Source organism: Bacillus sp. LM 4-2 (assembly GCF_000978495.1).
Taxonomy (GTDB): domain Bacteria; phylum Bacillota; class Bacilli; order Bacillales; family Bacillaceae; genus Bacillus; species Bacillus subtilis.
Genome location: NZ_CP011101.1, coordinates 115,344 through 162,500, shown reverse-complemented (window position 1 = coordinate 162,500; position 47,157 = coordinate 115,344). Strand labels below are relative to the sequence as shown.

Annotated in this window: 62 protein-coding genes, 2 rRNA genes, 1 pseudogene and 1 other annotated feature (2 of these 66 running past the window's edge); of the genes and pseudogenes, 2 read left to right on the top strand and 63 right to left on the bottom strand. The window is 42.7% G+C overall.

Annotation, left to right across the window (positions count from 1 at the left end; genetic code table 11):
* Positions 1-368: ribosomal RNA gene (locus tag bslm_RS00940) — 23S ribosomal RNA — on the bottom strand (it extends 2,560 nt beyond the left edge of the window).
* 167 nt (positions 369-535) lie between these two features.
* Positions 536-2,085: ribosomal RNA gene (locus tag bslm_RS00935) — 16S ribosomal RNA — on the bottom strand.
* The 16S and 23S rRNA genes sit together here, the layout of an rRNA operon.
* Before the next feature lie 351 nt (positions 2,086-2,436).
* Between bslm_RS00935 and pdaB the strand changes: the two genes are divergently transcribed.
* The gene (gene pdaB / locus bslm_RS00930) at positions 2,437-3,201 is read left to right on the top strand and encodes a polysaccharide deacetylase family sporulation protein PdaB (RefSeq protein WP_046380734.1); all 765 of its coding nucleotides are present in this window, start codon (positions 2,437-2,439) and stop codon (positions 3,199-3,201) included.
* On the opposite strand, the gene kbaA is transcribed toward pdaB, so the two are convergent.
* Positions 3,202-3,798, bottom strand: coding sequence for a KinB-signaling pathway activation protein (gene kbaA / locus bslm_RS00925; RefSeq protein ID WP_004399693.1), 597 nt, complete (start codon positions 3,796-3,798; stop codon positions 3,202-3,204).
* Between the two features lie 109 nt (positions 3,799-3,907).
* Here kbaA and gerD point away from each other — a divergent pair, with 109 nt between their 5' ends.
* On the top strand, positions 3,908-4,465 hold the full coding sequence (gene gerD, locus bslm_RS00920) for a spore germination lipoprotein GerD (protein ID WP_003235126.1): 558 nt from the start codon (positions 3,908-3,910) through the stop codon (positions 4,463-4,465).
* A gap of 35 nt (positions 4,466-4,500) precedes the next feature.
* Here gerD and salA read toward each other — a convergent pair whose 3' ends face one another.
* The 60 genes and pseudogenes from salA to rlmB all read right to left on the bottom strand — a co-directional run.
* A complete protein-coding gene (salA, locus tag bslm_RS00915; protein WP_003235124.1) occupies positions 4,501-5,559 on the bottom strand; it encodes an iron-sulfur carrier protein/transcriptional regulator SalA in 1,059 nt (352 codons plus the stop codon).
* A 95-nt stretch (positions 5,560-5,654) separates the two neighbouring features.
* Entirely contained in the window at positions 5,655-6,368 is a 714-nt protein-coding gene (cwlD, locus tag bslm_RS00910; protein ID WP_015252979.1) for an N-acetylmuramoyl-L-alanine amidase CwlD, read from the bottom strand.
* A 59-nt stretch (positions 6,369-6,427) separates the two neighbouring features.
* Positions 6,428-6,871 carry a YbaK family protein gene (locus bslm_RS00905; protein ID WP_003235118.1) on the bottom strand — a complete coding sequence of 148 codons (444 nt, stop codon included), beginning with the start codon at positions 6,869-6,871 and terminating at the stop codon, positions 6,428-6,430.
* A 185-nt stretch (positions 6,872-7,056) separates the two neighbouring features.
* On the bottom strand, positions 7,057-7,824 hold the full coding sequence (locus bslm_RS00900) for a class I SAM-dependent methyltransferase (RefSeq protein ID WP_046380733.1): 768 nt from the start codon (positions 7,822-7,824) through the stop codon (positions 7,057-7,059).
* Between the two features lie 459 nt (positions 7,825-8,283).
* Positions 8,284-8,676 (bottom strand): 30S ribosomal protein S9, encoded by a 393-nt coding sequence (gene rpsI / locus bslm_RS00895; RefSeq protein ID WP_004399691.1) that lies wholly within the window; start codon positions 8,674-8,676, stop codon positions 8,284-8,286.
* A 20-nt stretch (positions 8,677-8,696) separates the two neighbouring features.
* Positions 8,697-9,134: a 50S ribosomal protein L13 gene (gene rplM, locus bslm_RS00890; protein WP_003241966.1), complete on the bottom strand. Its 438-nt coding sequence runs from the start codon at positions 9,132-9,134 to the stop codon at positions 8,697-8,699.
* A 161-nt stretch (positions 9,135-9,295) separates the two neighbouring features.
* Positions 9,296-10,039, bottom strand: coding sequence for a tRNA pseudouridine(38-40) synthase TruA (truA, locus tag bslm_RS00885; protein WP_003235110.1), 744 nt, complete (start codon positions 10,037-10,039; stop codon positions 9,296-9,298).
* A gap of 9 nt (positions 10,040-10,048) precedes the next feature.
* Positions 10,049-10,846, bottom strand: coding sequence for an energy-coupling factor transporter transmembrane component T family protein (locus tag bslm_RS00880; RefSeq protein ID WP_046380732.1), 798 nt, complete (start codon positions 10,844-10,846; stop codon positions 10,049-10,051).
* Positions 10,843-11,712 carry an energy-coupling factor ABC transporter ATP-binding protein gene (locus tag bslm_RS00875; RefSeq protein ID WP_003235106.1) on the bottom strand — a complete coding sequence of 290 codons (870 nt, stop codon included), beginning with the start codon at positions 11,710-11,712 and terminating at the stop codon, positions 10,843-10,845. Before bslm_RS00875 ends, bslm_RS00880 begins: the two co-directional genes overlap by 4 nt.
* Positions 11,688-12,533, bottom strand: coding sequence for an energy-coupling factor ABC transporter ATP-binding protein (locus bslm_RS00870; RefSeq protein WP_046380731.1), 846 nt, complete (start codon positions 12,531-12,533; stop codon positions 11,688-11,690). Before bslm_RS00870 ends, bslm_RS00875 begins: the two co-directional genes overlap by 25 nt.
* Before the next feature lie 127 nt (positions 12,534-12,660).
* Positions 12,661-13,023 carry a 50S ribosomal protein L17 gene (gene rplQ, locus bslm_RS00865; RefSeq protein ID WP_003225836.1) on the bottom strand — a complete coding sequence of 121 codons (363 nt, stop codon included), beginning with the start codon at positions 13,021-13,023 and terminating at the stop codon, positions 12,661-12,663.
* A 77-nt stretch (positions 13,024-13,100) separates the two neighbouring features.
* On the bottom strand, positions 13,101-14,045 hold the full coding sequence (locus bslm_RS00860) for a DNA-directed RNA polymerase subunit alpha (protein WP_003225835.1): 945 nt from the start codon (positions 14,043-14,045) through the stop codon (positions 13,101-13,103).
* A gap of 176 nt (positions 14,046-14,221) precedes the next feature.
* Positions 14,222-14,617 carry a 30S ribosomal protein S11 gene (rpsK, locus tag bslm_RS00855; RefSeq protein ID WP_009966385.1) on the bottom strand — a complete coding sequence of 132 codons (396 nt, stop codon included), beginning with the start codon at positions 14,615-14,617 and terminating at the stop codon, positions 14,222-14,224.
* Between the two features lie 20 nt (positions 14,618-14,637).
* Complete coding sequence (gene rpsM, locus bslm_RS00850; protein ID WP_003235095.1) at positions 14,638-15,003, bottom strand: 30S ribosomal protein S13; 366 nt, start codon at positions 15,001-15,003, stop codon at positions 14,638-14,640.
* Between the two features lie 22 nt (positions 15,004-15,025).
* On the bottom strand, positions 15,026-15,139 hold the full coding sequence (gene rpmJ / locus bslm_RS00845) for a 50S ribosomal protein L36 (protein WP_003156543.1): 114 nt from the start codon (positions 15,137-15,139) through the stop codon (positions 15,026-15,028).
* Positions 15,140-15,172: 33 nt separating this feature from the next.
* Positions 15,173-15,391, bottom strand: coding sequence for a translation initiation factor IF-1 (gene infA, locus bslm_RS00840; RefSeq protein WP_003156508.1), 219 nt, complete (start codon positions 15,389-15,391; stop codon positions 15,173-15,175).
* Positions 15,369-15,637: pseudogene (locus tag bslm_RS00835) on the bottom strand (ribosome-binding protein ybzG). Before bslm_RS00835 ends, infA begins: the two are co-directional and overlap by 23 nt.
* Before the next feature lie 65 nt (positions 15,638-15,702).
* A complete protein-coding gene (gene map / locus bslm_RS00830; protein WP_003225828.1) occupies positions 15,703-16,449 on the bottom strand; it encodes a type I methionyl aminopeptidase in 747 nt (248 codons plus the stop codon).
* Entirely contained in the window at positions 16,446-17,099 is a 654-nt protein-coding gene (locus bslm_RS00825; protein WP_003241987.1) for an adenylate kinase, read from the bottom strand. The genes map and bslm_RS00825 overlap by 4 nt, the downstream gene beginning before the upstream one ends.
* A 54-nt stretch (positions 17,100-17,153) precedes the next feature.
* On the bottom strand, positions 17,154-18,449 hold the full coding sequence (secY, locus tag bslm_RS00820; protein ID WP_004399662.1) for a preprotein translocase subunit SecY: 1,296 nt from the start codon (positions 18,447-18,449) through the stop codon (positions 17,154-17,156).
* 1 nt (position 18,450) lies between these two features.
* Positions 18,451-18,891 (bottom strand): 50S ribosomal protein L15, encoded by a 441-nt coding sequence (gene rplO / locus bslm_RS00815; protein ID WP_003225819.1) that lies wholly within the window; start codon positions 18,889-18,891, stop codon positions 18,451-18,453.
* A 30-nt stretch (positions 18,892-18,921) separates the two neighbouring features.
* Complete coding sequence (rpmD, locus tag bslm_RS00810) at positions 18,922-19,101, bottom strand: 50S ribosomal protein L30 (RefSeq protein ID WP_003156497.1); 180 nt, start codon at positions 19,099-19,101, stop codon at positions 18,922-18,924.
* A gap of 13 nt (positions 19,102-19,114) precedes the next feature.
* Complete coding sequence (gene rpsE / locus bslm_RS00805) at positions 19,115-19,615, bottom strand: 30S ribosomal protein S5 (RefSeq protein WP_003328273.1); 501 nt, start codon at positions 19,613-19,615, stop codon at positions 19,115-19,117.
* Positions 19,616-19,639: 24 nt separating this feature from the next.
* A complete protein-coding gene (gene rplR / locus bslm_RS00800) occupies positions 19,640-20,002 on the bottom strand; it encodes a 50S ribosomal protein L18 (RefSeq protein WP_003225816.1) in 363 nt (120 codons plus the stop codon).
* A 32-nt stretch (positions 20,003-20,034) separates the two neighbouring features.
* Complete coding sequence (gene rplF / locus bslm_RS00795) at positions 20,035-20,574, bottom strand: 50S ribosomal protein L6 (protein ID WP_004399690.1); 540 nt, start codon at positions 20,572-20,574, stop codon at positions 20,035-20,037.
* A gap of 29 nt (positions 20,575-20,603) precedes the next feature.
* Entirely contained in the window at positions 20,604-21,002 is a 399-nt protein-coding gene (rpsH, locus tag bslm_RS00790) for a 30S ribosomal protein S8 (protein ID WP_003241998.1), read from the bottom strand.
* A 31-nt stretch (positions 21,003-21,033) separates the two neighbouring features.
* Positions 21,034-21,219, bottom strand: a complete 186-nt coding sequence (gene rpsN, locus bslm_RS00785) for a 30S ribosomal protein S14 (protein ID WP_003156488.1) — start codon at positions 21,217-21,219, stop codon at positions 21,034-21,036.
* 22 nt (positions 21,220-21,241) lie between these two features.
* Positions 21,242-21,781, bottom strand: a complete 540-nt coding sequence (gene rplE / locus bslm_RS00780) for a 50S ribosomal protein L5 (protein WP_003225809.1) — start codon at positions 21,779-21,781, stop codon at positions 21,242-21,244.
* Between the two features lie 26 nt (positions 21,782-21,807).
* Entirely contained in the window at positions 21,808-22,119 is a 312-nt protein-coding gene (rplX, locus tag bslm_RS00775) for a 50S ribosomal protein L24 (RefSeq protein WP_003156486.1), read from the bottom strand.
* 36 nt (positions 22,120-22,155) lie between these two features.
* The gene (gene rplN, locus bslm_RS00770; protein ID WP_003225805.1) at positions 22,156-22,524 is read right to left on the bottom strand and encodes a 50S ribosomal protein L14; all 369 of its coding nucleotides are present in this window, start codon (positions 22,522-22,524) and stop codon (positions 22,156-22,158) included.
* A 40-nt stretch (positions 22,525-22,564) separates the two neighbouring features.
* Complete coding sequence (rpsQ, locus tag bslm_RS00765) at positions 22,565-22,828, bottom strand: 30S ribosomal protein S17 (RefSeq protein WP_003225804.1); 264 nt, start codon at positions 22,826-22,828, stop codon at positions 22,565-22,567.
* 22 nt (positions 22,829-22,850) lie between these two features.
* Positions 22,851-23,051 carry a 50S ribosomal protein L29 gene (rpmC, locus tag bslm_RS00760; protein WP_003156482.1) on the bottom strand — a complete coding sequence of 67 codons (201 nt, stop codon included), beginning with the start codon at positions 23,049-23,051 and terminating at the stop codon, positions 22,851-22,853.
* On the bottom strand, positions 23,041-23,475 hold the full coding sequence (gene rplP / locus bslm_RS00755) for a 50S ribosomal protein L16 (protein WP_003225801.1): 435 nt from the start codon (positions 23,473-23,475) through the stop codon (positions 23,041-23,043). Before rplP ends, rpmC begins: the two co-directional genes overlap by 11 nt.
* A gap of 1 nt (position 23,476) precedes the next feature.
* A complete protein-coding gene (gene rpsC, locus bslm_RS00750; RefSeq protein ID WP_003242001.1) occupies positions 23,477-24,133 on the bottom strand; it encodes a 30S ribosomal protein S3 in 657 nt (218 codons plus the stop codon).
* 3 nt (positions 24,134-24,136) lie between these two features.
* Positions 24,137-24,478, bottom strand: coding sequence for a 50S ribosomal protein L22 (rplV, locus tag bslm_RS00745; protein WP_003156475.1), 342 nt, complete (start codon positions 24,476-24,478; stop codon positions 24,137-24,139).
* A 16-nt stretch (positions 24,479-24,494) separates the two neighbouring features.
* Complete coding sequence (rpsS, locus tag bslm_RS00740; RefSeq protein ID WP_003156472.1) at positions 24,495-24,773, bottom strand: 30S ribosomal protein S19; 279 nt, start codon at positions 24,771-24,773, stop codon at positions 24,495-24,497.
* Between the two features lie 57 nt (positions 24,774-24,830).
* Complete coding sequence (rplB, locus tag bslm_RS00735) at positions 24,831-25,664, bottom strand: 50S ribosomal protein L2 (RefSeq protein ID WP_003225795.1); 834 nt, start codon at positions 25,662-25,664, stop codon at positions 24,831-24,833.
* Between the two features lie 31 nt (positions 25,665-25,695).
* Positions 25,696-25,983 carry a 50S ribosomal protein L23 gene (rplW, locus tag bslm_RS00730; protein ID WP_003156467.1) on the bottom strand — a complete coding sequence of 96 codons (288 nt, stop codon included), beginning with the start codon at positions 25,981-25,983 and terminating at the stop codon, positions 25,696-25,698.
* Positions 25,983-26,606, bottom strand: a complete 624-nt coding sequence (gene rplD, locus bslm_RS00725) for a 50S ribosomal protein L4 (protein ID WP_004399658.1) — start codon at positions 26,604-26,606, stop codon at positions 25,983-25,985. Before rplD ends, rplW begins: the two co-directional genes overlap by 1 nt.
* A gap of 27 nt (positions 26,607-26,633) precedes the next feature.
* A complete protein-coding gene (gene rplC, locus bslm_RS00720) occupies positions 26,634-27,263 on the bottom strand; it encodes a 50S ribosomal protein L3 (RefSeq protein ID WP_004399671.1) in 630 nt (209 codons plus the stop codon).
* 39 nt (positions 27,264-27,302) lie between these two features.
* Positions 27,303-27,611 (bottom strand): 30S ribosomal protein S10, encoded by a 309-nt coding sequence (gene rpsJ, locus bslm_RS00715; RefSeq protein WP_003156464.1) that lies wholly within the window; start codon positions 27,609-27,611, stop codon positions 27,303-27,305.
* A 236-nt stretch (positions 27,612-27,847) separates the two neighbouring features.
* Positions 27,848-28,804 carry an alpha/beta fold hydrolase gene (locus bslm_RS00710; RefSeq protein WP_046380730.1) on the bottom strand — a complete coding sequence of 319 codons (957 nt, stop codon included), beginning with the start codon at positions 28,802-28,804 and terminating at the stop codon, positions 27,848-27,850.
* 99 nt (positions 28,805-28,903) lie between these two features.
* On the bottom strand, positions 28,904-30,094 hold the full coding sequence (gene tuf / locus bslm_RS00705) for an elongation factor Tu (protein WP_003235058.1): 1,191 nt from the start codon (positions 30,092-30,094) through the stop codon (positions 28,904-28,906).
* 119 nt (positions 30,095-30,213) lie between these two features.
* Complete coding sequence (fusA, locus tag bslm_RS00700; RefSeq protein WP_003235056.1) at positions 30,214-32,292, bottom strand: elongation factor G; 2,079 nt, start codon at positions 32,290-32,292, stop codon at positions 30,214-30,216.
* 53 nt (positions 32,293-32,345) lie between these two features.
* Positions 32,346-32,816: a 30S ribosomal protein S7 gene (rpsG, locus tag bslm_RS00695; protein WP_003225784.1), complete on the bottom strand. Its 471-nt coding sequence runs from the start codon at positions 32,814-32,816 to the stop codon at positions 32,346-32,348.
* Positions 32,817-32,857: 41 nt separating this feature from the next.
* Positions 32,858-33,274 (bottom strand): 30S ribosomal protein S12, encoded by a 417-nt coding sequence (gene rpsL, locus bslm_RS00690; RefSeq protein ID WP_003225781.1) that lies wholly within the window; start codon positions 33,272-33,274, stop codon positions 32,858-32,860.
* 113 nt (positions 33,275-33,387) lie between these two features.
* On the bottom strand, positions 33,388-33,636 hold the full coding sequence (locus bslm_RS00685; protein WP_003225778.1) for a 50S ribosomal protein L7ae-like protein: 249 nt from the start codon (positions 33,634-33,636) through the stop codon (positions 33,388-33,390).
* A 178-nt stretch (positions 33,637-33,814) separates the two neighbouring features.
* Positions 33,815-37,414: a DNA-directed RNA polymerase subunit beta' gene (gene rpoC, locus bslm_RS00680; protein ID WP_004399688.1), complete on the bottom strand. Its 3,600-nt coding sequence runs from the start codon at positions 37,412-37,414 to the stop codon at positions 33,815-33,817.
* 61 nt (positions 37,415-37,475) lie between these two features.
* Positions 37,476-41,057, bottom strand: a complete 3,582-nt coding sequence (rpoB, locus tag bslm_RS00675; RefSeq protein ID WP_009966326.1) for a DNA-directed RNA polymerase subunit beta — start codon at positions 41,055-41,057, stop codon at positions 37,476-37,478.
* A 245-nt stretch (positions 41,058-41,302) separates the two neighbouring features.
* Positions 41,303-41,908 (bottom strand): class I SAM-dependent methyltransferase, encoded by a 606-nt coding sequence (locus bslm_RS00670; protein ID WP_003235045.1) that lies wholly within the window; start codon positions 41,906-41,908, stop codon positions 41,303-41,305.
* 89 nt (positions 41,909-41,997) lie between these two features.
* Positions 41,998-42,369 (bottom strand): 50S ribosomal protein L7/L12, encoded by a 372-nt coding sequence (gene rplL, locus bslm_RS00665; protein ID WP_003156436.1) that lies wholly within the window; start codon positions 42,367-42,369, stop codon positions 41,998-42,000.
* 45 nt (positions 42,370-42,414) lie between these two features.
* Entirely contained in the window at positions 42,415-42,915 is a 501-nt protein-coding gene (rplJ, locus tag bslm_RS00660; RefSeq protein WP_003235042.1) for a 50S ribosomal protein L10, read from the bottom strand.
* Between the two features lie 65 nt (positions 42,916-42,980).
* Positions 42,981-43,121: a sequence feature (ribosomal protein L10 leader region), on the bottom strand.
* Between the two features lie 45 nt (positions 43,122-43,166).
* Positions 43,167-43,865: a 50S ribosomal protein L1 gene (rplA, locus tag bslm_RS00655; RefSeq protein WP_003235040.1), complete on the bottom strand. Its 699-nt coding sequence runs from the start codon at positions 43,863-43,865 to the stop codon at positions 43,167-43,169.
* Positions 43,866-43,959: 94 nt separating this feature from the next.
* A complete protein-coding gene (rplK, locus tag bslm_RS00650; protein WP_003156430.1) occupies positions 43,960-44,385 on the bottom strand; it encodes a 50S ribosomal protein L11 in 426 nt (141 codons plus the stop codon).
* A gap of 167 nt (positions 44,386-44,552) precedes the next feature.
* Positions 44,553-45,086: a transcription termination/antitermination protein NusG gene (gene nusG, locus bslm_RS00645; RefSeq protein WP_003225764.1), complete on the bottom strand. Its 534-nt coding sequence runs from the start codon at positions 45,084-45,086 to the stop codon at positions 44,553-44,555.
* Positions 45,087-45,264: 178 nt separating this feature from the next.
* Entirely contained in the window at positions 45,265-45,444 is a 180-nt protein-coding gene (gene secE / locus bslm_RS00640) for a preprotein translocase subunit SecE (RefSeq protein WP_004399676.1), read from the bottom strand.
* Positions 45,445-45,477: 33 nt separating this feature from the next.
* Positions 45,478-45,627: a 50S ribosomal protein L33 gene (gene rpmG, locus bslm_RS20270; RefSeq protein ID WP_003156421.1), complete on the bottom strand. Its 150-nt coding sequence runs from the start codon at positions 45,625-45,627 to the stop codon at positions 45,478-45,480.
* 92 nt (positions 45,628-45,719) lie between these two features.
* Positions 45,720-46,376 carry an RNA polymerase sporulation sigma factor SigH gene (gene sigH / locus bslm_RS00635; RefSeq protein WP_003225758.1) on the bottom strand — a complete coding sequence of 219 codons (657 nt, stop codon included), beginning with the start codon at positions 46,374-46,376 and terminating at the stop codon, positions 45,720-45,722.
* A 62-nt stretch (positions 46,377-46,438) separates the two neighbouring features.
* A complete protein-coding gene (gene rae1 / locus bslm_RS00630) occupies positions 46,439-46,951 on the bottom strand; it encodes a ribosome-dependent mRNA decay endonuclease Rae1/YacP (RefSeq protein ID WP_003235032.1) in 513 nt (170 codons plus the stop codon).
* Positions 46,952-46,957: 6 nt separating this feature from the next.
* On the bottom strand, positions 46,958-47,157 hold the end of the coding sequence (gene rlmB / locus bslm_RS00625; RefSeq protein ID WP_046380729.1) for a 23S rRNA (guanosine(2251)-2'-O)-methyltransferase RlmB. It continues 550 nt past the right edge of the window; the window shows 200 of its 750 coding nt (coding positions 551-750); its start codon lies off the right edge, out of view; its stop codon occupies positions 46,958-46,960.

Genomic DNA, 47,157 nt, shown 5'->3' with positions numbered 1-47,157 from the left:
CCTATGGCGGGCCTTTCCAGACCTCTTCATCTACCTCGTTCCTTTGTAACTCCGTACAGAGTGTCCTACAACCCCAAGAGGCAAGCCTCTTGGTTTGGGCTAATCCCGTTTCGCTCGCCGCTACTCAGGGAATCGCATTTGCTTTCTCTTCCTCCGGGTACTTAGATGTTTCAGTTCCCCGGGTCTGCCTTCTCATATCCTATGAATTCAGATATGGATACCACTCCATTACGAGTGGTGGGTTTCCCCATTCGGAAATCTCCGGATCAAAGCTTGCTTACAGCTCCCCGAAGCATATCGGTGTTCGTCCCGTCCTTCATCGGCTCCTAGTGCCAAGGCATCCACCGTGCGCCCTTTCTAACTTAACCGTTAAAAAGAATCACTATGTGATATCTTGTATTACTTGAATGTGATGTCTACTGTTATCTAGTTTTCAAAGAACACGTTTCGAAGGAATGATCCTTCAAAACTAAACAAGACAGGGAACGTTCTGTTTATAAGACCCAAGGTCTTATATTCCGTATAATATCCTTAGAAAGGAGGTGATCCAGCCGCACCTTCCGATACGGCTACCTTGTTACGACTTCACCCCAATCATCTGTCCCACCTTCGGCGGCTGGCTCCTAAAAGGTTACCTCACCGACTTCGGGTGTTACAAACTCTCGTGGTGTGACGGGCGGTGTGTACAAGGCCCGGGAACGTATTCACCGCGGCATGCTGATCCGCGATTACTAGCGATTCCAGCTTCACGCAGTCGAGTTGCAGACTGCGATCCGAACTGAGAACAGATTTGTGGGATTGGCTTAACCTCGCGGTTTCGCTGCCCTTTGTTCTGTCCATTGTAGCACGTGTGTAGCCCAGGTCATAAGGGGCATGATGATTTGACGTCATCCCCACCTTCCTCCGGTTTGTCACCGGCAGTCACCTTAGAGTGCCCAACTGAATGCTGGCAACTAAGATCAAGGGTTGCGCTCGTTGCGGGACTTAACCCAACATCTCACGACACGAGCTGACGACAACCATGCACCACCTGTCACTCTGCCCCCGAAGGGGACGTCCTATCTCTAGGATTGTCAGAGGATGTCAAGACCTGGTAAGGTTCTTCGCGTTGCTTCGAATTAAACCACATGCTCCACCGCTTGTGCGGGCCCCCGTCAATTCCTTTGAGTTTCAGTCTTGCGACCGTACTCCCCAGGCGGAGTGCTTAATGCGTTAGCTGCAGCACTAAGGGGCGGAAACCCCCTAACACTTAGCACTCATCGTTTACGGCGTGGACTACCAGGGTATCTAATCCTGTTCGCTCCCCACGCTTTCGCTCCTCAGCGTCAGTTACAGACCAGAGAGTCGCCTTCGCCACTGGTGTTCCTCCACATCTCTACGCATTTCACCGCTACACGTGGAATTCCACTCTCCTCTTCTGCACTCAAGTTCCCCAGTTTCCAATGACCCTCCCCGGTTGAGCCGGGGGCTTTCACATCAGACTTAAGAAACCGCCTGCGAGCCCTTTACGCCCAATAATTCCGGACAACGCTTGCCACCTACGTATTACCGCGGCTGCTGGCACGTAGTTAGCCGTGGCTTTCTGGTTAGGTACCGTCAAGGTACCGCCCTATTCGAACGGTACTTGTTCTTCCCTAACAACAGAGCTTTACGATCCGAAAACCTTCATCACTCACGCGGCGTTGCTCCGTCAGACTTTCGTCCATTGCGGAAGATTCCCTACTGCTGCCTCCCGTAGGAGTCTGGGCCGTGTCTCAGTCCCAGTGTGGCCGATCACCCTCTCAGGTCGGCTACGCATCGTTGCCTTGGTGAGCCGTTACCTCACCAACTAGCTAATGCGCCGCGGGTCCATCTGTAAGTGGTAGCCGAAGCCACCTTTTATGTTTGAACCATGCGGTTCAAACAACCATCCGGTATTAGCCCCGGTTTCCCGGAGTTATCCCAGTCTTACAGGCAGGTTACCCACGTGTTACTCACCCGTCCGCCGCTAACATCAGGGAGCAAGCTCCCATCTGTCCGCTCGACTTGCATGTATTAGGCACGCCGCCAGCGTTCGTCCTGAGCCAGGATCAAACTCTCCGATAAAGTAGTTTGACTGACTACGCACATCGCTGTGCGATTTTTAAAAACTGAATTAACAGGTACGTTTTGTCTTGTTTAGTTTTCAAAGATCATTACCGCCGCTTAACGAAGCAGCTTTATTACTATAACATTTACCTTCTTTTAAGTCAACAACTTTTTTTAAAGTATTTAATGAAGCTTTTAGTTGATGTCAGCTGTTTATCAGCGACGAATAATAATATATCACGGATATTATCAAAAGGTCAACACCCAATTTAGGCTGTATGTGAAGAGACATTTTATCGGTTATATTCAATTGTCCATGCTCATAAGATGTAAAACAAGAATGATGGACAAGATAAGGAGGCATCATCAGTGAATCACTTCTATGTGTGGCACATTAAACGGGTAAAACAATTAATTATTATACTTATCGCCGCATTTGCAGCTGCCAGCTTTTTTTATATCCAAAGAGCTGTCCCGCTTCCCGTGTTTTCAACTGACACCGGACCTAAAGCCATTTATAAAGGAGAAACAGACTCTAAAGATATTTCACTTACTTTCGATATCAGCTGGGGTGATGAGAGAGCAGAACCGATACTTAATACTCTGAAAGCACACGGGATTAAAAACGCAACGTTTTTCCTGTCCGCTTCTTGGGCAGAACGCCATCCCGACACAGTGGCCCGTATCGTAAAGGACGGCCATCAAATCGGGAGCATGGGCTACGCTTATAAAAACTATGCCAATTTAGAGAGCAGCGAAATAAAAAAGGACATGAACCGTGCGCAAACAGCCTTTGAAAAGTTAGGGGTCAAAGACATACAGCTATTAAGACCCCCTACCGGCCAATTCAATAAGAATGTTCTAAAGGTCGCAAAGCAATACAATTATACAGTCGTTCATTACAGTGTGAACTCTCAAGACTGGACAAATCCCGGAGTTGAAAAAATCATCGACAATGTGACCAAGCAAGTTTCCGGTGGAGACATTATTCTTTTACATGCCTCCGATTCGGCAAAACAAACAGAAGAAGCATTGCCTGATATCATCCATCAGCTGAAAGAAAAAGGATTAAAAAATGTAACCGTGGGTGATCTCATCGCAAATTCTGATGCCAGATCCGCAGAGGTAAAGTAATTACTTTGCTGCAAACTTCGGCAGCATCAGCAATTGGAAGGCATTACATGCCATTAACGGAAAAAGCATTAAATAAAGCCAGTCCTCATCATTTACTCTTAATGCAGGGAACCATTCTAATGCGGTAATCACAACCATCAAAAACAACGATGACACAAATGTTTTCTTAGAGGACTGCTTTTGCTTTATATAAGCTGTAATCACTCCAAAGATCAATAAAAACACCGGTAACCACGCATAGCCAGCCAGCGATTCTCCGCTCTCTCCAAAAAATAAAAAACGCACGTACATTAAATCAAAAGCAACAAACAGGATGAAAAACAACTGCAGCAAATTCCACAAAGAGGAGGACCTTAATATCTCAAGCGCAAACCGATGAACTGTTAAAAACACGAAAAAACCCATTTGGCTGATCACACTGAAAATCATGCCTACACCGATAAACCAAAATAAAACAGAGAAAATCTGTCCCGCTTCAAATGTTAGAAACAGCCCTCTATATTCTCCCCACTTTAAAGCAAAACCCACAATACTCGTGATAAGCGCCCCGACAGCTAAAATAGAAAAGAAAAAACGAACTAAACCACGGCTTTTCATTTCTTTATTCATCCCCTCAAAAATCGCGAACAGCGATATTTTGTTATGTATAATTCCAAACAGATGAATCATATTAAAGGTAAGACAAGTATGTGAAAGGAGCTTAAGCATGTCAAAAGCCAAAACGCTATTGATGAGCTGTTTTTTGTTATTATCTGTAACAGCTTGCGCTCCAAAAGACCAAGCAGCGGATATGGACTATGATCAGACCAAAAAAATGGTTGTTGATATATTAAAAACTGATGATGGAAAGAAAGCTATTAAGGAATTATTAAATGATGATGCCATGAATGAAGCGCTGGTGATTGACCAAGATGCAATTAAAGGAACAATAGAAAAAACACTCACATCTAAAAAAGGTGAAGAATTTTGGAAAAACATCTTTGAAGACACTGATTTTGCTGAGGGCTTTGCCAAAACTCTTCAGACAGAGCATGAAAAAGTGATTAAAAAGCTGATGAAGGATCCAGATTACCAGAAGATGCTGATGAGCGTTATGCAGGATCCCGGCATGGATAAAAAGTACAGCCAGCTGGCAAAAAGCCAAGAATTCCGCAGTTATTTAGAAGAGGTTATTAACGAAACACTTTCTAGTCCGCTTTACAAAAAGCAGTTCGAAGATGAGCTGAAAAAAGCAGCAAAAGACACAGCAAAAGAAAGTGAATAAAGGGAAAGCCGGGATCTGGAATCCCGGTTCACCTTTTATACCTGCACTGACATTTTTGCATCTATTTTTTTTGCGATGTCCTGATATATTTCTCCGATTGGATGATTTTCGTCATAAACAGACGGAGCAAATTGGTCCTTATCCCAATCGGGCTGTTTCAATGGGATTCTGCCGAGCAAAGGCACGTTTAGTTCCTCAGCCAGTTTATCTCCTCCGCCTTTTCCAAACACATATTCTCTTTCCCCTGTCTTTGCACTTTCATAATAAGCCATGTTCTCTATGACACCCACGACCTCATGATCGGTTTTAATCGCCATAGAGCCCGCTCTGGCCGCGACAAAAGCAGCTGTCGGATGTGGCGTAGATACGATAATTTCTTTGCAGCTCGGAAGCATTGTATGTACATCGAGAGCAACGTCCCCTGTACCAGGCGGAAGATCAAGAACGATATAGTCTACTTCTCCCCACTCTACTTCATGGAAAAAGTTATTCAGCATTTTGCCGAGCATCGGCCCTCTCCATACGACCGGAGCATTTTCTTCTACGAAAAAGCCCATTGACATGACCTTTACTCCAAAGCGTTCAACAGGAAGAAGTTTCTCTCCTTCAATTGTTGGACGCACAGTGATACCCATCATGTCCGGCACACTGAACCCATAAATATCCGCATCAATTAAACCAACCTTTTTCCCTAGACGAGCCAGAGAAATAGCTAGGTTTACTGACACAGTTGACTTGCCTACGCCGCCTTTTCCACTTGCTACAGCAAGAAAGACTGGCGGGTTATCCATATTTAATAATGTTTTTTTCTCAGCTGACGGCGCCCGGAATTTAGCAACCGTTTCTTCAGGCAGCTCTTCAAATCGAAGGCCGACTGTCTCAGCTCCTGCCCCTTTTAATACGTTTACGATCTCTTGCTGAATCTGCATTTGTTCTGCAGTTCCTGTTTTTGCAAGAGCGACTTTTACACTGATATGCCGTTTTTCAGGCTTTATTTTAATTTCCTTAACGGCATCCAATTCTCCCAGAGGTCTTTGAAGAAAAGGTTCGCGCATTTCTCCGACTAGTTTTCTTACTTCATCTTCTCTTATCATCGAACCTCACCCTTTTGTGTATTCGTTTACAATTATTATTATATCATACATAAATGGCGGGTGTCTTATGCTTAGAACCACAAGAAAACCCTCCATTACTCCGGAGGGTCTCCTTTTTCTGTGAAATATCGCAAAATGCCTTTATATATGGAAGATGCCACCTTGTCTTGATATTTCGGTTTACCGAGTAGCGTTGCTTCGTTTGGATTGGATAAAAATCCGACTTCTATAAGCGCCCCCGGTTTGGTGACGTTTTGCATTAAGTAGATACCATGAATCCGCTTTGCTTTCCGGGTTGTGTTTTCCAGATTTCTTCTCAGCTCATCTTGGATGTATTTTGCGACTTTCTCATTTTCCGCATATTTCCCGTAATAAAAGCTTTGGGCTCCGCTCCATTTTTGTGACGGAATCGCATTAAGATGAATGCTGATATAGAGCTCCGCCTCTGAATGGTTTATTAATTTGACTCGTTGTCTTAGATCCTCAGCTTTTCGTCGACTATAGCCTTTTGTTCCTTCTGGAGCGAGATCAGTATCACTTTCTCTGGTCATGATAACAAGCGCTCCTTGTTCTTGAAGATAATCCCTGACTCTAAAGGCCACTTCCAGGGTAACATCCTTCTCTAACAGCTTTCCGCCGACTGCTCCGCCGTCAGGCCCGCCATGACCTGGATCTAGATAAATGATTTTACCGCTCAAGGGCAGGCTCCACGGCTTCCAAGAGTCGTTATTGCTGAACTGATATTTGAACAGAAATAGTAATACGATGAAGCCTAGCAAAAAACTGAGCCATTTAAGCTTTTTCCTCATCCCTTCCCCTCCCGCTTGTCCGTTATTACATAACTATGGGACAGGGCCGGGAAATATGATTATCGCATGCGAAGCTTACACTGTTTTTCTCTTTGAACAAACCCCGCTGTCCACCAATCTTTAATGAACTTGCGTGCCGCTTCATAAACCGTGTTTTTATCAAATGTTGCGTATTGCTCGTGTATCCAATTATAGAGATAATCAAAAAACTCCATACGTAGCTCTTCTTCTTCTCTTGCAGAGCGGGCACTGATACTCTGCATGGATTCTCCGTAATAGCCGAATATCCCAAAACGCCCGCCTAACAAATAAGCTTCAATCGCAAAATCAATACAGCCTTCAGTAATAATATCTCGTTCATCATGTAAAAATGGAAATAATGGTTCCAAACAATCCTTAACAGACTGGATAATTTGTCTCAGAGAGAGTTCTTTGAGCAAGTTCTTTTCTAATTCAAAATCCTTTTGGCGTTTCACATCCATAAAAGACAGTACTTCTGCCATATAAATTCACTCTCCTTTTACCGATTATTTTGAGGTTTGGATGATGAAACAATGCCCGAATTCGGTTGGAAATTCGCCCAAATGAAGGTGTAAAATCGATAAAAAATCAGCTTTCCGCAGGGTGCGGAACAAACGTTCTGTAATTGGTTATGAAAAAAGCAGCCCCTCTAACAGGTCGCTGCTTTTCATACTTTCACGCTTCTTGTTGCAGAATATGTATGGATATATTGGTCTAATACAAACCCGCCTTTATCTTCATAAAAACCAGTAACGATAAAACCAGCATCAATTTGGCCTTTGATTTGGTCTTCTAAGGAATGGCCGAATTCCAGAGCCTCATTATTTTCGATCAGTTTTTTCACTCTATGTTTCGGAAGATCTTCTGGGTCAGCATATGGAATGGAGTGTTTTACTTTTAAAACACCTTGCTGTTCTAATTCTGTATCAAACAGAAATACAACAGGATTGACAAAACCCGAGATTAGAACACCGTTCCTTTTCAACACACGGTGCGCTTCCTTCCATACCGGGAGGACATTCTCAACAAAAACATTGGCAACAGGATGTACAATGACATCAAATGATTCATCATTAAATACACTTAAATCGTCCATGCTTCCTTTGACAGTGTGTATCGTGAGACCATCTCGCTCAGCAACCATTCTATCCTGATTCAGCTGTTTTTCTGAGTTATCTAATACGGTGACATCCGCGCCTGCGGCTGCCAAAACTGGACCCTGCTGGCCACCGCCTGATGCTAAACAGAGTACTTTCAGACCTTTGATAGGCGGAAACCAATCCTTCGGTACATCTTTCATTGGTGTTACCCTTATATCCCAATTGCCTTTTTTTGCTTGTTCGATAACCTGCTGTTCAACAGCAACAGTCCATTCATTGCCTGTTTCTACTTTTTTATCCCAGGCTTTGCTATTATGAGCTACTAACGCATTCATGAATCTTCTCCTTACTTTAATGTATAGAGTATAACAAATATTTCTAGATTGATATCGCTTTCCCTTTGCATATTTAGAAAAAAGTTCATAAAAACGCAAAAAAATCACAAAGGAGATATGTGATTTATATCATCAGATTTACTTTTACTTCGTTACATAAAGCCATTAGCAATGAGAGCTATTGTTTCTCCGGGTTAATCAGCAGTGAACTTTAACGGATGAGATACAGTGGTTAGATGGAGCTGGCCTGATCACATAACGATAATAAACATTGACCGAACTTCCAATTGAATAAGAATGAAAGCTATCATGATTATTACAGTGAGACCGTTTATAAAAAACAATTTGCTTAACGCCGTCAAGCGTCCATTCAGTTGTTATTTTTATGCGAAGCTGCCACGTTTTATTGAAAGAAAAAAGCTCCCAACCCAAGGTCGAGAGCTTTTCGAAAACGTAAAATTAACGTTTTGAGAACTGAGGTGCACGACGAGCGCCTTTAAGACCGTATTTTTTACGTTCTTTCATACGAGCGTCACGAGTCAGAAGACCTGCACGTTTAAGAGTTGTACGGTATTCTGGATCTGCTTCAAGCAAAGCACGAGCGATACCGTGACGGATTGCTCCAGCTTGACCAGATAGGCCGCCTCCATGTACGTTTACTAAAACATCATAAGTGCCAGCTGTTTCAGTCAAAGTTAATGGTTGTTTGATATCTTCGATTAAAGCTGCAGATGGGATATGTTCGCTGATTTCACGATTATTAACGACGATACGGCCTTCTCCTGGAACTAAACGCACACGCGCTACAGAGCTTTTACGACGGCCAGTACCGTAATATTGAACCTGTGCCAAATTGGTAACCTCCTTTTTAATTAACCGCGAAGTTCGTAAACTTCAGGTTTTTGTGCTTCGTGTGGATGCTCAGAACCACGGTATACGTTCAATTTTTTGAACATTTGACGACCTAGAGAACCTTTTGGAAGCATGCCTTTGATAGCAAGCTCAAGCATTTTCTCAGGGTAGTTTGTACGCATTTCAAGAGCAGTTCTTGATTTTAATCCGCCTGGATGTTGAGTGTGACGGTAGTAGATTTTGTCAGTTAACTTTTTACCAGTTAACTCGATTTTTTCAGCGTTGATGATGATCACATGATCTCCAGTATCAACGTGTGGTGTGTAAGTTGGTTTGTGTTTTCCGCGAAGGATAGCTGCAACTTCTGAAGAAAGACGACCTAAAGTCTTGCCAGCAGCATCAACAACTAACCACTTGCGTTCAATAGTACTTGCGTTAGCCATAGGTGTTGTACGCATTGAATTTCCCTCCTAAATGATCTGTCATTTTCAATAAACTTCGATTACGTTCTATTTCACAACACAATAAGTTCCGGGGCTTATCGTGGGGTTGAAATACATACCATATGATATCTTATAACTTTATGCAGACTCTGTCAAGAAAATATTATACACCTGGTTTAGTTGTCATAGTAAACGTTCCATAAATATAGCCCGTGCCCCGGCGCTGTGCGCCCTGCCGCTTCGCGATCCTTCGCTTCCAGCATGGATTTCACCTCATCGGGAGAAATTTTTCCAATACCTACATCAAGCAAAGTACCCGCAATAATTCTGACCATATTATATAAGAAACCGCTGCCTGTGATCCGCATTTGCAGGCCGTCAGCCGTCTCAGTCCAATCAAGTTCGTATATCGTTCTTACCTTGTCCTGCACTTCTGTTTTAGCCGCGCAAAAGCTCGTAAAATCATGTGTCCCTATAAGATGCTTTGCCGCTTCTCTCATGTCCTGCACATTAAGGCGATATGAAAAATGGTAAGCGTAATGCCGTTTAAATACGTCCGGGTGTTTCTCCGTGTATACAAAGTAGCGATATTCTTTTTTGACTGCGCTAAATCGTGCATGGAACCCATCATCCGCAATTTCTGCCTGTTTGACTGCGATATCGTCCGGAAGCAGTGCATTTAAGGCATATGGCCATCTCTCAGCCGGGATAGACAGTGGAGTGTCAAAATGAATCACCTGTCCGGCTGCGTGAACCCCGCTGTCTGTTCTTCCAGACGAAACGACCGGAATTCTGTCTTTTGACTTATGCAGGACAGCCAAAGCCTTCTCCAGTTCATCCTGAACCGTTCTTTTGCCCGGCTGAACCTGATAACCGTTAAACAAATGTCCGTCATAAGAAATCGTGCATTTCAGTCTCATACAGCACCTCTAAGCCCTTAAGAAAAATAACAAAGCAGCTAATACAATTAAGCTGACAATGACAGAAGTGTCTTTTCCTGTCCATACAAGCTTTCTATATTTCGTACGTCCTTCTCCGCCTTGATAGCCTCTTGCTTCCATTGCCACCGCAAGCTCTTCGGCGCGTTTAAATGCGCTGACGAAGAGCGGGACAAGAAGCGGGACAATAGCCTTCACTCTATCTTTGACAGGCCCGCTTGTAAAATCAACGCCTCGCGCCATCTGAGCCTTCATGATCTTATCTGTCTCCTCCATCAGTGTCGGAATAAACCGTAAAGAAATTGACATCATAAGAGCCAGCTCATGAACAGGAAGCTTTAATTTTTTCAATGGGTTCAGCAGCTGTTCCATTCCATCGGTAATCTCAATCGGTGTAGTCGTAAGCGTTAATAAGGTTGTGATTAAAATCAAATAGACGAATCTAAGAGAAATGAATATCCCCTGAACCAGACCGCCCTCATAGACTTTGAAAAAACCTATTTGAAAGATAATCGGTCCTTCATGTGTCATAAGGATGTGAAGAAGGAACGTAAAAAGAACAATCCAGATGATTGGCTTCAGCCCTTTCATTAAAAAAGAGAAAGGAACTCTTGTTAAAGAAACGACGCCAATTGTAAATAAACCAAGCAACGTATATGTCTGAACATTATTGGCTAAGAATACGATGCAGACAAATAAAAAGATCGTGATCAGTTTTGTTCTGGGGTCAAGCCGGTGCACAAGTGAAGTACCCGGTACATACTTGCCGATAATCATGCTGTCCATCATAAAGTCTTCTCTCCCTGAAAAAGAGCACGGATTTCAGCAGCGGCATCTTCGATTGTGAGCATAGGCTCATTAAATCTCACACCCAGTGCAGCTTCAAGGTGTCTTTGGAATTTTATTGTTTCTGGAAGATCCAGCCCCCAGCCGGCCATCTCTTCACCCTTTAAAAACAGATCACGCGGACTGCCTGATGCTTGTATCGTTCCTTTATGCATAACAATCATTTCATCAGCGTATGCAGCTGCATCCTCCATGCTGTGTGTCACAAGGATCGTCGTCAGGTTCCCACGTTGATGAAGCTCATAAAACATGTCCATAATCTCTTTTCGCCCTCTTGGGTCCAATCCTGCAGTCGGTTCATCCAGAACAAGCACTTCAGGGTCCATTGCAAGTACGCCGGCAATTGCAACTCTGCGCATTTGTCCCCCGCTTAATTCAAAGGGTGACCTGTCCAAAAGCTCTTCTGATAAACCTACAAGCTGCAGCATCTCTCTCGCTTTTTGTTCAGCATCTTCTTTTTTAACACCAAAGTTCATCGGTCCGAATGAAATATCTTTAAGAACTGTTTCTTCGAATAATTGATGCTCAGGAAATTGGAAAACGATTCCGACTTTTTTACGAAGTTTTTTCAGATCTTTATTCTTTTTCCCTGCCTGAATGACAGTGCTACCTAGTGATATCTGTCCCTTCGTCGGCTTCAGGAGACCATTTAGGTGCTGAAGAAGAGTGGACTTGCCAGAGCCTGTATGCCCGATAACGGCTACGTAGCTTCCTTCTTTAATCGATGCATTGATATCATACAGTGCTAGGCGCTCAAACGGCGTCTTCATCTGATAGCGATGCTCTACATCTTTGATTGTAATGTCCACAGCTCTTTCACCAGCCCTTCCTGAGTCAAATGGTTTTCTTCCAAATCCAGTCCATTTTCTCTTAAAAGCTGGCTAAGCTGGAATGAGAAGGGTAAATCAAGCCCAATTCGAACAAGTTCTTTATTCAATTTAAAAATCTCTTCAGGCGGCCCTTCAGCATATTTTTTACCGCCATTCATGACAATGATCCTGTCTGCTTTTGCTGCCTCATTCAGATCATGTGTAATGGATATGACAGTCGCCATGCCCTGCTCTTTTAGATGTCTTACCGTTTCAAGCACTTCTTCTCGCCCGATCGGATCAAGCATGGATGTTGCTTCATCTAAGATAATAATATCAGGACGTGCGGCAATAACCCCCGCAATCGCAACTCTCTGCTTTTGGCCTCCGGAGAGATGGTGCGGCTCTTGATCGAGAAAATCTTGCATATTCACCTGTTTTACTGCCCAGTCTACTCTCTCAATCATTTCTTCCCGCGGTACACCATTGTTTTCTAAACCAAAAGCCACATCATCGCGAACAGTCGTTCCGACAAATTGGTTATCCGGATTTTGAAAGACCATACCTATCTTCTTACGCACTTCCCAAACGGATTCCTCTGTCAATTGAATCCCGGCAACCTCAATGTCGCCTGATTCAGGAAGAATTAAACCATTCAATGCGCGGGCCAGTGTTGATTTCCCTGAACCGTTATGACCTACGATTGCAAGCCATTCACCCTCATACACCTGCAGGGAGACGCCGTCTAGTGCTCGTCTTTCTGCGTCCTTCCGATATCGAAATACGATATCCTCTACCGATATCAACTGATTTTGATTCATGGAAAACCGGCCTCCTCTCAGCTAATGCTCTGCTTTTCTCTCTATTAAAAGTTACAGTATCTAAAAAAAGGGCATAGATCCAGTTAGAAACTGTCCCGCCCTTCTTTAGATACACAAAAATATGTGATTAAACCAATTCGATAATTGCCATTGGTGCTCCGTCACCACGGCGAGGACCAAGCTTCATAATACGTGTGTATCCACCTTGGCGCTCCTCGTAACGAGTTGCAATGTCAGAGAATAATTTTTGAAGTGCATCTTGGTTATTTTCTTCGTTTGCAACCTCGTTGCGGATGTATGCAGCAGCTTGACGGCGAGCGTGAAGATCACCGCGTTTGCCAAGCGTGATCATTTTTTCAACTACAGAGCGAAGTTCTTTCGCACGTGTTTCAGTTGTTTCGATTCTTTCGTTGATGATCAAATCAGTTGTAAGATCACGAAGCATAGCTTTACGCTGTGCACTCGTACGTCCTAGTTTTCTGTATGACATGTGATGTCCCCTCCTTTATTGGAATGCTGTTTCTGAATAATAAACACACGAAAATCCTAGTTCACAAGGGAAACTAGTCAATCGTCTTTGCGAAGTCCGAGTCCAAGTTCTTCTAGTTTCGCTTTCACTTCTTCAAGTGATTTGCGTCCTAGATTTCGAACTTTCATCATATCTTCTTCCGTCTTGTTCGCAAGCTCTTGAACCGTGTTAATACCCGCACGCTTTAAGCAGTTGTAAGAACGAACAGAAAGATCCAATTCTTCAATTGTCATTTCAAGAACTTTCTCTTTTTGATCTTCTTCTTTTTCAACCATGATTTCAGCATGTTGAGCTTCGTCAGTTAAACCAACGAATATATTAAGGTGTTCAGTTAAAATCTTTGAACCAAGCGCAATTGCTTCTTTCGGTCCAGTGCTTCCATCAGTCCAAACATCAAGTGTAAGTTTATCATAGTTTGCAACTTGGCCTACACGAGTGTTCTCTACCTGATAAGATACACGAGAAACTGGCGTATAGATAGAATCGATCGGAATCACGCCGATTGGCTGATCGTCTCTCTTGTTTGCGTCAGCAGGCGTATACCCACGTCCTCTTTGAGCAGTAAGGCGAACTCGGAAACTCGCATTCTCACCAAGAGTCGCGATATGAAGATCAGGATTTAAGATCTCTACATCACTATCGTGTGTAATATCAGCTGCCGTTACAGTTCCTTCACCCTGTACATCAATTTCTAGCGTCTTCTCTTCATCAGAGTAGATTTTCAATGCAAGCTTTTTAATGTGTAAGATAATCGTTGTAACATCTTCCACAACGCCTTCAATTGTCGAGAATTCGTGCAGTACACCATCTATCTGGATTGATGTTACAGCGGCACCAGGGAGTGAGGATAAGAGGATACGACGTAAGGAGTTACCCAGAGTTGTACCATATCCACGCTCAAGTGGCTCTACGACAAACTTACCAAATTTGGCATCGTCGCTGATTTCAACCGTTTCGATTTTTGGTTTTTCAATCTCGATCATTACTTAAAACCCTCCTTCAAAACGTCGAAACCTCGAATAGAATCATATGAGATTCCATCCGAAATTCCCCATTGTTTAGTCCCGTATGTGCTCAGGCAACGAGTCGGTGCATTCGTTTCATAAATAACTGTATCATAACCCATTATTGACAGGGACACAAAATCTATACAAACAAATTACACGCGGCGACGTTTTGGTGGACGGCATCCGTTATGAGGAACAGGAGTTACGTCTCTGATAGCAGTGACTTCTAGTCCAGCAGCTTGAAGTGCACGGATTGCAGCTTCACGGCCTGAACCAGGTCCTTTAACAGTAACCTCTAGAGTTTTAAGACCATGTTCGATTGAACCTTTAGCAGCTGTTTCTGCAGCCATTTGCGCAGCAAAAGGAGTAGATTTACGAGAACCTCTGAATCCTAAAGCTCCGGCACTAGACCAAGAAATAGCATTACCATGAGTGTCAGTGATCGTAACGATCGTGTTATTGAAAGTTGAACGAATATGAGCAATTCCAGACTCAATATTCTTTTTCACGCGACGTTTACGCGTGTTAGATTTACGAGCAGCAGCCATTGTTTAAGAACCTCCCTTACTTATTTTTTCTTGTTAGCTACAGTACGACGCGGACCTTTACGAGTACGCGCATTGTTTTTAGAGTTTTGTCCGCGAACAGGTAATCCTCTGCGATGACGGATTCCGCGGTAGCTTCCGATTTCGATCAGACGTTTGATATTAAGAGAAACTTCACGGCGAAGGTCACCTTCTACTTTCAGTTTGTCAATAATATCACGGATTTTACCAAGTTCTTCTTCAGTAAGATCGCGCACACGAGTATCTTCTGAAACTCCAGCTTCTTTTAAAACTTGCTGAGCCGTTGTGCGTCCAATTCCGAAGATGTATGTTAAAGAAATAACAACACGTTTGTCACGTGGGATATCTACACCAGCAATACGAGCCATTCTCTGGGCACCTCCTTATAAATTATCCTTGTTTTTGTTTATGCTTTGGATTTTCACAGATCACCATTACTTTTCCTTTTCTGCGAATAACTTTACATTTTTCGCAGATTGGTTTAACTGATGGTCTCACTTTCATGTGTTTCCAACCTCCTTCAGTTTCCGGAGTGCTTTATTTGTAACGGTACGTAATCCTGCCACGAGTTAAGTCATATGGAGATAATTCTACCGTAACTTTGTCTCCAGGTAAAATGCGAATGAAGTGCATGCGGATTTTACCAGATACATGAGCCAAAACAGTGTGGCCATTTTCAAGTTCAACTTTGAACATCGCGTTTGGCAGTGTTTCGACTATAGTACCTTCCACTTCAATTACATCGTCTTTCGCCATTCAAGTGTTCTCCCTTCTTCAAATCAGTAACTTGCTTTCTGACAAATTTCAAAAGAAGTTTGTCACACGCCCTGTTTCGTTTATACTGTTCTGAACTTCCGGAGATACGCAATCATAAAGGGTTAAATGATTGATATTCTTTTTCTTAGGAGAATGAAATGTACGCTTTTCTCCGTCTGCTGTTAGTACATTGATGATGGTTAAAATTCCAACGACAAGCAGCAAGATGAATTCGGTCTTGCCAATGTTCACCCAAGCTTTCTGCCCTATCAAGCTTGAAAAACATCTGTCTTCGGAATTATTTTCATCATCTAGACTCTCGTCAGTATATCAAAACCCGTTTCCGTAATCGCAATCGTATGTTCAAAATGAGCACACTTTTTCCCATCTACCGTTACAACCGTCCAGTTATCAGCCAATGTTTTCACGTAGCGGCTGCCAGCGTTCACCATAGGTTCAATAGCGAGAACCATGCCAGGTTTAAGCCGTGGTCCTTTGTTGGGCGGACCGTAATGAGGAATTTGCGGGTCCTCATGCAAGTCTTGACCAACACCATGTCCGACATACTCCCTAACAACTGAAAACTGCTCATTTTCGACATACGTTTGTATTGCGTGGGAAATATTCGACAAACGTTCACCTGGTTTTGCTTCCTGCAAGCCTTTATATAAAGACTCCTCTGTCACTTCCAGAAGTTTTTTGTCATCATCGCTGATGTTTCCTACCGGATATGTCCATGCAGAGTCACCATGATAACCATTTAATTTAGCACCGATATCAATACTGATGATGTCACCGTCCTTCAGCACCCTGCTGCCAGGTATGCCGTGAACGAGTTCTTCATTAACTGATACGCAAATGCTCCCGCGAAACCCATTATACCCCTTAAAAGATGGGATTGCACCCTGCTTCTTAATAAAACGTTCGGCAATTTGATCCAATTCTTTTGTCGAGATTCCTGGTTTAATGTGCTTTTTTAACTCTTCATGAGTTAAAGCCACGATTCGCCCTGCTTCCCGCATGATACCAAGTTCACGTGGGGTTTTACAGATAATCATTTTTTTAATCCTCCAAGAAGATCCTTCACATCTGCATAAACGTCTTGAATGTCCTGCTGGCCATTCACGTTTGCAAGATAACCTTTCTCTGAATAGAAATCGAGTAAAGGCTGAGTTTGCTTCATGTTTACCTCAAGCCGTTTAGAGACTGTTTCCTCATTATCATCTGCCCGTTGATAGAGTTCGCCTCCGTCTTTATCACAAATACCCGGCGTTTTCGGCGGATTAAAGACTAAATGATAGGTTGTGCCGCAAACACTGCAAATTCTGCGTCCAGTCAGACGTTCCATAAGAGCGTCTTTGTCGACTTCAATGTTAATGACATAATCAATCGGCTTGCCGTATTCCTCAAGAATTTCTTCAAGAGCTTCGGCTTGAGCGACTGTTCGCGGAAATCCGTCCAGAAGAAAACCTCTTTCACAATCATCTTTGCCAAGTCTCTCTTTTACAATTCCGATTGTGACTTCGTCAGGTACGAGCTCTCCCTTATCAATATAAGATTTTGCTTCGAGTCCGAGTGGTGTTTCTTCTTTCATAGCAGCACGGAACATATCTCCTGTTGAGATATGAGGAATCCCATAATCCTCAACAATTCGTTCGCCCTGTGTGCCTTTACCGGCACCAGGAAGCCCCATTAAGACTAAGTTCATTCGGATTTCCCCCGTCCTCTCTTTATTAAGAGGGAATGGATAAATCCATTTCCTCTAGTTTTTCATAAATCCACGGTAGTTTCGTTTCACCAACTGGCTTTCTAGTTGTTTCATTGTCTCCAAGGCTACCCCGACAACAATTAACAAAGATGTTCCGCCAATTTGTGCACTTTGAGGCAATCCAGCGAATTGAATGAAAAAGATAGGAAGAATGGAAATCACGGCTAAGAATATAGAACCCACAAACGTAAGTCGATACAAAATGCTCGTAATTCTATCTTGAGTCATTTTCCCTGGACGAACCCCCGGGATATAGCCACCCTGTTTTTTAAGGTTATCAGCCATTTGTTCAGGGTTTACCTGTACAAAAGCATAAAAGTACGTAAAGGCAATAATCAACGCAACATATATCGCCATACCCACCGGATGCGTATTATCAAAGTTGTTTTGAATCCACTTTGTCACATCGTTTGTTCCAAAGAATGACGCGATCGTCCGCGGCGTTATCAAAAACGCAACCGCAAAGATTACCGGAATAACCCCTGCAGGATTCACTTTCAATGGAAGGTGTGTAGACTGACCTCCGCCAGCAGGTGAACGACCTGTGCCTTTAGCATATTGAATCGCAATTTTCCGTACGGCTTGCTGAATGAAAATAACTCCAACAATAACTGCTAAAATCGCAATCACAAGAAGTGCGACTTTCACAATATGAATAAACAACTGATCGTTGCTGCCGACAAATTGAGTCTCATATATTTGCCCAATTGTTTTTGGAATACTAGACACAATCCCCGCGAAGATAATGATCGATATTCCGTTGCCTACTCCATGAGAAGTAATTTGTTCCCCAAGCCACATTAAAAAGGCAGTTCCGCCAGTGAGCACTAAAGCAATGATAAGATATGTCGATACACCGGATTTTTCGATCAGCATACCGTTTGCCAGATTGTTGAATCCATATGACATACCTAACGCTTGGATGAAACCAAGCACAATCGTAAAGTACCTTGTGAACTGAGCTAATTTACGGCGGCCAACTTCACCTTGCTTAGACCACTCGGTAAACTTCGGTACCACATCCATCTGAAGCAGCTGAATGATGATCGAAGCCGTGATATAAGGAGTAATTCCCATTGCGAAAATGGAAAATTGGTAAAGCGCACCGCCGCCAAATGTATTAAGGAGATCAAAAACACCCATTTGAGACTGTGCCTGTAACGCTTCAGCGTTAACGTAAGGCACAGGAATAAACGCACCTATGCGAAAGACGATAAGCATGAGTAAAGTGAATATGATTTTATTCCTGATATCACTCACACGCATAAAGTTGGAGATTGTTTTAAACAAGTTAGATCACCTCAGCTGTACCGCCAGCAGCTTCAACAGCTTCTTTCGCAGAAGCAGAGAATTTATTGGCTTTTACAGTTAATTTTTTCTCTAATTTACCGTTGCCAAGAATCTTTACTCCTGCATTAAGTTTGCTAATAACACCAGTCTCTAGAAGAAGTTCAGGAGTGACTTCCGTTCCTTCTGCAAAACCGTTCAATTTGTCTAGGTTGACTACAGCGTATTCCTTGCGGTTGATGTTAGTGAAACCGCGTTTAGGAAGACGTTGGAATAAAGGCATTTGTCCCCCCTCGAATCCAGGGCGTACACCGCCGCCAGAACGAGCGTTTTGACCTTTGTGACCTTTACCAGCTGTTTTACCGTTGCCAGAACCAATACCACGACCTACGCGATTACGCGTTTTGCGTGAACCTTCTGAAGGTTTTAATTCATGAAGTTTCATTAGGACACCTCCTTATCCGATCAAATATTTTTATTGTTCTTTAACAGAAACTAAATGAGATACTTTATTAATCATACCACGGATCGCAGCGTTGTCTTCATGAACAACAGTTTGGTTTGTTTTCTTTAAACCAAGTGTTCTTACAGTAACGCGTTGGTCTTCCGGGCGACCGATTACACTTCGTTTGAGGGTAATTTCTAATTTAGCCATTAATGTTCCCTCCTTATCCTAACAGTTCTTCTACAGATTTTCCACGAAGCTTCGCAACGTCTTCAGCACGTTTAAGTTCACTTAAACCTTGAAGTGTTGCACGAATCATGTTGATCGGTGTGTTAGAACCTAAAGACTTAGAAAGGATATCAGCTACACCAGCTAGCTCAAGTACCGCACGTACAGGGCCTCCAGCGATAACTCCAGTACCTTCAGAAGCAGGTTTTAACAAGATGTTACCTGCACCGAAACGTCCGATGATTTCGTGTGGAATTGTAGTTCCAACCATTGGTACTTCAATCAAATTCTTTTTCGCATCTTCAACAGCTTTGCGGATCGCTTCTGGTACTTCTTGTGCTTTACCAGTACCGAATCCTACGTGTCCGTTTTTGTCACCGACAACGACTAGAGCTGCGAAGCGGAAACGACGACCACCTTTAACAACTTTCGCTACGCGGTTAACCGTAACTAAGCGTTCTTCTAACTCTAATTTGCTTGGGTCAATACGACGCATAATCATGTGTCCCTCCTTCTTTTATTAAAATTTAAGTCCAGCTTCACGAGCGGCATCAGCCAAAGCTTTTACACGTCCATGGTATAAGTATCCGCCACGGTCAAATACTACGTCAGAAATGCCTTTTTCAGCAGCGCGTTTTGCAACTAATTCTCCAACTTTAGTAGCAGCAGAAGTATCTCCAGTGCTTTCAACGTTCAAGTCTTTATCGAGAGTAGATGCACTAGCAAGTGTTACACCATTTACATCATCGATGATTTGAGCGTAAATGTGCTTGTTAGAACGGAAAACGTTCAGGCGCGGTCTTTCAGCAGTACCGGAAAGTTTAGCGCGAACACGAGCGTGTCTTTTAAGACGAGCAGCATTTTTGCTAGTTTTCGTAATCATCTAGGTCACTCCTTTCTTCACTTTAAGCGATCTTACTTAGCAGATTTACCTTCTTTACGGCGAACAACTTCACCTTCGTAGCGGATTCCTTTACCTTTGTAAGGCTCTGGAGAACGTACAGCGCGGATGTTAGCAGCAATAGCTCCTACGCGTTCTTTGTCTGTACCTTTTACAACTACTTTTGTTTGAGAAGGAACTTCGATTTCGATGCCTTCTTCAGGAACGATCTCAACAGGATGAGAGTATCCAACGTTTAAAACAAGTTTATTTCCGGATTTAGAAGCACGGTAACCGACACCGACTAATTCCAAACCTCTTTCAAATCCTTTAGATACACCTTCAACCATGTTGCCAAGCAGACTGCGAGTCGTACCATGCAGGGCACGGTGCTCTTTTTGATCAGAAGGACGAGCGACTGTAAGCACATTGTCCTCTACTTTAATCTCCATATCAGGGTGAAACGTACGAGTTAATTCTCCTTTTGGTCCTTTCACAGCTACAGTGTTGTTATCATTTAACGTTACTGTAACATCAGAAGGAATCTCAAGTAGCTTCTTACCTACACGAGACATACCAAACACCTCCATTCATGTTAAACTTCTTACCAAACGTATGCTAGAACTTCTCCACCAGCTTGTTTTGCACGGGCTTCTTTGTCCGTTAAAACACCTTGTGATGTAGAAATAATCGCGATTCCAAGACCGTTAAGTACGCGGGGTACTTCATTAGATTTAGCATAAACACGCAAACCAGGCTTGCTGATTCTTTTAAGACCAGTGATAACGCGCTCGTTGTTTTGTCCGTATTTCAAGAAAACGCGGATGATACCTTGTTTGCTGTCTTCTACGAACTCAACGTCACGAATGAAACCTTCACGCTTTAAAATTTCAGCAATTTCTCTTTTCAATTTAGAAGCAGGAATTTCAAGCTTCTCATGACGTACCATGTTTGCATTGCGAATACGAGTTAGCATATCTGCAATTGGATCTGTCATAACCATTATATAATTACCTCCTTCCCTTTCTTGGGGATTACCAGCTGGCTTTTTTCACGCCAGGAATTTGTCCTTTATATGCAAGCTCACGGAAACAAATACGGCAAAGTTTAAATTTACGAATGACTGAATGCGGACGTCCGCAGCGTTCACAGCGTGTGTACTCTTGTACTTTAAACTTTGGTGTACGTTGTTGTTTCGCAATCATAGACTTTTTAGCCACGATTTCGCCTCCCTTTCATTGATTATTTCTGGAACGGCATACCTACTTGAGTTAATAGCTCACGAGCTTCTTCGTCAGTATTAGCTGTTGTTACGATAACGATGTCCATTCCGCGAACCTTTGTTACTTTATCGTAGTCAATTTCAGGGAAGATTAACTGTTCTTTGATACCAAGTGTGTAGTTACCGCGACCGTCGAAAGATTTTTTAGAAACCCCGCGGAAGTCACGTACACGCGGTAAAGATACAGAAATAAGTTTATCAAGGAAATCATACATGCGCTCTCCGCGAAGAGTTACTTTCGCACCGATAGGCATTCCCTCACGAAGACGGAATCCAGCAATTGATTTCTTCGCACGAGTAACGACAGGTTTTTGACCTGCGATAAACGTTAATTCTTCAACAGCACTGTCGATTGCTTTGGCGTTTTGAACAGCGTCACCAACACCCATGTTGATTACGATTTTTTCGATTTTAGGCACTTGCATGACTGAATCATAGTTGAACTTAGTCATTAAAGCAGGTGCAATTTCTTTATTGTACTTTTCTTTAAGGCGGTTCATGAGATAGACCTCCCTTCCTTTTAATACTATTTATCTAGAACTTGCCCAGATTTTTTTGCTACACGAACTTTTTTGCCATCTTCCACTTTGTATCCTACGCGAGTCACTTCACCTGTTTTAGGATCGAGCGGCATAACGTTTGATACATGAATTGGCGCCTCTTGATTAGAAATACCGCCTTGAGGGTTAGCTTGAGTTGGTTTAGAGTGTTTCTTTACCATGTTAACACCTTCAACTAAAACGCGGTCCTTTTTAGGGAAAGCAGCAAGGATTGTTCCTTGTTTGCCTTTATCTTTACCAGAGATAACCATAACTTTATCGCCTTTTTTTACATGCATCCTGATCGCACCTCCTTGAGTAAGGCATTTATTTCATTAGATAACTTCTGGAGCTAGAGAAACAATTTTCATAAAGTTGTTTTCACGCAATTCACGAGCAACTGGTCCGAAGATACGAGTTCCGCGTGGGCTCTTGTCGTCACGGATGATAACACATGCATTCTCATCGAAGCTGATGTATGAACCGTCACTTCTGCGCGCTCCGCTTTTAGTGCGAACGATAACAGCTTTTACGACTTCACCTTTTTTGACAACGCCTCCTGGTGTTGCTTGTTTAACAGTGCAAACAATTACATCACCAATGTTAGCTGTTTTACGTCCAGAACCACCAAGAACTTTAATAGTAAGTACTTCACGTGCGCCAGAGTTGTCAGCTACTTTTAAACGAGTCTCTTGTTGAATCATTATTTGTTACCTCCCTTCGGAAAAAGAATTCCGAACTTTATTAGATAATAACAGCTTCTTCGACAACTTCAACTAGACGGAAACGCTTAGTTGCAGACAATGGACGAGTTTCCATGATCTTAACGATGTCACCGATTTTAGCTTGATTATTTTCATCATGTGCTTTGAATTTTTTTGAGTATTTTACGCGTTTACCGTAAAGTGTATGTTTTTTGTATGTCTCAACAACAACAGTAATGGTTTTATCCATTTTGTCAGAAACAACACGGCCTTGGTAAACTTTGCGTTGGTTACGTTCGCTCATGCTCACGACCTCCCCTCAGTGATTATTTATTAGCAGCAATTTCTCTTTCACGAATCACAGTTTTCATGCGCGCGATAGCTTTGCGCACTTCACGAATGCGAGCAGTATTTTCAAGTTGTCCTGTCGCTAATTGAAAGCGAAGATTGAAAAGTTCTTCTTTAAGAGACTTTACTTTTTGTTCAATTTCAGCAGTGGTAAGGTCACGAATTTCATTAGCTTTCATTTGATTCACCACCAATTTCTTCACGTTTTACGAACTTCGTTTTAATTGGCAATTTGTGAGATGCAAGGCGAAGCGCTTCACGAGCAACCTCTTCAGACACACCAGAAATTTCAAATAAAACTTTGCCCGGTTTTACAACAGCTACCCAACCTTCTGGAGCCCCTTTACCGGATCCCATACGTACCTCAAGTGGTTTAGCAGTGTAAGGTTTAGAAGGGAAAATTTTGATCCAAACTTTACCGCCACGTTTCATGTAACGAGTCATCGCAATACGTGCAGCTTCGATTTGACGGTTAGTAATCCAAGAAGCTTCAAGAGCTTGGATACCGAATTCTCCGAAATGTACTTCAGTACCGCCTTTCGCACGGCCACGCATTTTTCCGCGATGCTCTCTGCGATATTTAACGCGTTTTGGTAATAACATATTATTTTCCTCCTTCCTCAGTTTTCTTCTTAGTAGGAAGAACCTCTCCACGATAGATCCAGACTTTTACACCGAGCTTACCGTAAGTAGTATCAGCTTCAGATGTTGCATAGTCAATGTCCGCACGTAATGTGTGCAATGGAACAGTTCCTTCACTGTAGTATTCAGAACGAGCGATATCTGCACCGCCAAGACGACCAGAAACCATTGTTTTCACACCTTGTGCTCCAGCACGCATAGTACGTTGGATTTGTTGTTTCTGCGCACGGCGGAAAGAAACACGGTTTTCTAATTGACGAGCGATGTTGTCAGCAACTAGCTGTGCATCAAGATCTGCTCTTTTGATTTCAAGAATGTTAATGTGTACACGCTTGCCAGTAAGGCTGTTAAGGGCTTTGCGAAGTGCTTCGACTTCAGAACCGCCTTTACCGATAACCATACCAGGCTTAGCTGTGTGGATCGTAATGTTAACGCGGTTTGCTGCACGCTCGATTTCTACTTTAGAAACAGAAGCGTCAGAAAGGCGTTTGCTAATGTATTCACGAATTTTTAAATCTTCGTGCAGGAAGTCAGCGTAATCTTTACCAGCGTACCACTTAGATTCCCAATCACGAATGACTCCGATACGAAGACCGACTGGATTTACCTTTTGACCCACTACTTATCCCTCCTTCTTTTCTGATACAACGATTGTAATGTGGCTCGTACGTTTGTTGATTTGGCTCGCACGTCCCATAGCACGTGGGCGGAATCTTTTTAACGTAGGGCCTTCGTCAACGAATGCTTGAGAAATAACCAGGTTGTTAGCGTCCATTTCATAGTTATGCTCAGCATTTGCAATAGCGGATTTTAATACTTTCTCGATAATTGGAGAAGCAGCTCTTGGTGTAAGGTTCAAGATTGATACTGCCTCACCTACTTGCTTGCCTCGAATCAGGTCCATTACTAGACGTGCTTTACGAGGAGCAATACGGACTGTTCTTGCAACAGCTTTAGCTTGCATTTAAAAGCCTCCTCTCTTAGCGTCTTGTTTTTTTGTCATCACTAGCATGACCTTTGTACGTACGAGTTGGAGCGAATTCACCCAACTTGTGCCCTACCATATCTTCAGAGATGAATACAGGCACGTGTTTACGTCCGTCATAGACTGCGATTGTGTGACCAATAAACTGTGGGAAAATAGTAGAACGACGAGACCAAGTTTTTACGACTTGTTTCTTGTCTGTTTCATTTAATTTCTCGATTTTAGTCATCAAGTGTCCATCGACAAATGGTCCTTTTTTTAAGCTGCGAGCCATTTTGGAACCTCCCTTCGTGATTGCACTACGGTCCGAAAAGAACCGTAGACAACCCCGTTATTTATTTTTACGACGACGTACGATAAATTTATCGGATTTGTTCTTTTTCTTACGAGTCTTGAATCCAAGAGTTGGTTTGCCCCATGGAGACATTGGTGATTTACGTCCGATTGGCGCACGTCCTTCACCACCACCGTGTGGGTGATCGTTAGGGTTCATTACAGAACCACGAACTGTAGGACGGATGCCTTTCCAGCGAGAACGTCCAGCTTTACCAATGTTGATAAGTTCGTGCTGTTCGTTACCTACTTGACCGATAGAAGCACGGCAAGCAGAAAGGATCATGCGAACTTCACCAGAGTTAAGACGTACAAGAACGTATTTACCTTCTTTACCAAGAACCTGAGCAGATGTACCAGCTGAACGTACAAGCTGTCCGCCTTTACCAGGTTTTAATTCAATGTTATGCACAACTGTACCAACAGGGATGTTGATAAGTGGAAGTGCATTACCTACTTTAATGTCAGCTTCAGGACCTGACATGATTTCAGTACCTACTTGAATTCCTTTAGGAGCAAGAATGTAACGTTTTTCTCCGTCTGCATAGTTGATTAGAGCGATGTTAGCTGAACGGTTTGGATCGTATTCAACTGTAGCAACGCGTCCAGGTATACCATCTTTATCGCGTTTGAAGTCGATAACACGGTATTGGCGTTTATGTCCGCCACCTTGGTGACGTACAGTCAATTTACCTTGGTTGTTACGTCCGCCTTTTTTGTGAAGGGGAGCAAGCAAGGATTTTTCCGGCTTGTCAGTCGTGATTTCGGCAAAATCTGAAGTTGTCATGCCACGACGTCCATTAGAGGTCGGTTTATACTTTTTAATCGCCATTTTGAATTTCCCTCCTTCTTTTTACAGATAATTAAGCTTCAAAAATTTCGATTTCTTTGCTGTCTGCAGTAAGTTTTACGATCGCTTTTCTGCGACGGCTAGTCATACCAGTGTAGCGTCCAACACGTTTTGATTTGCCTTTGTAGTTCATGATGTTGACTTTGTCAACTTTCACTCCAAAGATGCTTTCAACCGCGTCTTTCACTTCTGTTTTGTTAGCTCTTACATCAACTTCAAAAGTATATTTTTTTTCAGTCATTAAATCGGCAGAACGTTCAGTAATGACGGGGCGCTTTAGAACATCACGAGGATCTTTCATTATGCAAGCACCTCCTCTACTTTTTCAACCGCTGCTTTTGTAATCAGAAGCTTCTCGTGGTTGACAACGTCTAAAACGTTGATTCCGTTAGCTTCAACAACAGTAACTCCAGGAATGTTACGAGCAGATAATGCTACTGCTTCGTTTGCATCCGCAGTTACGATTAAAGCTTTTTTCTCAACAGATAATCCTTTAAGGATAGCTGCCATTTCTTTTGTTTTAGCCGTATCAAGAGTAAGATCTTCAAGAACGATGATGTTGTTGTCGATCACTTTAGAAGACAATACTGATTTGATTGCCAAGCGGCGAACTTTTTTAGGTAATTTATAAGAATAGCTGCGTGGTGTTGGGCCGAATACGACACCACCTCCGCGCCATTGCGGTGAACGGATTGAACCTTGACGGGCACGTCCAGTACCTTTTTGACGCCATGGTTTACGACCTCCGCCGCGTACTTCAGAACGATTTTTTACTTTGTGAGTTCCTTGACGTAAGGAAGCTCTTTGCATAAGAATAGCGTCGAATACAACACTCTCATTTGGTTCGATACCAAATACAGAAGCGTTTAATTCGATGTCACCAGCAGTAGAACCGTTTTGGTTGTATAATGCTACTTTTGGCATAATCAATTTCCTCCTTTCCTAAGAGAATTATTTAGATTTAACAGCACTTTTAACAGTGATTAAAGATTTCTTCGCACCAGGTACGTTACCTTTGATCAAAAGAAGATTGCGTTCTGCATCAACTTTTACGATTTCAAGGTTTTGAACAGTGATTTGCTCTCCGCCCATACGTCCAGGTAATAATTTACCTTTGAATACACGGTTAGGATCTACAGGTCCCATTGAACCAGGACGACGGTGGTAGCGTGAACCGTGAGACATAGGTCCGCGAGATTGTCCGTGGCGCTTGATCGCACCTTGGAAACCTTTACCTTTAGATACTCCTGTTACATCTACGATTTCTCCAGCAGAGAAAATTTCAACCTTGACTTCCTGACCAACTTCATACGCATCCATTTCCACTCCGCGTAATTCTTTAACGAAGCGCTTAGGAGCAGTTTCCGCTTTTGCAACGTGCCCTTTTTCAGGTTTGTTAGAAAGCTTTTCACGCTTGTCGTCAAAACCAAGCTGGATTGCTTCGTAACCGTCGTTTTCAGCTGTTTTCTTTTGAAGAACAACGTTTGGAGCAGCCTCGATAACAGTTACCGGAATAAGATCACCATTCTCAGCGAATACTTGCGTCATACCAATTTTTCTTCCTAAGATTCCTTTGGTCATTCGTCACACCTCCTATTAAGATCATTCTATATTTTAGAATTAAAGTTTAATTTCGATATCGACACCAGATGGTAAGTCTAATCGCATAAGAGCATCAACAGTTTGTGGTGTTGGGTTCACAATGTCGATTAAACGTTTATGTGTACGCATTTCAAATTGCTCACGAGAATCTTTGTATTTGTGCACCGCACGAAGGATTGTGTAAACTGATTTTTCAGTTGGCAACGGAATCGGACCAGATACGCTGGCACCAGAACGTTTTGCCGTTTCAACAATCTTCTCTGCAGATTGATCAAGGATTCTATGATCATATGCTTTCAAACGAATACGAATTTTTTGTTTTGCCATTATTTTCCCTCCTTTTCGCCTACATCACGTTAGACAGTTCTCCGTGAGAAAAACCTGAACACCTTGCCATGGCAAAGCGGCCGGGTGTGTCAGCAACCTCTCACTTCATCGCAGTCAAAGACCAACATACACCATTATACAGAAAATAGGCGCATGTTGCAAGACTTATTTAAAATATGCATGGTTTGCACACTTTTTTTATTATACAGGGGTTTTTCTTATTTATCAAGGATCTATCATAAATGGTGTCGTGCATGTCGACTTAATGTGTTCGCGAATAATGATGGCTCCTCAATATGCGGGGTGTGAGCTGAGTTCTCAAATTGAAACCAGCGCTTTTCGGGTGCCTCAAGCTCTTGATAATACTGTTTCGATATTTCAGCAGGAACAATTAAGTCATGTTTCCCTGAAATGAAAACACACGGTACTTTAATAGAAGGAACTGATGTAAAAGCATTAAACCGGTACAAGTCACCAGTTAAATGTTTTTTACTGAAGCGCAATCCATTGAGGAAGCTGTGCATGTTCCGCACTCCATACTCATTGCCAGTAAGCATTTGAAATAATACAGCTAGATATTGACGATGACGGCGAGTGAAGCCTCCCCTGCTTAACTCGACACAAAACCGATAGATAAGGTGCTGGATATCCTGCTTCCAAGGCGGAGCACCAATGAAACGTGTGAGGAAAGATAATAAGCTGGCTTTTTTTGATTCAGAAATTTCACGAATATGTTGATAAGCAGTTGATTCTTCATCGTGAGGGTTAACAACCTGGCTGATTCCATAATACGCGTAAAATAAATCAGGACACTGCTGCAGCACATGAAGCGCCAGTATTGACCCCCAAGAATGACCGACTAGGTAAAGTTTTGATTTTGAAAAATGAGCTAAAAGCCATTGAGTGACTTGGATTGTATCTTTAATGAAGTGATCTATTGTCATAGAGTGATGCGAAATTCGCTTAGAATAAGAAAGCCCCGATCCTCTCTGATCCCAATGAACTACTGTAAAATACTGTTCCAGCTCTTTTTGATAATGTCTAACATATCCGATTTGCGGCGTTCCCGGCCCGCCATGTAAAAAAAGCAGCAATGGATTTTTCACGTCAACTCCATTAATCATCAGCATTTGCTTTGTATTTCCAATGCTTAGTTCTTTCATGATTGCGATTGATTTCTTTTCAGGAATCATAAATATTAACCCCTCGAATATGATAGATCCTATTATACAAGAAAAAGATAAGCAAACAAAAAAACGAGACCCGCAGGGGTCTCGTTTAAAATCATACTATTACTCAGTGATTGTAGAAACAACGCCTGAACCAACAGTACGTCCGCCTTCACGAATAGAGAAACGAGTTCCTTCTTCGATAGCGATTGTAGAAATAAGTTCAACGTTCATTTCAGTGTTATCTCCAGGCATAACCATTTCTACGCCTTCTGGAAGATGGATGATACCAGTTACGTCAGTTGTACGGAAGTAGAACTGAGGACGGTAGTTAGAGAAGAATGGAGTATGACGTCCACCCTCTTCTTTAGAAAGAACGTAAACTTCAGCTTTGAATTTGCTGTGTGGAGTGATTGTACCTGGTTTAGCAAGTACTTGACCACGTTGGATTTCTTCACGAGATACACCGCGAAGAAGGGCACCAATGTTGTCACCAGCTTCAGCGTAATCAAGAAGCTTACGGAACATTTCAACACCTGTAACAGTTGTTTTCTTGTTCTCTTCTTGAAGACCGATGATTTCAACTTCGTCACCGACTTTAACTTGTCCGCGTTCTACACGGCCAGTAGCAACTGTACCACGACCAGTGATTGAGAATACGTCCTCAACTGGCATCATGAATGGTTTTTCAGTGTCGCGTTCTGGAGTTGGGATGTACTCATCAACCGCATCCATAAGTTCGAAGATTTTAGCTTCCCACTCAGCGTCTCCTTCAAGAGCTTTAAGAGCAGAACCTTTAACAACTGGTACATCATCACCAGGGAAGTCGTATTCGCTAAGAAGATCGCGAACTTCCATTTCAACTAGTTCAAGAAGCTCTTCGTCGTCTACCATGTCGCATTTGTTTAAGAATACAACGATGTATGGTACACCAACGTTTTTAGAAAGAAGGATGTGCTCACGAGTTTGTGGCATTGGGCCATCAGCAGCAGATACTACAAGGATAGCTCCGTCCATTTGCGCAGCACCAGTGATCATGTTTTTAACATAGTCAGCGTGTCCTGGGCAGTCAACGTGTGCATAGTGACGAGTTTCAGTTTCGTACTCAACGTGTGCAGTAGAGATTGTGATACCGCGCTCGCGTTCTTCTGGAGCACCATCAATTTGATCGTACGCCATAGCTGTACCTTTACCAGATTTCTTATGAAGTACTGTTGTGATAGCAGCAGTTAAAGTTGTTTTACCATGGTCAACGTGTCCAATTGTACCAATATTGGCATGTGATTTGGAACGGTCGAATTTTTCTTTAGCCATTCTAAAATCCTCCTTAAGAGCTTTTAATTAGTAATGTATAGAGTGATAGGAAGTGAAAGAAAGCTTTCACTTCCTCATCTTACAATAGTAGTTATACTTGAGTTAAGCGGCAAAATCAATTATTCGCCTTTATTTTTTTTGATAATTTCTTCTGCGACGCTCTTCGGCACTTCTTCGTAGTGATCCATGTGCATAGTGAACGTACCGCGACCTTGCGTATTAGAACGAAGTGCAGTAGCGTAACCGAACATTTCAGCAAGAGGAACCATAGCGCGAACAACTTGAGCGTTACCGCGTGCTTCCATACCTTCTACGCGTCCGCGACGTGAAGTGATATCACCCATGATATCTCCCATATATTCTTCTGGAATAACCACTTCCACTTTCATGATTGGTTCAAGAAGAACTGGGTTACATTTGCTGACTGCATTTTTCAATGCCATAGAAGCAGCGACTTTAAATGCCATTTCGTTTGAGTCAACATCATGGTAAGAACCGTCGAAAAGTTTAGCTTTAATGTCGATAAGCGGGAAGCCTGCTAGTACACCATTTTCGAGTGCATCTTCCAGACCTGCTTGAACAGCTGGGATGTATTCACGAGGAACGACCCCACCGACAATCGCATTTTCAAATTCAAAGCCAGCGCCTTCTTCGTTTGGTTCGAATTCGATCCAAACGTGTCCGAACTGACCGCGTCCACCAGACTGACGTACGAATTTACCTTCAACTTTTGCACCGGTACGGAATGTTTCACGGTACGCAACTTGAGGAGCACCAACATTGGCTTCTACTTTAAATTCGCGTTTCATACGGTCAACAATGATATCAAGGTGAAGTTCACCCATACCAGAGATGATCGTTTGGCCAGTTTCTGGGTTTGTTTGAGTACGGAATGTAGGATCTTCTTCAGCAAGTTTCGCTAAAGCGATACCCATTTTATCTTGGTCAGCTTTTGATTTAGGCTCAATAGCAACGTCGATAACTGGTTCTGGGAATTCCATTGACTCAAGGATAACAAGATCCTTCTCATCACATAGAGTATCTCCAGTAGTTGTATCTTTTAGACCTACAGCAGCTGCGATATCCCCTGCGTATACAGTAGAGATTTCTTCACGGCTGTTAGCGTGCATTTGAAGAATACGTCCAACACGCTCACGTTTGCCTTTAGTAGAGTTTTTCACGTATGAACCAGAATCAAGTGTTCCAGAGTACACACGGAAGAACGTCAACTTACCAACGTAAGGGTCAGTCATAACTTTAAATGCTAATGCAGAGAATGGCTCTTCGTCAGAAGAATGGCGCTCAATCTCTTCATTTGTATCAGGACGTGTACCTTTGATTGCAGCAACGTCAGTTGGTGCAGGAAGGTAGTCAAGAACAGCATCAAGTACTAGTTGAACACCTTTGTTTTTGAAGGCAGAACCAACAAGAACAGGGTAGAATTCAACATTTAATGTACCTTTACGAATTCCTGCTTTTAACTCGTCAATTGTGATTTCTTCACCCTCAAGGTACTTATCCATAAGCTCTTCATCAAGCTCACATACAGCTTCAATAAGGCTGTTGCGAAGCTCTTCAGCTTGCTCTTTGTACTCTTCAGGGATTTCTTTTGCATCAGAACGAGTTCCGAGGTCATCTTCGTAGAAATACGCAACGTTTTCTACAAGGTCGATGATACCTTCGAAGTTATCTTCAGCACCGATCGGCAATTGAATTGCATGAGCGTTTGCTTGAAGACGGTCTCTTAAAGTTCCTACAGAGTAAAGGAAGTCTGCACCGATTTTGTCCATTTTGTTAACAAAAACGATACGCGGTACTCCATAAGTTGTTGCCTGACGCCAAACAGTTTCTGTTTGAGGCTCAACGCCTGATTGCGCGTCAAGTACAGCAACAGCACCATCAAGTACACGAAGAGAACGTTCAACTTCAACTGTGAAGTCTACGTGTCCTGGAGTATCGATGATGTTTACGCGGTATCCTTTCCACTGTGCAGTTGTCGCAGCGGAAGTGATTGTGATACCACGTTCTTGTTCCTGCTCCATCCAGTCCATTTGTGAAGCTCCTTCATGAGTTTCACCAATTTTGTGGATACGACCAGTATAGAACAAGATACGTTCTGTAGTAGTCGTTTTACCGGCATCGATGTGAGCCATGATACCGATATTACGAGTTTTTTCTAAGGAGAACTCTCTTGCCATTGGGTAATTTCTCCTTCCTTATTAGGAAATTGTGTTTTGTTAATCTATAAATCCTACCAGCGATAGTGAGCAAATGCTTTGTTTGCTTCAGCCATCTTATGAGTGTCTTCACGTTTCTTAACAGCAGCACCAGTGTTGTTAGCTGCGTCAAGGATTTCGTTAGCTAAACGCTCTTCCATCGTTTTTTCTCCGCGAAGACGAGCGTAGTTAACTAACCAGCGAAGTCCAAGAGTCGTACGACGTTCAGGACGAACTTCTACAGGAACTTGGTAGTTCGCACCACCTACACGGCGTGCTTTTACTTCAAGTACAGGCATGATGTTTTTCAATGCTTGTTCGAAAACCTCCATTGCATCATTGCCAGTACGTTCTTTAATGATATCGAATGACTTGTATAGGATTGTTTGAGACTTACCTTTTTTACCATCGATCATCATTTTGTTGATTAAACGAGATACAAGCTTAGAGTTGTAAATCGGATCAGGTAAAACATCTCTTTTTGCTACAGGACCTTTACGTGGCATCTGAATATCCTCCCTTCATCAATTATGCGTATTTTCGTATATTATTTTGCTTTAGGTTTTTTCGTACCGTATTTAGAACGGCCTTGTGCACGGTTTTCAACTCCAGCAGTATCAAGCGCACCACGAACGATGTGGTAACGTACCCCTGGTAAGTCTTTTACACGTCCGCCGCGGATAAGTACAACACTGTGCTCTTGCAGGTTGTGACCGATACCAGGAATGTAAGCAGTAACCTCGATTCCGTTAGTCAAACGAACACGAGCATATTTACGAAGTGCTGAGTTCGGTTTTTTCGGTGTCATTGTACCAACACGAGTACATACCCCGCGTTTTTGTGGAGAAGATACGTTAGTGTGCTCTTTCTTAAAGCTGTTGTATCCTTTGTTAAGTGCAGGAGACTTTGAGTTTTCTACTTTACTCACGCGTCCTTTGCGAATTAGCTGATTAATTGTAGGCATGAATTTTTCCTCCCTTCATTACGTTTTATAACCCACATACCCAGGTGGTTCATCAAAAGGCAAAAAACAATGTCTTTACACAAGATGGAATCTTACGCAAAAACAAAAGTACGTTATAAAATAATGGCAACAGCGGCTGCTCCTACCTCAATTCCGCAGGCTTTGCCGAGCTTTTTCATGGATTCAACCATTGAGACAGAGATACCTTGATCTTCAGCAAGTGAAACAACACTTGACGTGAGTATCGGATCTGCGTCTTTTGCAACGACTACTTCCTTTACTGAACCTCGCTTTAGAGCTTTCACTGTTTGCTTCGTACCAATAATAATTGATTTGGCCTGTGATACTTTATCATAAGACATAAACATATCCTCCAAAGTAACAGGTTTATTTCGAGCACCTTGGTTATATTATCATTCTAGGAGACGAATGTCAACAAGGTATGACATTTTTTAGATTCGTTCTTCTCATAGAGTGACTTTTTCATAAATATATCTGCTGAAAGACTGTTTTTGCAGTCTTTCAGCAGCATTAAATCAGTTATTCAACCGGGACCATATCGTCAGTCGGCTGAACATTTGATACTGGTTTTACTTTACGGTATTTCATCATTCCTGTACCAGCTGGAACAAGTTTACCGATGATAACATTCTCTTTCAAGCCGAGAAGCTCGTCACGCTTACCTTTGATCGCTGCATCTGTAAGGACACGTGTTGTTTCCTGGAAGGAAGCAGCAGATAAGAATGAATCAGTTTCAAGAGATGCTTTTGTAATACCGAGTAAGACAGGACGGCCTGTAGCAGGTCGATTGCCTTCAAGCAATACCTTTTTGTTCGCTTCAGTAAATTGGTGAATATCAAGCAATGTACCTGGAAGCACATCAGTGTCACCGGCATCAATCACGCGTACTTTGCGAAGCATCTGGCGAACCATTACTTCTACGTGTTTATCACCGATTTCAACACCCTGCATACGGTAAACCTTTTGAACCTCATGGAGAAGATACTCTTGAACAGTTGTCAGGTCAGTCACTTTAAGAAGTTCTTTCGGATCGATTGAACCTTCTGTCAGTACTTGGCCTCGAGTAATTTTATCTCCTTCCGCTACTTTCAGGCGGGAGTTGTAAGGTGCCGTATAAGAACGTGTTTCCACTGCGCCTTGAACCACAATTTCCTGTTGCTTATCACGAACTTCATTGATCTCAACGACTGTACCGTCGATTTCTGTAATTGTTGCCTGACCTTTCGGATTACGCGCTTCGAAAAGCTCTTGGATACGCGGAAGACCCTGTGTGATATCGTCTCCGGCAACCCCGCCTGTATGGAATGTACGCATTGTTAACTGTGTACCAGGCTCACCGATTGATTGGGCAGCAATGATTCCGACAGCTTCACCGACTTCAACATCGGAGCCAGTTGCAAGATTTCGGCCATAGCATCGTTTACATACACCATGAGGCGTATTACATGTGAAGGCAGAACGGATCCACACTTCTTCAATGCCGGCTTCGACAATCTCCAGTGCTTTATCTTCATCGATCAGTTCGTTTTCATTCACAAGCACTTCACCTGTTTCAGGGTGCTTCACTTGTTTTCTTGCAAAACGTCCGATTAAGCGTTCTTCTAAGCGCTCAATTGTTTCAGTTCCTTCTTTAAGAGGCTTAGCAAGAATGCCTCGGTCAGTTCCGCAATCAGTTTCACGGATGATAACATCCTGCGCAACGTCAACGAGACGGCGTGTAAGGTAACCTGAGTCAGCAGTTTTAAGAGCGGTATCGGCAAGACCTTTACGCGCACCGTGTGTGGAGATAAAGTACTCCAATACTGTCAGACCTTCACGGAAACTTGATTTGATCGGCAACTCAATGATACGTCCAGCCGGGTTGGCCATCAGGCCGCGCATTCCGGCAAGCTGCGTAAAGTTAGATGCGTTACCACGGGCACCAGAGTCACTCATCATGTAGATCGGGTTGAGTTCATCAAGTGATTTCATCAGTTTGCCTTGGATAACGTCTTTTGCAGCACTCCAGATAGAGATGACTCTCTCATAGCGTTCTTCTTCAGTGATAAGACCGCGGCGGAACTGCTTCATAACGTTGTCAACTTTGCTTTGCGCTTCTTCAAGAATTTCTTGTTTATCATCGAGTACGACGATGTCAGAAACCCCAACTGTAATACCAGCTTTTGTTGAATATTTGAAACCTAGGTTTTTCATGCGGTCAAGCATTTTAGACGTTTCCGTAATATGGAATCGTTTAAAGATTTCCGCGATGATTTTACCCAGAATGCCTTTTTTAAACGGCGCATTGATTGGCTGCTGTGCGATAACAGCTTTAACGTCAGCACCTTTTTCTAAGAAGAAACGGTCAGGTGTTTTCTCTTCAATGTTGCTCTTCGTTGGTTCATTCATGTAAGGGAATGATTCCGGAAGAATTTCATTGAAGACAAGCTTACCGACAGTTGTAATTAACAATTTTGAGCGCTGTTCTTCGGTAAATGTCACATTCTTAAGTGAGTTAGCTGCAACAGCTACTCTCGTATGAAGGTGAACATATCCGTTTTGATAAGCAAGAAGCGCTTCGTCTGTATTCTTGAAGACCATACCTTCACCGACAGCACCGGCACGCTCAAGTGTCAGGTAATAGTTACCTAGTACCATATCCTGAGACGGTGTTACAACCGGTTTACCATCTTTAGGGTTCAAGATGTTTTGAGCAGCAAGCATCAAGATGCGTGCTTCAGCTTGTGCTTCAGCAGATAATGGTACGTGAACCGCCATTTGGTCACCGTCAAAGTCAGCGTTGTAAGCTGTACATACGAGCGGGTGAAGACGGATTGCGCGTCCTTCAACAAGCGTTGGTTCAAACGCCTGGATACCTAATCTGTGAAGTGTAGGGGCACGGTTCAGCAGTACCGGATGCTCCTTAATAACTGATTCTAGTACATCCCAAACTTCAGGCTGTACGCGCTCAATTTTGCGTTTCGCACTCTTAATGTTGTGAGCAAGACCTTTTTCAACAAGTTCTTTCATAACGAAAGGTTTGAAAAGTTCAAGCGCCATTTCCTTCGGTAATCCGCATTGGTACATTTTCAAATGAGGACCAACAACGATTACAGAACGTCCGGAGTAATCAACACGTTTACCAAGAAGGTTTTGACGGAAACGGCCTTGCTTCCCTTTCAGCATGTGAGAAAGAGATTTTAACGGTCTGTTACCAGGACCTGTTACAGGGCGTCCGCGGCGGCCGTTGTCAATTAGGGCATCGACAGCCTCTTGAAGCATACGCTTTTCGTTTTGAACGATGATGCTAGGCGCACCAAGGTCCAAAAGGCGTTTCAAACGATTGTTACGGTTGATGACACGACGATAAAGGTCATTCAAATCAGAAGTCGCAAAACGACCGCCATCTAGCTGAACCATCGGTCTAAGCTCCGGAGGAATAACAGGAAGCACATCAAGGATCATCCAAGAAGGCTTGTTTCCTGAGTTACGGAAGGCTTCTAAAACTTCAAGACGTTTGATCGCACGAGTACGGCGTTGTCCTTGTGAAGTTTTCAGCTCTTCTTTTAACATATCAACTTCTTTTACAAGATCAATATCTTGAAGAAGTTTATGAATTGCTTCAGCACCCATAGATGCTTGGAATTTATTACCGTATTTATCAAGATAAGCACGATATTCTTTCTCAGACAGAAGCTGTTTCTTTTCAAGCGGTGTATTCGCCGGATCAGTTACAACGTAAGAAGCAAAGTAAATGACTTCTTCTAAAGCACGAGGTGACATATCCAGCACAAGACCCATACGGCTTGGAATACCTTTGAAATACCAAATGTGGGAAACTGGGGCAGCCAGTTCAATGTGCCCCATTCTCTCACGACGGACTTTAGCCCGTGTTACTTCGACTCCGCAGCGGTCACAAACTACGCCTTTATAACGAACTCGCTTGTACTTCCCGCAATGACATTCCCAGTCCTTAGTCGGTCCGAAAATGCGTTCGCAGAATAGACCGTCCTTTTCAGGTTTTAACGTACGATAGTTTATCGTTTCAGGCTTTTTCACTTCACCAAAAGACCATGAACGGATTTTATCTGGTGAAGCAAGACCGATGTTCATATACTCAAAATTGTTCACATCTAGCAAGGGGCCTACCTCCCTTTTTATCTTCGGATTAACCGATGTCACTTGCCTTTATAACTAGAGATTATTCTTTTGTTACTACATCGCGTTCAACGTCTGCAGATGCTGTTTCTTCCGGCTCTTCATCACCTGATAATGCCAGGCCGTCAGCTTGTTTCGCATCTTCTTCGTCTTCTAAATCTCTCATTTCTATTTCTTCTTCATCACCAGAAAGGATTTTGACATCCATACCTAAGCTTTGAAGTTCTTTGATTAATACTTTGAATGATTCCGGAACACCTGGTTCAGGAACATTGTCGCCTTTAACGATGGCTTCGTATGTTTTCACACGTCCAACCACGTCATCAGACTTAACAGTCAGAATTTCTTGAAGAGTGTAAGCCGCACCGTAAGCTTCAAGTGCCCAAACCTCCATCTCACCAAAACGCTGTCCGCCAAATTGCGCTTTACCGCCAAGAGGCTGCTGCGTAACAAGTGAGTAAGGGCCTGTAGAGCGTGCATGAAGTTTATCGTCAACCATGTGAGCCAGTTTGATCATGTACATGATACCGACAGATACACGGTTATCAAACGGCTCTCCAGTACGTCCGTCGTAAAGCACTGTTTTGGCGTCACGAGACATGCCGGCTTCTTCAAGTGTTTCCCAGACATCCTCTTCTCGCGCTCCGTCAAATACAGGAGATGCAATGTGAATGCCAAGGTAACGAGCGGCCATACCCATGTGAAGTTCCAATACCTGCCCGATGTTCATACGTGATGGTACGCCCAGCGGGTTAAGCATGATATCAATTGGTGTGCCGTCAGGAAGGTAAGGCATATCCTCTTCAGGAAGAATCTTAGAGATAACACCTTTGTTACCGTGACGACCGGCCATTTTATCCCCTTCAGAAATCTTACGTTTCTGAACGATATATACGCGTACTAACTGGTTAACACCTGGAGGAAGTTCGTCTCCGTCTTCACGGTTGAAGACTTTAACGTCATGGATAATTCCGCCGCCGCCATGAGGCACACGAAGAGAAGTATCACGAACCTCGCGGGCTTTCTCGCCAAAGATGGCGTGAAGAAGGCGTTCTTCGGCAGTCAGTTCAGTTACGCCTTTAGGCGTTACTTTACCAACAAGAAGATCTCCGTCTTTTACTTCTGCCCCAATACGGATGATTCCGCGGTCATCAAGATTGCGAAGCGCATCTTCACCGACGTTTGGAATATCGCGAGTGATTTCTTCAGGTCCAAGTTTCGTATCACGTGCTTCTGATTCGTATTCTTCAATGTGGATAGATGTATAAACATCATCCTTCACTAGGCGTTCACTCATGATGATGGCATCCTCATAGTTGTAGCCATCCCACGTCATGAAGCCGACCATTACGTTACGGCCAAGTGCAAGTTCACCAAGCTCCATAGAAGGACCGTCAGCAAGGATTTCTCCTTTTACCACTTCATCGCCGACACTTACGATCGGACGCTGGTTGTAGCACGTACCTTGGTTAGAGCGGACAAATTTCAGCAGGCTGTATTTATCCAGGTTTCCTTTTACTTTTTGACCGTCTACTTCTTCATAACGGCGAACCCAAACGTTTTTGGCTTCTACGCGTTCAACGATACCAGGGTGTTTACAAATAACAGCGGCACCAGAGTCTTTTCCTGATACGTATTCCATACCAGTTCCAACAAATGGCGCTTCCGGCTGCATCAAAGGCACAGCCTGACGCTGCATGTTCGCTCCCATGAGGGCACGGTTGGAGTCATCGTTTTCTAAGAACGGGATACATGCTGTCGCAGCAGATACAACCTGCTTAGGCGATACATCCATGTAGTCTACACGATTTCTGGAAACAACGGTGTTCTCCCCGCGGAAACGAGCTACGATGCTGTCATCAATAAAGGCGCCTTCGTCATCAAGACGAGCATTCGCTTGAGCGACAACATAGTTATCCTCTTCATCAGCAGTTAAGTAATCGATTCTGCCCGTTACCTTCCCTGTTTCAGGGTCAACGCGGCGATATGGCGTTTCAATAAAGCCAAAACGGTTTACTTTTGCATAAGATGATAGTGAGTTGATCAAACCGATGTTCGGGCCCTCAGGCGTTTCAATCGGACACATACGGCCATAGTGGGAGTAGTGAACGTCACGCACTTCCATTCCGGCACGCTCACGTGTCAATCCGCCCGGTCCTAATGCTGACAGACGACGCTTGTGCGTTAATTCAGCAAGCGGGTTCGTCTGATCCATGAATTGAGAAAGCTGTGAGCTTCCAAAGAACTCTTTAATGGACGCAATAACAGGACGAATATTGATCAGCTGCTGAGGCGTAATTGTATTCGTATCTTGAATTGACATTCTCTCACGAACCACACGCTCCATACGGCTTAAACCGATACGGAATTGGTTCTGAAGAAGCTCGCCTACAGAACGTAAACGGCGGTTTCCAAGATGATCGATATCATCTGTGTCGCCTACTCCGTGCAGCAAGTTGAAGAAGTAGCTGATTGAAGAAATAATATCAGCAGGCGTGATGTTTTTAATCTCTTCTTCGATGTAAGCATTGCCGATTACATTAATAACCTGTTCTCCTTCTTGATCAGTCGGAGCAAAGATTTTAATTGATTGAAGAGTCACTTCATCTTCAACAACGCCGCCATTCGGATACAGCTTTCTAAAACCGATTCCGTTTTCTAAGTATGGCAGTACTTTATCAAGTGTTCTTCTATCAAGAATCTGGCCTTTTTCAGCAAGGATTTCTCCTGTTTCAGGATCAACAAGCGTTTCAGCAAGTCTCTGATTGAAGAGGCGATTCTTAATATGAAGTTTTTTATTAATTTTATAGCGTCCTACATTGGCAAGATCGTATCGTTTCGGATCAAAGAAACGAGAATCAAGCAAGCTTTTCGCATTTTCTACTGTAGGCGGCTCTCCAGGACGGAGACGCTCGTAAATTTCCAGCAACGCTTTGTCACTGTTTTCTGTGTTATCTTTATCAAGCGTATTTCGCAGGTATTCGTTTTCTCCTATGAGATCAAGAATCTCTTGATCGGAGCCGAAGCCGAGAGCACGCAAAAGAACCGTAACCGGCAACTTACGTGTGCGATCAATGCGGACATAAACAACATCTTTCGCATCAGTTTCGTATTCTAACCATGCGCCACGGTTTGGAATGACAGTTGCGGTAAAACCTTTTTTACCGTTTTTGTCTACTTTACCACTGAAATATACACTTGGAGACCGAACAAGCTGGGAAACGATAACACGTTCCGCACCGTTAATGATAAAAGTACCTGTATCTGTCATAATAGGGAAATCACCCATGAAGACATCTTGGTCTTTTACCTCTCCAGTTTCTTTGTTAATTAAACGAACCTTCACTCTTAGCGGAGCTGAGTAAGTCACATCACGTTCTTTTGATTCCTCTACAGGATATTTAGGCTCACCTAAACTATAATCAATGAACTCAAGAGAGAGGTTACCAGTGAAATCCTCAATTGGTGATATGTCTTGAAACATCTCTCTAAGACCCTCATCAAGAAACCACTGATAAGAAGAGGTTTGAATTTCAATGAGATTTGGTAATTCTAACACTTCGCTAATGCGAGCATAGCTTCTGCGCTGGCGGTGTCGTCCATACTGAACTAGTTGACCTGTCAACTGATTCACCCCTCAAATCATGCGTATTATATGTGTAATAAGCATTTCTTCCAAAGAAAGAAAATACTTTTACAAGACAAAAGAAAAAAGGGTTTCTAATTAAGAAAACCACATCCAAAAACAAATACCGATTTTATTAGCATTTCCATACTTGTATAATTTATACATAGATATTGACAATTCATCATATCAAGCAAAATATATACATTGGCATTTTACAATATTAACATAGTTAAAATACCGAGTCAAACTTTTTTTGCTTTTATGATATAATAGCCTTTCTTTTTTTGAACGACGGAAACTTCATCGAACAGTTCCTCGAGCTTTTCAATGGCAGAAGGCGCGCCTTGCTTTTTCTGTATGACGATCCACAATTCACCTGAAGCTTTTAAGTGTTCAGCGCTTTTCTCAAAGATAGCATGGACAACTTTTTTTCCGGCTCGGATTGGGGGATTTGTAAGAATAGAAGCAAATGTTTGAGCAGAATCAACGTTTGAAAACAAATCGCTTTGATAAATCTTAACGTTTGTTATTCCGTTCTGTTCCGCATTTTCATTTGATAGTTCTACGGCTCTCTCATTAACGTCAATCATGTGGATAGTCCGGTCTTTAAAGTCGCTGGCGAGCGATAAACCAATCGGGCCGTACCCGCAGCCTACATCCAAAATGCCGCCCTCAACCTCAGGCTCTTCAAAAGAATCAATCAGCAGGCGGGAGCCGAAATCAACTTCTTTTTTAGAAAAAACCCCGCTGTCGCTGGTAAACGTGAAATCTTTATTCCGAAGCCTAAAAGACCAGGTTTGCTTGTTGCTTTTTACTGAAGGTTTTTCTGAATAATAGTGCTCACTCATTATTAGAACCTCCTTTTTTCATGGCTTAAAGAATGGCAAAGAAAAAGCTCGCCTCATAAAAGCGAGCTTCCCCTACAGGTAAGTGAAGATTACTTAACTTCTACAGAAGCGCCAACTTCTTCAAGTTTAGCTTTAAGCTCTTCAGCTTCTTCTTTAGCAATACCTTCTTTAAGTGGTTTTGGAGTGTTGTCAACAAGTTCTTTAGCTTCTTTCAAGCCAAGACCAGTGATTTCACGTACAACTTTGATAACTTTGATTTTTTGAGATCCTGCACCAGCAAGGATAAGATCGAATTCACTTTGCTCTTCAGCAGCTCCGCCTGCAGCAGCTCCGCCAGCTACAGCTACAGGAGCAGCAGCAGTTACGCCAAATTCTTCTTCGATTGCTTTTACTAGGTCGTTCAATTCAAGTACAGTTGCTTCTTTAACGGAAGCAATGATTTCTTCGATATTTAAAGCCATTTGTAATTCCTCCATTTTGTTTTAATTTATGAAAAACTGATTAGATTAAGCGCCTTGTTCTTCCTTTTGTTCTGCCACAGCTTTTGCAGCAAGAGCAAGGTTACGAACTGGAGCTTGAAGTACGCTAAGCAACATAGAAAGCAAGCCTTCGCGTGATGGAAGTTCAGCAAGAGCTTTCACTTCTTCAACAGTAGAAACTTTACCTTCGATAACGCCAGCTTTGATTTCAAGAGCTTCGTGATTTTTAGCGAAGTCATTAAGAACTTTAGCCGGAGCGACAACATCTTCAGTGCTGAATGCGATCGCGTTCGGTCCAGTTAAGAAATCATTCAAACCATTAAGCTCAGCTTGTTCAACCGCACGGCGAGTCATCGTATTTTTGTAAACTTTGAACTCAACGTTAGCTTCGCGAAGCTGTTTACGAAGTTCAGTTACTTCAGAAACGTTAAGTCCGCGATAGTCAACGATGATCGTTGATTTACTTTCTTTCAGTTTAGAAGCAATTTCTTCAACAACAACTTTTTTTGTTTCAATTGCGCTGCTCATGGTTACACCTCCTGTAGATTCTTGTGTAACACTTATACCGTTAGGTGATCACGACTGAGACGACGGATTCCATATAAAAAGCCTCCATGAGACATGGAGGCTGTATATACAAGCATACGTAACGTAATAGCTGTGATAATATACACCTCGGTAGGATAATTAAGCGGTTAGGCCCCTACTGTCTACGGTATAAATGATATTCTATTTTACAACATTTTGAATAATATCAGAATGTTGATGTCATGTCAATATTATTTTACGTTAAAAGTTGAAGAGTCTACTTTGACACCAGGTCCCATAGTAGAAGTTACAGCAACGTTTTTCACGTAAACGCCTTTAGCTGCAGCAGGTTTAGCTTTAAGGATTGTATCGTACATTGTTGTGAAGTTCTCAACAAGTTTTTCATCCTCGAAAGAAACTTTACCGATAGGAACATGAATGTTTCCAGCTTTATCAACGCGGTATTCAACTTTACCAGCTTTGATTTCGCCGATCGCTTTTTCAACTTCGAAAGTAACTGTACCAGTTTTAGGGTTTGGCATTAAACCTTTTGGTCCAAGTACACGACCGATTTTACCAACTTCACCCATCATGTCAGGTGTAGCTACGATAACATCGAAATCGAACCAGCCTTGTTGAATTTTGTTGATGTAGTCAGTATCGCCTACGAAATCTGCACCAGCAGCTTCAGCTTCTTTCGCTTTTTCGCCTTTCGCGAAAACGAGAACGCGCTGAGTTTTACCAGTTCCGTTTGGAAGCACAACTGCTCCACGGATTTGCTGGTCGTTTTTACGAGGGTCAACCCCTAAACGGAAAGCCACTTCAACTGTAGCGTCGAATTTAGCTGTGTTTGTTTTTTTAACGAGAGCTACTGCTTCAGAGACGTCGTAAGCTTTAGAACGGTCTACAAGCTTAGCAGCTTCAACGTACTTTTTACCTTTTTTAGCCATTTTAAAATTTCCTCCTTATGTGGTTATAGCGGAATAACCTCCCACGAATAAGGGTTGCGAACTTGTTAAAACTCGCAACCCGACAAGAAACAAATTAATCCTCGATTACAATACCCATACTGCGGGCAGTACCTTCAACCATGCGCATTGCCGCTTCAACGTCTGCTGCGTTTAAGTCAGGCATTTTCGTTTCAGCGATTTCGCGTACTTTATCGCGCTTAACAGTTGCCACTTTATTACGGTTTGGTTCACCAGAACCAGACTCAATTCCAGCTGCTTTTTTAAGCAATACTGCAGCAGGTGGAGTTTTTGTAATAAATGTAAATGAACGGTCTTCGTAAACCGAAATTTCAACAGGAATGATTAAACCAGCTTGGTCAGCTGTACGAGCGTTAAACTCCTTACAGAATCCCATGATGTTAACACCGGCTTGACCAAGTGCAGGTCCAACTGGTGGTGCTGGGTTAGCTTTTCCAGCAGGAATTTGCAATTTTACAACTTTAACTACTTTTTTAGCCACGAGACACACCTCCTTAAGTCCGTGATGTGGTAATAGGGTAAACCCTCCCACTCAAGGTTTCATTCTTTATATGAATGACGAAATATCATGCTAGTTGCCTTGGATAAGTCCAAGACGTACCTTTGCTATATTATCATTTATATATAGCAATTTCAAGTTTTTTCACATTACAATTTATCGATTTGGGTAAATTCCAGCTCAACCGGCGTTTCACGGCCAAACATATTAACGAAAACTTTGACCTTGCTTTTATCATAATCAATCTCTTCAATTGATCCTGTAAAGTTAGCAAAAGGTCCGTCTATTACTTTCACTGTCTCTTTCAGTTCAAAGTCAATATCAGTTTTTCGTTCATCCATGCCCATTCTCTTCAGAATGGTTTCTGCTTCGCCCGGAAGAAGCGGCGTCGGTTTTGAACCTGACCCGGCAGATCCTACGAATCCAGTAACGCCCGGCGTGTTGCGGACAACATACCAAGAGTCGTCTGTCATTACAATTTCAACAAGCACATAACCAGGGAATACTTTCTTTTTCACGACTTTTTTCTTGCCGTTTTTGATATCTGTTTCTTCTTCTTCGGGTACGACTACACGGAAAATTTTATCCTGCATCCCCATTGATTCAACACGTTTTTCCAAGTTGGCTTTTACTTTATTCTCATAACCAGAGTACGTGTGAACAACATACCAATTCTTTTCCATTCTATTCAGGACTGTCCAGTCCTTCCCTCCCCGCATTTGGTTTTAGTGAATTACCATAACGCTTCAAAAAATAGGCGGCAAGCCTATGATAACTTTCATTTTAAGCCACAATAAAAAACCCGCTGAACGGGTTTTGGCAAGTAATATTATGATCTATTATAGCACGTATTGCTGATCATTATTCAACTATTAAACGAATTAATTGAGAAATTCCTGTGTCAAGGAGGGCAAAAAAGATAACAAAAAAGATAACTGTTGAAATTACCGTAATGGTATAACGCGTTAACTCTTTTCCTTTAGGCCAGCTTACCTTTTTCATTTCTTTCCCAACATCTTTAAAGAATTTCATAATACGCATGTAAAAGACCTCCACAATTTAAAAGCGCAAAAACTATTTTGTTTCAAGATGAGCTGTATGTGAATTGCAAGTACTGCAGTATTTCTTTACTTCTAATCGCTCAGCCGCTGATGCAGAGCTCTTCATTGTCGTATAATTACGGTTTCCGCATGTCTTGCATGCTAACGTAATCTTTTTTCTCATGTCATTACACCTTTTTCTAAATAGACATTAGTTCTTATCTTTAGTAACATATCATAGTCAGAAAAATACTGTCAATATAGCATAAATTCCTATTACAAACTGATTTCGCGAATTTCCAAGTACTTCTCCAGCTTGCGTTTCACACGCTGAAGGGCATTGTCGATCGATTTCACATGTCGGTTCAGTTCATCAGAAATCTCTTGGTAACTTCTCCCGTCGAGATATAAGACGAGTACTTTTCTCTCTAAATCACTTAATAGTTCTCCCATTTTCATTTCAATATCATCAAATTCTTCCTGATTAATGATCATTTCCTCAGGATTTAAGGTTTTCGCTCCTGAAATGACATCCAGCAGCGTTCGGTCTGATTCTTCATCAAAGATCGGTTTATCTAATGAGACGTAGGAATTCAAAGGAATGTGTTTCTGGCGAGTAGCTGTCTTTATTGCGGTAATAATTTGGCGGGTAATACATAATTCTGCAAAAGCTTTGAATGAGGTAAGCTTGTCCTCTTTGAAGTCACGAATAGACTTATAGAGGCCTATCATGCCTTCCTGAACAATATCCTCTCTGTCCGCCCCTATTAAGAAATAGGATCTTGCTTTTGCCCGAACAAAGTTTCGGTACTTCGTAATCAAGTAATCTAACGCATCACTGTCCCCAACATGAACCTTTTCAATGACCTGCTCGTCCTCCAACTGGCAAAACTGCTCTTTGTTGAATTTTCCCTTGTTGTTCTGTAGATTCACTCCGATCCCCCCGGCGCACGTAGATAGAAATATTATACAGTATTGGGCAAAAAAGCGTCAACTTAATCTAAGTCTCCCCGCCTCCACTTTTCAAACGTTTTCAAAACCTCTTCCGATAAAGCAATTTTACCCGCCGGCTTTTCGGAAGTGATTTTTCTTACCCGTCTCTCTATTCGCCTTTCAATCGTTTCTACCTCTCTCAAAAGCTCCCGGGCCGATTTTCGCAATGCCCCCTGTCCGAAAATCGCCCACTGCTCAGTATAGTCAGAGGTCGCAACGTGAATTTGAGTCGCAATATTATTCAAAGCCTGAGCGAGCTTTTCTATCCGCTCATCAGCCGTCTCATTTTCTTTTGTAAAAATTACTTCAACTCTATGGTTGGTCTGTTTTTTCTCAAGCCCTTTTACGAGATGCGCGTCAAAAACAACAATAACCCTGTTTCCTGTATACGATTGATATTCCGCCATTTTCTGAATCAGTACGTCTCTCGCCTCTTCAAAACTGTTCGCTTTTAAATCCTTCAGCTGCGGCCAGGCTCCAATCATGTTGTACCCGTCTACTAACAGGATATCCATGGGTCTTTATTCTCCCAGAGGATTTCGTTTCCGGTAGACTTCATACATCAAAAGACCAGCCGCGACAGATGCATTTAGTGAAGTTACCTTTCCGGCCATCGGGAGTTTAATGAGAAAATCGCACTTTTCTTTCACAAGGCGGCCCATCCCTTTTCCTTCACTTCCGATGACTAGAGCCAAAGGCATATTGCCGTCCATATTACGGA

Coding starts and splice junctions, on each gene's coding strand:
- kbaA (WP_004399693.1), bottom strand. CDS start 3,798: ATGAAAAGCCGTGGTTTAGTTCGTTTTTTCTTTTCTATTTTAGCTGTC.
- gerD (WP_003235126.1), top strand. CDS start 3,908: ATGTCAAAAGCCAAAACGCTATTGATGAGCTGTTTTTTGTTATTATCT.
- salA (WP_003235124.1), bottom strand. CDS start 5,559: ATGATAAGAGAAGATGAAGTAAGAAAACTAGTCGGAGAAATGCGCGAA.
- cwlD (WP_015252979.1), bottom strand. CDS start 6,368: ATGAGGAAAAAGCTTAAATGGCTCAGTTTTTTGCTAGGCTTCATCGTA.
- bslm_RS00905 (WP_003235118.1), bottom strand. CDS start 6,871: ATGGCAGAAGTACTGTCTTTTATGGATGTGAAACGCCAAAAGGATTTT.
- bslm_RS00900 (WP_046380733.1), bottom strand. CDS start 7,824: ATGAATGCGTTAGTAGCTCATAATAGCAAAGCCTGGGATAAAAAAGTA.
- rplM (WP_003241966.1), bottom strand. CDS start 9,134: ATGCGTACAACACCTATGGCTAACGCAAGTACTATTGAACGCAAGTGG.
- truA (WP_003235110.1), bottom strand. CDS start 10,039: ATGAGACTGAAATGCACGATTTCTTATGACGGACATTTGTTTAACGGT.
- bslm_RS00880 (WP_046380732.1), bottom strand. CDS start 10,846: ATGATGGACAGCATGATTATCGGCAAGTATGTACCGGGTACTTCACTT.
- bslm_RS00870 (WP_046380731.1), bottom strand. CDS start 12,533: ATGAATCAAAATCAGTTGATATCGGTAGAGGATATCGTATTTCGATAT.
- rplQ (WP_003225836.1), bottom strand. CDS start 13,023: ATGTCATACAGAAAACTAGGACGTACGAGTGCACAGCGTAAAGCTATG.
- bslm_RS00860 (WP_003225835.1), bottom strand. CDS start 14,045: ATGATCGAGATTGAAAAACCAAAAATCGAAACGGTTGAAATCAGCGAC.
- rpsK (WP_009966385.1), bottom strand. CDS start 14,617: ATGGCTGCTGCTCGTAAATCTAACACGCGTAAACGTCGCGTGAAAAAG.
- rpsM (WP_003235095.1), bottom strand. CDS start 15,003: ATGGCTCGTATTGCTGGTGTAGATATCCCACGTGACAAACGTGTTGTT.
- rpmJ (WP_003156543.1), bottom strand. CDS start 15,139: ATGAAAGTGAGACCATCAGTTAAACCAATCTGCGAAAAATGTAAAGTT.
- infA (WP_003156508.1), bottom strand. CDS start 15,391: ATGGCGAAAGACGATGTAATTGAAGTGGAAGGTACTATAGTCGAAACA.
- map (WP_003225828.1), bottom strand. CDS start 16,449: ATGATTATCTGTAAAACCCCACGTGAACTTGGTATCATGCGGGAAGCA.
- bslm_RS00825 (WP_003241987.1), bottom strand. CDS start 17,099: ATGAACTTAGTCTTAATGGGGCTTCCTGGTGCCGGTAAAGGCACACAG.
- rplO (WP_003225819.1), bottom strand. CDS start 18,891: ATGAAACTTCATGAATTAAAACCTTCAGAAGGTTCACGCAAAACGCGT.
- rpmD (WP_003156497.1), bottom strand. CDS start 19,101: ATGGCTAAATTAGAAATTACCCTCAAACGAAGTGTAATCGGTCGCCCG.
- rpsE (WP_003328273.1), bottom strand. CDS start 19,615: ATGCGTCGTATTGACCCAAGCAAATTAGAGTTAGAAGAACGCTTAGTT.
- rplR (WP_003225816.1), bottom strand. CDS start 20,002: ATGATTACGAAAACTAGCAAAAATGCTGCTCGTCTTAAAAGACACGCT.
- rplF (WP_004399690.1), bottom strand. CDS start 20,574: ATGTCTCGTGTAGGTAAGAAGCTACTTGAGATTCCTTCTGATGTTACA.
- rpsH (WP_003241998.1), bottom strand. CDS start 21,002: ATGGTTATGACAGATCCAATTGCAGATATGCTAACTCGTATTCGCAAT.
- rplE (WP_003225809.1), bottom strand. CDS start 21,781: ATGAACCGCCTTAAAGAAAAGTACAATAAAGAAATTGCACCTGCTTTA.
- rplX (WP_003156486.1), bottom strand. CDS start 22,119: ATGCATGTAAAAAAAGGCGATAAAGTTATGGTTATCTCTGGTAAAGAT.
- rplN (WP_003225805.1), bottom strand. CDS start 22,524: ATGATTCAACAAGAGACTCGTTTAAAAGTAGCTGACAACTCTGGCGCA.
- rpsQ (WP_003225804.1), bottom strand. CDS start 22,828: ATGAGCGAACGTAACCAACGCAAAGTTTACCAAGGCCGTGTTGTTTCT.
- rpmC (WP_003156482.1), bottom strand. CDS start 23,051: ATGAAAGCTAATGAAATTCGTGACCTTACCACTGCTGAAATTGAACAA.
- rplP (WP_003225801.1), bottom strand. CDS start 23,475: ATGTTATTACCAAAACGCGTTAAATATCGCAGAGAGCATCGCGGAAAA.
- rplV (WP_003156475.1), bottom strand. CDS start 24,478: ATGCAAGCTAAAGCTGTTGCAAGAACAGTCCGTATTGCTCCTCGTAAA.
- rpsS (WP_003156472.1), bottom strand. CDS start 24,773: ATGGCTCGCAGCTTAAAAAAAGGACCATTTGTCGATGGACACTTGATG.
- rplB (WP_003225795.1), bottom strand. CDS start 25,664: ATGGCGATTAAAAAGTATAAACCGACCTCTAATGGACGTCGTGGCATG.
- rplW (WP_003156467.1), bottom strand. CDS start 25,983: ATGAAAGATCCTCGTGATGTTCTAAAGCGCCCCGTCATTACTGAACGT.
- rplD (WP_004399658.1), bottom strand. CDS start 26,606: ATGCCAAAAGTAGCATTATACAACCAAAACGGTTCTACTGCTGGTGAC.
- rplC (WP_004399671.1), bottom strand. CDS start 27,263: ATGACCAAAGGAATCTTAGGAAGAAAAATTGGTATGACGCAAGTATTC.
- rpsJ (WP_003156464.1), bottom strand. CDS start 27,611: ATGGCAAAACAAAAAATTCGTATTCGTTTGAAAGCATATGATCATAGA.
- bslm_RS00710 (WP_046380730.1), bottom strand. CDS start 28,804: ATGATTCCTGAAAAGAAATCAATCGCAATCATGAAAGAACTAAGCATT.
- tuf (WP_003235058.1), bottom strand. CDS start 30,094: ATGGCTAAAGAAAAATTCGACCGTTCCAAATCACATGCCAATATTGGT.
- fusA (WP_003235056.1), bottom strand. CDS start 32,292: ATGGCAAGAGAGTTCTCCTTAGAAAAAACTCGTAATATCGGTATCATG.
- rpsG (WP_003225784.1), bottom strand. CDS start 32,816: ATGCCACGTAAAGGTCCTGTAGCAAAAAGAGATGTTTTACCTGATCCG.
- rpsL (WP_003225781.1), bottom strand. CDS start 33,274: ATGCCTACAATTAATCAGCTAATTCGCAAAGGACGCGTGAGTAAAGTA.
- bslm_RS00685 (WP_003225778.1), bottom strand. CDS start 33,636: ATGTCTTATGATAAAGTATCACAGGCCAAATCAATTATTATTGGTACG.
- bslm_RS00670 (WP_003235045.1), bottom strand. CDS start 41,908: ATGAGTGAGCACTATTATTCAGAAAAACCTTCAGTAAAAAGCAACAAG.
- rplL (WP_003156436.1), bottom strand. CDS start 42,369: ATGGCTTTAAATATCGAAGAAATCATTGCTTCCGTTAAAGAAGCAACT.
- rplJ (WP_003235042.1), bottom strand. CDS start 42,915: ATGAGCAGCGCAATTGAAACAAAAAAAGTTGTTGTTGAAGAAATTGCT.
- rplA (WP_003235040.1), bottom strand. CDS start 43,865: ATGGCTAAAAAAGGTAAAAAGTACGTTGAAGCTGCTAAGCTTGTAGAC.
- nusG (WP_003225764.1), bottom strand. CDS start 45,086: ATGGAAAAGAATTGGTATGTTGTTCACACGTACTCTGGTTATGAGAAT.
- secE (WP_004399676.1), bottom strand. CDS start 45,444: ATGCGTATTATGAAATTCTTTAAAGATGTTGGGAAAGAAATGAAAAAG.
- rpmG (WP_003156421.1), bottom strand. CDS start 45,627: ATGAGAAAAAAGATTACGTTAGCATGCAAGACATGCGGAAACCGTAAT.
- rae1 (WP_003235032.1), bottom strand. CDS start 46,951: ATGGATATCCTGTTAGTAGACGGGTACAACATGATTGGAGCCTGGCCG.